General features: G+C 67.9%; 56 protein-coding genes, 1 tRNA gene and 1 riboswitch (2 of these 58 cut by a window edge). Of the genes, 38 read left to right on the top strand and 19 right to left on the bottom strand.

Annotated features, from left to right (window positions below; translation table 11 throughout):
- Nucleotides 1-139, top strand: the end of a protein-coding gene (locus tag ACXJLU_RS01880; protein ID WP_457328809.1) for a type II toxin-antitoxin system RelE/ParE family toxin. It extends 185 nt beyond the left edge of the window; only the last 139 of its 324 coding nucleotides appear in the window; its start codon lies off the left edge, out of view; its stop codon occupies nucleotides 137-139.
- Nucleotides 140-142: 3 nt separating this feature from the next.
- On the opposite strand, the gene ACXJLU_RS01875 is transcribed toward ACXJLU_RS01880, so the two are convergent.
- The 5 genes from ACXJLU_RS01875 to ACXJLU_RS01855 form a co-directional block, all read right to left on the bottom strand.
- Nucleotides 143-949 carry an ABC transporter ATP-binding protein gene (locus ACXJLU_RS01875; protein WP_457328808.1) on the bottom strand — a complete coding sequence of 269 codons (807 nt, stop codon included), beginning with the start codon at nucleotides 947-949 and terminating at the stop codon, nucleotides 143-145.
- 2 nt (nucleotides 950-951) lie between these two features.
- Entirely contained in the window at nucleotides 952-1,839 is an 888-nt protein-coding gene (gene ntrB / locus ACXJLU_RS01870; RefSeq protein ID WP_457328807.1) for a nitrate ABC transporter permease, read from the bottom strand.
- Nucleotides 1,840-1,859: 20 nt separating this feature from the next.
- A complete protein-coding gene (locus ACXJLU_RS01865; RefSeq protein WP_457328806.1) occupies nucleotides 1,860-3,083 on the bottom strand; it encodes a CmpA/NrtA family ABC transporter substrate-binding protein in 1,224 nt (407 codons plus the stop codon).
- Nucleotides 3,084-3,369: 286 nt separating this feature from the next.
- Entirely contained in the window at nucleotides 3,370-4,020 is a 651-nt protein-coding gene (locus tag ACXJLU_RS01860; RefSeq protein ID WP_056807962.1) for an ANTAR domain-containing response regulator, read from the bottom strand.
- 64 nt (nucleotides 4,021-4,084) lie between these two features.
- Nucleotides 4,085-4,378, bottom strand: a complete 294-nt coding sequence (locus ACXJLU_RS01855; RefSeq protein ID WP_143171705.1) for a hypothetical protein — start codon at nucleotides 4,376-4,378, stop codon at nucleotides 4,085-4,087.
- Nucleotides 4,379-4,563: 185 nt separating this feature from the next.
- Between ACXJLU_RS01855 and tsaD the strand changes: the two genes are divergently transcribed.
- Entirely contained in the window at nucleotides 4,564-5,622 is a 1,059-nt protein-coding gene (gene tsaD / locus ACXJLU_RS01850; RefSeq protein ID WP_457328805.1) for a tRNA (adenosine(37)-N6)-threonylcarbamoyltransferase complex transferase subunit TsaD, read from the top strand.
- Here tsaD and ACXJLU_RS01845 read toward each other — a convergent pair.
- Complete coding sequence (locus tag ACXJLU_RS01845) at nucleotides 5,615-6,043, bottom strand: Hsp20/alpha crystallin family protein (protein WP_457328803.1); 429 nt, start codon at nucleotides 6,041-6,043, stop codon at nucleotides 5,615-5,617. The two genes, tsaD and ACXJLU_RS01845, sit on opposite strands and share 8 nt — an antisense overlap.
- A gap of 93 nt (nucleotides 6,044-6,136) precedes the next feature.
- Here ACXJLU_RS01845 and ACXJLU_RS01840 point away from each other — a divergent pair, with 93 nt between their 5' ends.
- From ACXJLU_RS01840 to ACXJLU_RS01730, 23 genes are all read left to right on the top strand, one after another.
- Nucleotides 6,137-7,432, top strand: coding sequence for a branched-chain amino acid ABC transporter substrate-binding protein (locus ACXJLU_RS01840; RefSeq protein WP_457328802.1), 1,296 nt, complete (start codon nucleotides 6,137-6,139; stop codon nucleotides 7,430-7,432).
- A complete protein-coding gene (locus ACXJLU_RS01835; protein WP_457328801.1) occupies nucleotides 7,429-8,595 on the top strand; it encodes a pyridoxal phosphate-dependent aminotransferase in 1,167 nt (388 codons plus the stop codon). Before ACXJLU_RS01840 ends, ACXJLU_RS01835 begins: the two co-directional genes overlap by 4 nt.
- Nucleotides 8,596-8,736: 141 nt before the next feature.
- On the top strand, nucleotides 8,737-9,006 hold the full coding sequence (gene rpsO / locus ACXJLU_RS01830) for a 30S ribosomal protein S15 (protein ID WP_073467667.1): 270 nt from the start codon (nucleotides 8,737-8,739) through the stop codon (nucleotides 9,004-9,006).
- A 207-nt stretch (nucleotides 9,007-9,213) separates the two neighbouring features.
- Nucleotides 9,214-11,328, top strand: a complete 2,115-nt coding sequence (pnp, locus tag ACXJLU_RS01825) for a polyribonucleotide nucleotidyltransferase (RefSeq protein ID WP_457328800.1) — start codon at nucleotides 9,214-9,216, stop codon at nucleotides 11,326-11,328.
- Between the two features lie 70 nt (nucleotides 11,329-11,398).
- On the top strand, nucleotides 11,399-12,385 hold the full coding sequence (locus ACXJLU_RS01820) for an NAD(P)H-quinone oxidoreductase (protein ID WP_457328799.1): 987 nt from the start codon (nucleotides 11,399-11,401) through the stop codon (nucleotides 12,383-12,385).
- A 35-nt stretch (nucleotides 12,386-12,420) separates the two neighbouring features.
- Nucleotides 12,421-13,173 (top strand): triose-phosphate isomerase, encoded by a 753-nt coding sequence (tpiA, locus tag ACXJLU_RS01815; protein WP_457328798.1) that lies wholly within the window; start codon nucleotides 12,421-12,423, stop codon nucleotides 13,171-13,173.
- A gap of 33 nt (nucleotides 13,174-13,206) precedes the next feature.
- A complete protein-coding gene (gene secG / locus ACXJLU_RS01810; RefSeq protein WP_457328797.1) occupies nucleotides 13,207-13,647 on the top strand; it encodes a preprotein translocase subunit SecG in 441 nt (146 codons plus the stop codon).
- Between the two features lie 145 nt (nucleotides 13,648-13,792).
- Nucleotides 13,793-13,877: transfer RNA gene (locus ACXJLU_RS01805), tRNA-Leu, on the top strand.
- A gap of 61 nt (nucleotides 13,878-13,938) precedes the next feature.
- Complete coding sequence (locus ACXJLU_RS01800) at nucleotides 13,939-14,298, top strand: NADH-quinone oxidoreductase subunit A (RefSeq protein WP_047502928.1); 360 nt, start codon at nucleotides 13,939-13,941, stop codon at nucleotides 14,296-14,298.
- Nucleotides 14,299-14,301: 3 nt separating this feature from the next.
- Nucleotides 14,302-14,778, top strand: coding sequence for a NuoB/complex I 20 kDa subunit family protein (locus tag ACXJLU_RS01795; protein ID WP_047502926.1), 477 nt, complete (start codon nucleotides 14,302-14,304; stop codon nucleotides 14,776-14,778).
- 8 nt (nucleotides 14,779-14,786) lie between these two features.
- Nucleotides 14,787-15,383, top strand: coding sequence for an NADH-quinone oxidoreductase subunit C (locus ACXJLU_RS01790; RefSeq protein WP_457328796.1), 597 nt, complete (start codon nucleotides 14,787-14,789; stop codon nucleotides 15,381-15,383).
- A gap of 23 nt (nucleotides 15,384-15,406) precedes the next feature.
- On the top strand, nucleotides 15,407-16,663 hold the full coding sequence (locus ACXJLU_RS01785) for an NADH-quinone oxidoreductase subunit D (protein WP_457328795.1): 1,257 nt from the start codon (nucleotides 15,407-15,409) through the stop codon (nucleotides 16,661-16,663).
- The gene (locus ACXJLU_RS01780; RefSeq protein WP_073467674.1) at nucleotides 16,660-17,142 is read left to right on the top strand and encodes an NADH-quinone oxidoreductase subunit NuoE family protein; all 483 of its coding nucleotides are present in this window, start codon (nucleotides 16,660-16,662) and stop codon (nucleotides 17,140-17,142) included. Before ACXJLU_RS01785 ends, ACXJLU_RS01780 begins: the two co-directional genes overlap by 4 nt.
- Before the next feature lie 14 nt (nucleotides 17,143-17,156).
- Nucleotides 17,157-18,524, top strand: coding sequence for an NADH-quinone oxidoreductase subunit NuoF (nuoF, locus tag ACXJLU_RS01775; RefSeq protein WP_457328794.1), 1,368 nt, complete (start codon nucleotides 17,157-17,159; stop codon nucleotides 18,522-18,524).
- Nucleotides 18,525-18,542: 18 nt separating this feature from the next.
- Nucleotides 18,543-20,861, top strand: coding sequence for an NADH-quinone oxidoreductase subunit NuoG (gene nuoG / locus ACXJLU_RS01770; RefSeq protein WP_457328793.1), 2,319 nt, complete (start codon nucleotides 18,543-18,545; stop codon nucleotides 20,859-20,861).
- A gap of 10 nt (nucleotides 20,862-20,871) precedes the next feature.
- On the top strand, nucleotides 20,872-21,936 hold the full coding sequence (gene nuoH, locus ACXJLU_RS01765; protein ID WP_457328792.1) for an NADH-quinone oxidoreductase subunit NuoH: 1,065 nt from the start codon (nucleotides 20,872-20,874) through the stop codon (nucleotides 21,934-21,936).
- A 12-nt stretch (nucleotides 21,937-21,948) separates the two neighbouring features.
- Nucleotides 21,949-22,446, top strand: a complete 498-nt coding sequence (gene nuoI / locus ACXJLU_RS01760; RefSeq protein WP_073467678.1) for an NADH-quinone oxidoreductase subunit NuoI — start codon at nucleotides 21,949-21,951, stop codon at nucleotides 22,444-22,446.
- 41 nt (nucleotides 22,447-22,487) lie between these two features.
- Nucleotides 22,488-23,147, top strand: a complete 660-nt coding sequence (locus tag ACXJLU_RS01755) for an NADH-quinone oxidoreductase subunit J (RefSeq protein WP_457328791.1) — start codon at nucleotides 22,488-22,490, stop codon at nucleotides 23,145-23,147.
- Nucleotides 23,144-23,470, top strand: coding sequence for an NADH-quinone oxidoreductase subunit NuoK (gene nuoK / locus ACXJLU_RS01750; protein WP_457328790.1), 327 nt, complete (start codon nucleotides 23,144-23,146; stop codon nucleotides 23,468-23,470). Before ACXJLU_RS01755 ends, nuoK begins: the two co-directional genes overlap by 4 nt.
- A 10-nt stretch (nucleotides 23,471-23,480) precedes the next feature.
- Complete coding sequence (nuoL, locus tag ACXJLU_RS01745; protein ID WP_457328789.1) at nucleotides 23,481-25,532, top strand: NADH-quinone oxidoreductase subunit L; 2,052 nt, start codon at nucleotides 23,481-23,483, stop codon at nucleotides 25,530-25,532.
- Nucleotides 25,533-25,554: 22 nt separating this feature from the next.
- Nucleotides 25,555-27,030: an NADH-quinone oxidoreductase subunit M gene (locus ACXJLU_RS01740; RefSeq protein WP_457328788.1), complete on the top strand. Its 1,476-nt coding sequence runs from the start codon at nucleotides 25,555-25,557 to the stop codon at nucleotides 27,028-27,030.
- Nucleotides 27,031-27,043: 13 nt separating this feature from the next.
- Nucleotides 27,044-28,528, top strand: coding sequence for an NADH-quinone oxidoreductase subunit NuoN (gene nuoN, locus ACXJLU_RS01735; protein WP_457328823.1), 1,485 nt, complete (start codon nucleotides 27,044-27,046; stop codon nucleotides 28,526-28,528).
- 92 nt (nucleotides 28,529-28,620) lie between these two features.
- Entirely contained in the window at nucleotides 28,621-29,082 is a 462-nt protein-coding gene (locus ACXJLU_RS01730; protein ID WP_457328787.1) for a DUF1178 family protein, read from the top strand.
- 345 nt (nucleotides 29,083-29,427) lie between these two features.
- Here the strand turns inward: ACXJLU_RS01730 and ACXJLU_RS01725 are convergent, their stop codons facing one another.
- Both ACXJLU_RS01725 and ACXJLU_RS01720 read right to left on the bottom strand, forming a co-directional pair.
- Nucleotides 29,428-30,834: an FAD-binding oxidoreductase gene (locus ACXJLU_RS01725; protein WP_457328786.1), complete on the bottom strand. Its 1,407-nt coding sequence runs from the start codon at nucleotides 30,832-30,834 to the stop codon at nucleotides 29,428-29,430.
- Entirely contained in the window at nucleotides 30,831-31,247 is a 417-nt protein-coding gene (locus ACXJLU_RS01720; RefSeq protein WP_457328785.1) for a DUF2069 domain-containing protein, read from the bottom strand. The genes ACXJLU_RS01725 and ACXJLU_RS01720 overlap by 4 nt, the downstream gene beginning before the upstream one ends.
- 20 nt (nucleotides 31,248-31,267) lie before the next feature.
- On the opposite strand from ACXJLU_RS01720, the gene ACXJLU_RS01715 reads away from it, so the two are divergent.
- Complete coding sequence (locus ACXJLU_RS01715) at nucleotides 31,268-32,524, top strand: YihY family inner membrane protein (protein WP_073467699.1); 1,257 nt, start codon at nucleotides 31,268-31,270, stop codon at nucleotides 32,522-32,524.
- A gap of 33 nt (nucleotides 32,525-32,557) precedes the next feature.
- Here the strand turns inward: ACXJLU_RS01715 and ACXJLU_RS01710 are convergent, their stop codons facing one another.
- The 4 genes from ACXJLU_RS01710 to ACXJLU_RS01695 are packed head-to-tail and all read right to left on the bottom strand — an operon-like array spanning nucleotide 32,558 to nucleotide 36,258.
- On the bottom strand, nucleotides 32,558-33,811 hold the full coding sequence (locus ACXJLU_RS01710) for a diguanylate cyclase domain-containing protein (protein WP_457328784.1): 1,254 nt from the start codon (nucleotides 33,809-33,811) through the stop codon (nucleotides 32,558-32,560).
- A 10-nt stretch (nucleotides 33,812-33,821) separates the two neighbouring features.
- On the bottom strand, nucleotides 33,822-34,139 hold the full coding sequence (locus tag ACXJLU_RS01705) for an Mpo1-like protein (RefSeq protein WP_457328783.1): 318 nt from the start codon (nucleotides 34,137-34,139) through the stop codon (nucleotides 33,822-33,824).
- Entirely contained in the window at nucleotides 34,136-34,957 is an 822-nt protein-coding gene (locus ACXJLU_RS01700; RefSeq protein WP_457328782.1) for an alpha/beta fold hydrolase, read from the bottom strand. The genes ACXJLU_RS01705 and ACXJLU_RS01700 overlap by 4 nt, the downstream gene beginning before the upstream one ends.
- Nucleotides 34,954-36,258 (bottom strand): O-acetylhomoserine aminocarboxypropyltransferase, encoded by a 1,305-nt coding sequence (locus ACXJLU_RS01695; protein ID WP_457328781.1) that lies wholly within the window; start codon nucleotides 36,256-36,258, stop codon nucleotides 34,954-34,956. The genes ACXJLU_RS01700 and ACXJLU_RS01695 overlap by 4 nt, the downstream gene beginning before the upstream one ends.
- Nucleotides 36,259-36,362: 104 nt before the next feature.
- Between ACXJLU_RS01695 and ACXJLU_RS01690 the strand changes: the two genes are divergently transcribed.
- Nucleotides 36,363-36,818 (top strand): CBS domain-containing protein, encoded by a 456-nt coding sequence (locus ACXJLU_RS01690; protein ID WP_073467689.1) that lies wholly within the window; start codon nucleotides 36,363-36,365, stop codon nucleotides 36,816-36,818.
- 137 nt (nucleotides 36,819-36,955) lie between these two features.
- Here ACXJLU_RS01690 and ACXJLU_RS01685 read toward each other — a convergent pair whose 3' ends face one another.
- Both ACXJLU_RS01685 and ACXJLU_RS01680 read right to left on the bottom strand, forming a co-directional pair.
- A complete protein-coding gene (locus ACXJLU_RS01685) occupies nucleotides 36,956-37,201 on the bottom strand; it encodes a type II toxin-antitoxin system Phd/YefM family antitoxin (protein ID WP_457328780.1) in 246 nt (81 codons plus the stop codon).
- A 229-nt stretch (nucleotides 37,202-37,430) separates the two neighbouring features.
- Complete coding sequence (locus ACXJLU_RS01680; RefSeq protein WP_457328779.1) at nucleotides 37,431-38,522, bottom strand: porin; 1,092 nt, start codon at nucleotides 38,520-38,522, stop codon at nucleotides 37,431-37,433.
- Nucleotides 38,523-38,820: 298 nt separating this feature from the next.
- Here ACXJLU_RS01680 and aroC point away from each other — a divergent pair, with 298 nt between their 5' ends.
- From aroC to ACXJLU_RS01655, 5 genes are all read left to right on the top strand, one after another.
- Entirely contained in the window at nucleotides 38,821-39,906 is a 1,086-nt protein-coding gene (gene aroC, locus ACXJLU_RS01675) for a chorismate synthase (RefSeq protein ID WP_073466844.1), read from the top strand.
- Between the two features lie 144 nt (nucleotides 39,907-40,050).
- Nucleotides 40,051-41,253 carry an Ig-like domain-containing protein gene (locus ACXJLU_RS01670; RefSeq protein WP_457328778.1) on the top strand — a complete coding sequence of 401 codons (1,203 nt, stop codon included), beginning with the start codon at nucleotides 40,051-40,053 and terminating at the stop codon, nucleotides 41,251-41,253.
- A gap of 49 nt (nucleotides 41,254-41,302) precedes the next feature.
- Complete coding sequence (locus ACXJLU_RS01665) at nucleotides 41,303-42,325, top strand: aldo/keto reductase (RefSeq protein ID WP_457328777.1); 1,023 nt, start codon at nucleotides 41,303-41,305, stop codon at nucleotides 42,323-42,325.
- Between the two features lie 134 nt (nucleotides 42,326-42,459).
- Nucleotides 42,460-43,716, top strand: coding sequence for an efflux RND transporter periplasmic adaptor subunit (locus ACXJLU_RS01660; protein WP_457328776.1), 1,257 nt, complete (start codon nucleotides 42,460-42,462; stop codon nucleotides 43,714-43,716).
- Nucleotides 43,717-43,735: 19 nt separating this feature from the next.
- Entirely contained in the window at nucleotides 43,736-46,939 is a 3,204-nt protein-coding gene (locus ACXJLU_RS01655; protein ID WP_457328775.1) for an efflux RND transporter permease subunit, read from the top strand.
- Between the two features lie 10 nt (nucleotides 46,940-46,949).
- Here the strand turns inward: ACXJLU_RS01655 and ACXJLU_RS01650 are convergent, their stop codons facing one another.
- Nucleotides 46,950-47,519 carry a TMEM165/GDT1 family protein gene (locus ACXJLU_RS01650; RefSeq protein ID WP_457328774.1) on the bottom strand — a complete coding sequence of 190 codons (570 nt, stop codon included), beginning with the start codon at nucleotides 47,517-47,519 and terminating at the stop codon, nucleotides 46,950-46,952.
- Nucleotides 47,520-47,579: 60 nt separating this feature from the next.
- A riboswitch (yybP-ykoY riboswitch) is annotated at nucleotides 47,580-47,712 on the bottom strand.
- A 39-nt stretch (nucleotides 47,713-47,751) separates the two neighbouring features.
- Nucleotides 47,752-48,984 carry a polyhydroxyalkanoate depolymerase gene (locus ACXJLU_RS01645; protein ID WP_457328773.1) on the bottom strand — a complete coding sequence of 411 codons (1,233 nt, stop codon included), beginning with the start codon at nucleotides 48,982-48,984 and terminating at the stop codon, nucleotides 47,752-47,754.
- A 122-nt stretch (nucleotides 48,985-49,106) separates the two neighbouring features.
- Here ACXJLU_RS01645 and ACXJLU_RS01640 point away from each other — a divergent pair, with 122 nt between their 5' ends.
- Entirely contained in the window at nucleotides 49,107-49,826 is a 720-nt protein-coding gene (locus ACXJLU_RS01640; RefSeq protein WP_457328771.1) for a glutathione S-transferase family protein, read from the top strand.
- On the opposite strand, the gene ACXJLU_RS01635 is transcribed toward ACXJLU_RS01640, so the two are convergent.
- On the bottom strand, nucleotides 49,823-50,251 hold the full coding sequence (locus ACXJLU_RS01635) for a cupin domain-containing protein (protein WP_457328770.1): 429 nt from the start codon (nucleotides 50,249-50,251) through the stop codon (nucleotides 49,823-49,825). The genes ACXJLU_RS01640 and ACXJLU_RS01635 overlap by 4 nt on opposite strands.
- Before the next feature lie 92 nt (nucleotides 50,252-50,343).
- On the opposite strand from ACXJLU_RS01635, the gene ACXJLU_RS01630 reads away from it, so the two are divergent.
- The 4 genes from ACXJLU_RS01630 to ACXJLU_RS01615 are packed head-to-tail and all read left to right on the top strand — an operon-like array spanning nucleotide 50,344 to nucleotide 53,385.
- Nucleotides 50,344-50,568: a DUF4266 domain-containing protein gene (locus ACXJLU_RS01630; RefSeq protein WP_457328769.1), complete on the top strand. Its 225-nt coding sequence runs from the start codon at nucleotides 50,344-50,346 to the stop codon at nucleotides 50,566-50,568.
- Nucleotides 50,559-51,704 (top strand): DUF3570 domain-containing protein, encoded by a 1,146-nt coding sequence (locus ACXJLU_RS01625; protein WP_457328768.1) that lies wholly within the window; start codon nucleotides 50,559-50,561, stop codon nucleotides 51,702-51,704. The genes ACXJLU_RS01630 and ACXJLU_RS01625 overlap by 10 nt, the downstream gene beginning before the upstream one ends.
- A 2-nt stretch (nucleotides 51,705-51,706) precedes the next feature.
- Nucleotides 51,707-52,696: an FAD:protein FMN transferase gene (locus ACXJLU_RS01620; RefSeq protein ID WP_457328766.1), complete on the top strand. Its 990-nt coding sequence runs from the start codon at nucleotides 51,707-51,709 to the stop codon at nucleotides 52,694-52,696.
- Nucleotides 52,693-53,385 (top strand): penicillin-insensitive murein endopeptidase, encoded by a 693-nt coding sequence (locus ACXJLU_RS01615; RefSeq protein WP_457328765.1) that lies wholly within the window; start codon nucleotides 52,693-52,695, stop codon nucleotides 53,383-53,385. The genes ACXJLU_RS01620 and ACXJLU_RS01615 overlap by 4 nt, the downstream gene beginning before the upstream one ends.
- A gap of 6 nt (nucleotides 53,386-53,391) precedes the next feature.
- On the opposite strand, the gene ACXJLU_RS01610 is transcribed toward ACXJLU_RS01615, so the two are convergent.
- Together ACXJLU_RS01610 and ACXJLU_RS01605 are read right to left on the bottom strand one after the other, a co-directional pair.
- Entirely contained in the window at nucleotides 53,392-53,832 is a 441-nt protein-coding gene (locus ACXJLU_RS01610; RefSeq protein WP_457328764.1) for a YybH family protein, read from the bottom strand.
- Nucleotides 53,833-53,837: 5 nt separating this feature from the next.
- The gene (locus ACXJLU_RS01605) at nucleotides 53,838-54,284 is read right to left on the bottom strand and encodes a GlcG/HbpS family heme-binding protein (protein ID WP_457328763.1); all 447 of its coding nucleotides are present in this window, start codon (nucleotides 54,282-54,284) and stop codon (nucleotides 53,838-53,840) included.
- 80 nt (nucleotides 54,285-54,364) lie between these two features.
- On the opposite strand from ACXJLU_RS01605, the gene ACXJLU_RS01600 reads away from it, so the two are divergent.
- On the top strand, nucleotides 54,365-54,409 hold the 5' end (the start) of the coding sequence (locus ACXJLU_RS01600; RefSeq protein ID WP_457328762.1) for a LysR family transcriptional regulator. Its footprint extends 960 nt past the window's final position; 45 of the gene's 1,005 nt are visible here — the first part of the coding sequence; it begins with the start codon at nucleotides 54,365-54,367; its stop codon lies beyond the right edge, outside the window.

Genomic DNA, 54,409 nt, shown 5'->3' with positions numbered 1-54,409 from the left:
GTCAGCCGGCAGCGCGTTCCAGCGGGAGCTGATCATTCCGCTTCGCGGCAGGGGCTACGTCGCGTTGTACGAGATCGAGAACGCCGGGACGGTCACGGTCCTTGCGGTCAGGCATCAACGCGAAGACGACTACCACTGACGCTCAGGCGGCCTGCTCGACGTGGCCGTGCCGCGTGTAGAGAAAGTCCAGCACCTCTTTGCGGTAGTGCACGTACTTGTGATCTTCCGCCAACTCGACCCGATCGCGCGGCCGGGCCAGGTCGATCGACAGGATCTCGCCGATCGTCGCCGCCGGCCCGTTGGTCATCATCACGATCCGGTCCGACAGCAGCACTGCCTCGTCGACGTCGTGCGTCACCATCACCACCGTGCTGTGCGTGCGAGCGACGATTTTCAGCAGTTCGTCCTGCAGATGGGCGCGGGTCAGCGCATCGAGCGCACCGAAGGGCTCGTCCATCAGCAGCACCTTGGGCTCCATTGCCAGCGCCCGCGCAATGCCCACCCGCTGCTTCATGCCGCCGGAGATCTCATGCGGACGCTTGCCCGCCGCATGCGCCATGTTGACGAGTCCGAGCGCCGCCAGCGAACGCTCCTTCAGCTGCGCCTTCGATTCGCTCGCGCCGAACACCCGCTCGACCGCGAGGTGCACGTTCTCATGGCAGGTCAGCCACGGCAGCAGCGAGTGGTTCTGGAACACCACCGCGCGCTCCGGCCCGGGAGCGGCGATCTCTCGGCCATCACATATCAGCGAGCCACCGGTCGGCAGCGTGAGCCCGGCGATCAGGTTCAGCAGCGTCGACTTGCCGCAGCCCGAGTGGCCGATCAGCGTGACGAACTCGCCCTTGGCGACCGACAGGTTGATCTCGCGCAGCGCATGGAAGCGGCCCTTCTTCGTGCTGAACACCATCTCGGCCTGGTGCACCTCGATGAAGCTGGAGTTCGATGCCATGGTCAGACCTCGTCGTAGGTGAAGCGTTTGGCCACCGCGATCAGCGCCCATTCGAGCAGCAGCCCGACGATGCCGATCACGAAGATCGCGATCAGGATGTGCGTGACGTTCAGGTTGTTCCACTCGTCCCACACCCAGAAGCCGATGCCGACGCCACCGGTCAGCATCTCGGCCGCGACGATCACCAGCCAGGCCGTGCCCACGCTCAGCCGCACGCCGGTCAGCATGTACGGCAGCACCGCAGGGAACAGGATGCGCGTCATCACCTTCCACTCCGACAGGTTCAGCACGCGCGCCACGTTCAGGTAGTCGGCCGGCACGCGCTGCACGCCGACCGCGGTGTTGATGATCATCGGCCAGATCGAGCAGATGAAGATCGTCCAGATCGCCGCCGGGTTCGCGGCCTTGAACACCAGCAGCCCGATCGGCAGCCAGGCCAGCGGCGACACCGGGCGCAGCAGGCTGATCAGCGGCGACGCCATGTGGTTCAGGAAGCTGAAGCGCCCGATCAGGAAGCCCGCCGGGATGCCGACCAGCGCCGCCAGCCCGAAGCCGATCGCGACGCGCTGCAGCGAGAACAGGATGTTCCAGCCGATGCCCTGGTCGTTCGGGCCCTTGCTGTAGAACGGGTCCGAGAACAGCTTGACCGCTTCGGTGAAGGTGGCCGCCGGCGTCGGGAAACTGCCGCCGTTCATCGTCAGCAGCGCCCAGATGCCGACCAGCAAACCGATGCCGATCAGCGGCGGCAGCACCTTCAGCAGCAGCCCGTTCCAGTCGAAGGGCATGCGAGGCGCGCTGGGGGCGGGAGCGGGCGCGGCCGTTGGCGGCACGGCGGCAGGCGCCGCATCGTCGGCGCCTGCGGACGGAGAGTGAAACACGGCACTGACCATGGCGTTCTCCTGGAAGGCCCTCAGGCCTTGATCTTGAAACTGTCGGCGTACTTGACCGGGTCCTTGCCGTCCCAGACGATGCCGTCGATCAGCTTCGCGCTGCGCAGCGGCTCCTTCGGCACGTTGATCTTCATCGCGCCCGCGGCCTGCTTGTACAGCTCGATCTGGTTGATCTGCTTCGCGACGCCCAGGTAGTCCGGGTGCTCCTTCAACAGCCCCCAGCGCTTGTGCTGCGTCAGGAACCACATGCCGTCGCTCAGGTACGGGTAGTTCACCGCACCGTCGTTGAAGAACTTCATGTGGTTGGGGTCGTCCCAGGTCTTGCCGAGGCCGTTCTGGTAGCGGCCCAGGATGCGCTGGTTGATCGCGTCGACGCCGGTGTTGACGTACGACTTGTCGGCCACCGTCTCGGCCATCTTCAGCTTGTTCTGCAGGCTCGCATCGATCCAGCGGCTCGCCTCGATCACCGCCATCATCACGGCGCGCGCGGTGTTCGGGTACTTCTTGACGAACTCGCCGGTGGTGCCCAGCACCTTCTCGGGGTGGTCCTTCCAGATGTCCTGCGTGGTCACCGCGGTGATGCCGATGCCGTCCATGATCGCGCGGTGGCCCCAGGGCTCGCCGACGCAGTAACCGTCCATGTTGCCGACGCGCATGTTGGCCACCATCTGCGGCGGCGGCACGGTGATGACCTTGGCATCCTTCATCGGGTTGATGCCGACGCTCGCGAGCCAGTAGTACAGCCACATCGCGTGCGTGCCGGTCGGGAAGGTCTGCGCGAAGGTGTATTCGCGCTTGTCGGTGGCCATCACCTTGGCGAGCGACGCGCCATCGACCGCGCCCTTGTCGGCCAGCTTCTTCGACAGCGTGATCGCCTGGCCGTTGTTGTTCAGCGTCATCAGCACGGCCATGTCCTTCTTCGGCCCGCCCACGCCCAGGTGCACGCCGTAGACCAGGCCGTACAGCACGTGCGCCATGTCGAGCTCGCCGTTGACCAGCTTGTCGCGCACGCCGGCCCACGAGGCCTCCTTGGTCGGGATGATCTTGACGCCGTACTTCTTGTCGAAGCCGAGCACCGAGGCCATCACGACCGACGCGCAGTCGGTCAGCGGGATGAAGCCGATGCGCACTTCTTCCTTCTCGGGCTTGTCGGAGCCTTGCGCGTACACCGCGCTCTGCAGCCCCGGCACCAGGCCGGCTGCACCGCCGGCGGCAGCGGCTTTGATCAGGGTTCGGCGGCTCATCAGGTTCTTTCGCGTGAGTGGGCTTGTCATGGCGTGGCTCAGGTTCTCGGAAAGCAAAAACAAAAAGGCGTCCGCACGGTGCAGGCGGGGCCTGTCACGTGGGGACGCCATCGTCCGACCCGCCTCGCGCCAACCTTGGTGCGTGCGGATGTCTGTGGAAGATCGCCGTTGACCTTCCGCCAGGGCTTACGCAAGCGGCGTGCCACAGCGGTCTTCCGGGGAACAGGGCAGGGTGGAGATGCTGCGACGCACCAATTGCGCCGCATGCCGCACTGCCGAAGTGCGTTCAGCCGAGCAGGTCGGAGACGTCGAGGATGCGCTGGGCGACGTCGGCGAGCCGCAGGCCCTTGTCCATCGCGGCCTTGCGCAGCCGTGCATAGGCGGCTTCTTCGCTCAGGCCCTGGCGCGACATCAGCAGGCCCTTTGCGCGGTCGATCAGCTTGCGGTCCGAGAGCTCGGTGCGTGCATCGGCCAGCTCGCGGCGCAGCCCTTCTTCATGCCGGAAGCGCGCCATCGCGACGTCCAGCACCGGCTTCACCCGCTCCGGCGCGAGGCCGGCCACCACGTAGGCGGTGACGCCGGCGGCGATCGCATCGGGCACATGGCTGGTGTCGTCGTCGTCGGTGAACAGCACGATCGGCCGGCGCGCATCGCGGGTGGCCATCACGACATGCTCCAGCGTGTCGCGCGCCTGGCTCTCGGCGTCGATGATGATCATGTCGGGCTGGATCTGCGCCAGCCGGTCCGGCAGGTAGACGTCGGCCGGCAGCACCGCGACGATGTTGTAGCCGTTCTCCAGCAGCCCGATGCGCAGCGCCCGCGAGCGCTCGGCCTCGATCGGGTCGGGCGCGCCTTCGCTGCCGTCGGGGGCGAGCGTGTCGGGGGCAACGATGACGATGCGCAGGACCGGGGCGGTCGGCGCGCGCGGCGGCTTCATGGCGACGAGCGCAGCAACATCCGCGCCACGCGGTGGGCGCGCCGTGTGCCGGATCGCCGGAAAATCAGCGCTCGTGAGGTGTCGTGTGCAGTGCGCGGCGGATCCAGCCACCCAGCGGCCGCAGCGAGTCGAACACCGAATCGGTGTGCGGCACGTCGAACTCGCGTTCTTCGAGCAGGCCTTGCGCTTCGAGCGCGTCGATGAAGAGTTGCACCTCCTGGCGCTTCAGCCCGGCGATGGAAGCGAGTTGCTCCAGCGTCATGTGCCGGTGCGACATGTCGCTCAGCATCCGGCGATACGCGGTGCGATGGAACGGCGCGGGTAGCTCCGTCCAGGCCAACAGGCGGTATTCCTTCATGGGGGTTCCCTAACGACGTTGTTGTAGTTGGCAGTTGCTTCGATGCACTGCTCGGGCTCGGAGGGTAGTCGCCCGCGGCCGAACGGGGAAGGGGGTCGGATAGGGATAAAGGGTAAACCCTTGTGTCGGCCGTGACGGATTTGGCGCCGACAGGCCGTTGCGAACGCGCTGGCTACACTCGCTGGATGAAGGTCCTGGGCGTGGAATCATCGTGTGACGAAACGGGCGTGGCGCTGGTGGAGGCCGGCCCGACGGGGGTTCCGACCCTGCTGGCCCATGCGCTGCACAGCCAGATCGCGATGCACCAGGCCTATGGCGGCGTGGTGCCGGAGCTGGCCTCGCGCGATCACATCCGGCGCGTGCTGCCGCTGACCGAGCAAGTGTTGCGCGAGGCCGGCGCGACGCTGGCCGAGATCGACGTGGTGGCGTTCACGCGCGGGCCGGGCCTGGCGGGGGCGCTGCTGGTGGGAGCCGGTGTCGCGTGCGCGCTGGCCGCGTCGCTCGGCAAGCCGGTGCTCGGCGTGCACCACCTCGAAGGGCACCTGCTGTCGCCGTTCCTCGCAAGCGATCCGCCGGCGTTTCCGTTCGTCGCGCTGCTGGTGTCCGGCGGCCACACGCAGCTGATGCGGGTCGACGACGTCGGCCGCTACGAACTGCTCGGCGAAAGCATCGACGATGCGGCCGGCGAGGCCTTCGACAAATCGGCCAAGCTGCTCGGGCTGGGCTACCCGGGCGGGCCGGCGCTGGCGCAACTCGCCGAATCGGGCCGGCCCGATGCCTACGCGCTGCCGCGGCCGCTGCTGCACAGCGGCGACCTCGATTTCTCGTTCGCCGGGCTGAAGACCGCGGTGATGACGCAGCTGCGCAAGCTCGGCGACACGCCGACCGATGTGCAGCGCGCCGACGTGGCCGCGTCGACGCAGGCCGCGATCGTCGAGGTGCTGCTGAAGAAATCGCTCGCGGCGCTGAAGCAGACCGGGCTGAAGCGGCTCGTCGTTGCCGGCGGGGTCGGTGCGAACAGCCGCTTGCGCGCGCAGTTGAACGCCGAATGTGCGAAGCGCCAGGTCAGGGTGCATTACCCCGAACTGGCGCTGTGCACCGACAACGGCGCGATGATCGCGCTCGCCGCCGCGATGCGGCTGCAGCGTGGCGCCGCGGCCGGCCACGACTACGGCTTCGACGTGAAGCCGCGCTGGCCGCTGGCGTCGCTCGCCGCGGCCGATGCGCCGGCTGAGATCAGCTGATGCTGATCTGCGTCGCGCCGGTCGGCACGCGCTTGGCGAGCGTCAGCGTCAGCACGCCGTTCTCGAACTTCGCGTTCGAGTTCGCCTGGTCCACTTCGGCCGGCAGCGCGACCGTGCGGGCGTAGTGCGCCGCGGCGCGTTCGCGGTACAGCACGCGCTCGCCTTCCTTGGCGTCGGCGGTCTTCGCGTCACCGGCTTCCAGCGTCACGCGGCGGCCTTCCACCGAGACCTTCAGCTGGTCTTTCGCGAGGCCCGGCAGGTCCAGCGTCAGCGTGTACGCGGTGTCGCTCTCGACGACGTCGAGGGCGGGCACGCGCGGCTGGGCCGCTGCGGGCGGCAGGCGGTCGGCGAACAGGTGATCGAAAGCGCGCTCGAGCGAGGTGGCACGGCGCGACGACAGCGAGGGGGTCAGAACGAACATGATGGCTCCTACAATCCATTCAATCGCTGCACAGCGCAGCAACCATGCCGCTGAAACTTGGAGCGGCATTTTTGTTTTCAAGTGGGTTGAAAAATGAAGATCGTGCGTTGGGTGAAGCGCTGTGCTGCAGTGCTGGCGGGGCTGGCGCTGGCAGGGCAGGGGATCGCGGCACCTGCAACCGCCGCGGCACCGGAGCCGGTGCGCGTGGCCCTGATCGAAGGCCTGTCCGGCGCGTTCGCGAACGCCGGCGAGGCGGTCTACCGCAACCTGCTGTGGGCCGTCGAGCGCGTGAACCAGCGCGGCGGCGTGAACCTGCCCGATGGCCGCCATCCGCTCGAGCTGGTGCGCTTCGACAGCAAGGGCAGCAACGAAGAGGCGCTGTCGCTGCTGCGCTCGGCGATCGACCAGAAGATCGGCGTCGTGATGCAAGGCAACAGCTCGGCCACCGCGGCCGTGCTGATCGATGCGCTGAACAAGCAGAACCAGCGCGAGCCGTCGCGCCGCGCGATCTTCCTGAACTACTCGGCCGTCGACCCGGCGCTGACGAACGAGAAGTGCAGCTTCTGGCACTTCCGCTTCGATGCGCATGCGGACATGCGGCTGCAGGCGCTGACCGACGTGCTCGCTGCCGATGTGCGCGTGAAGAAGGTCTACCTGATCGGCCAGGACTACAGCTTCGGCCAGAGCGTGCTGCGCCAGGCGCGCACGATGCTCGCGGCCAAGCGGCCCGACATCGAGATCGTCGGCGACGAGCTCCATCCGCTCGGCCGCATCAAGGATTTCCTGCCGTACGCCGCGAAGATCAAGGCGAGCGGTGCGCAGGCGGTGCTCACCGGCAACTGGGGCAACGACCTGACGCTGCTGATCCGCGCCGGGCGCGAGGCCGGGCTGGACGCGCGCTTCTACACCTTCTACGGCAACGCGCTCGGCGCGCCGGCGGCGATCGGCGAGGCCGGTGTCGACCGCGTGCTGGCGGTGGCCGAATGGCATCCGAACGTCGGCGGCGCGGCCTCGGACAAGTTCTATGCGGCATTCCGCGAGCGCTTCCCGAACCCGCAGGACGACTACGTGCACATGCGCATGCAGGCGATGGTCGAGATGTTGGCGGCGGCGATCGAGAAGGCCGGCAGCGCCGACCCGCTGGCCGTGGCGCGCGCGCTCGAAGGCCTGAAGCTGGACCCGCGCTACCTCGGCGGCTTCCACCATGGCACGATGCGCGCCGGCGACCACCAGTTCGAGCAGCCGCTGGTCGTCAGCGTGATGCAGCGCGTCGGCAGCCCCGGCGTGCGCTTCGACAACGAGGGCTCCGGCTACGGCTTCAAGACCGTGCTGCAGCTCACCGAATCCCAGACCGAGATGCCGCACCGCTGTGCGATGGAGCGCCCATGAGAGATGTGATTGCGAACCTGCCGGCATCGAAGATCCGCGAAGTCGCGAATGCGGCAATCGGCCGCACCGACGTGCTGCCGTTCTGGTTCGGCGAGAGCGACGAGCCGACGCCGGATTTCGTCACCGAGGCCGCGGTCGCATCGCTGCGCCGCGGCGAGACGGCGTATGCGCACAACCTCGGCCTGCCGGAGCTTCGTGACGCGCTGGCGGGCTACGCGAGCGGGCTGCACCGGCCGGTTGGCGCCGAGCGCATCGCGGTCACGTCGTCGGGCGTCAACGGGCTGATGATCGCGACGCAGGCGCTGGTCGGCGCCGGCGACGAGGTGGTCGCGGTGGTGCCGGTGTGGCCGAACATCACCGCGCAGCCGGCGATCCTCGGGGCCGACGTGAAGCGGGTGTCGCTGCAGGTGCGCGACGGTGCGTGGCAGCTCGACCTCGAGCGCCTGCTGTCCGCGATCACCGGCAACACCCGGCTGCTGCTCGTCAACGCACCGAACAACCCGACCGGCTGGACGATGACCCGCGCCGAGCAGCAGGCGGTGCTCGATCACTGCCGCCGCACCGGCACCTGGATCGTCGCCGACGAGGTCTACGAGCGGCTTTACTACGAGCCGGGGCCTTTCTCTGAGTCAAGCCGTGCGGCGCCGAGCTTCCTCGACATCGCCGAGGCCGACGACCGGCTGGTGGTCGCGCACAGCTTCTCGAAGAGCTTCCTGATGACCGGCTGGCGGCTCGGCTCGCTGGTCGTGCCGGCGGCGCTGACGGCCGACATCGGCAAGCTGATCGAGTTCAACACCTCGTGCGCGCCGGTGTTCGTGCAGCGCGCCGGCATCGCGGCACTGCAGGGCGCCGGCGGCTTCGTGCCGGGCCTGATCGGCCGGCTGAAGGCCTGCCGCGACACGCTGGTGCCGCGCCTGCAGGCGCTGCCGGGCGTCACGCTGGCGATGCCGGCTGGCGGCATGTACGCCTTCTTCCGCGTCGATGGCGAAGACGATTCGCTGGCGCTGGCGAAGCGGCTGGTCACCGGCGTCGGGCTGGGCCTGGCGCCCGGCGCGGCCTTCGGCGACGAGGCCGAGGGCTGGCTGCGCTGGTGTTTCGCGTCGCGCGACCCGGCACGGCTGGTGGAAGGGGTGGATCGGCTGAAGCGCGCGTTGAGGCTATAATCGACGGGCTTTGCGTCCTGATCCCATCAAGATGGGTGCCCAGGGTGCCAGGCAAATCGCACGGCGCGGGTCAGTTTCACCCGCGACCGCAAGTAGCAACCTCCCGCCCACAAACCCTGGCGGGAACATCAGGAAACTGACATGTCCGTCGCAGATCTGAACAAGGCCGAGATCGTCAAGGCCAATGCCCGCACCGCCAACGACACCGGGTCCCCCGAAGTGCAAGTGGCCCTGCTGACCGCCCGCATCAACGAGCTGACCCCCCACTTCAAGCTGCACCTGAAGGACCACCACGGTCGCCGCGGCCTGCTGAAGATGGTCAACACCCGCAAGAGCCTGCTGGCCTACCTGCGCAAGACCGATGCCGACCGCTACACCGCGCTGATCCAGAAGCTGGGTCTGCGCAAGTAATCCGCGAATGAAAGCCGAGAGCCTGTCTGGATCACCAGCACAGGCTCTTTGCGCTTTTGGAGCTGAGCACCCACAGATGACGATGTGTCATTCCACCAGCGTTCGAAGTCATGAGCGCCGCTGGAATGGCATCGCGCCAGGTTGCCGCAGTTCCGGGTCGAAAGGCGCCGCCCTCACGAGGCGCTGACAACAAACCGGAGAAATGACATGAGCATGTTCAACAAAGTCACCAAGACCTTCCAATGGGGCCAGCACTCGGTCACGCTGGAAACCGGCGAGATCGCCCGCCAGTCGAGCGGTGCCGTGCTGGTCAACATCGAGGACACCGTGATCCTCGCCACCGTGGTCGGTGCCAAGAACGCGAAGCCGGGCCAGGATTTCTTCCCGCTGACCGTCGACTACATCGAGAAGACCTACGCCGCCGGCAAGATCCCCGGCAGCTTCTTCAAGCGTGAAGGCCGCCCGAGCGAACTCGAGACGCTGACCTCGCGCCTGATCGACCGCCCGCTGCGCCCGCTGTTCCCCGAAGGCTTCTACAACGAAGTCCAGGTCGTGATCCACGTGCTGTCGCTGAACCCGGAAGTCTCGGCCGACATCGCCGCGCTGATCGGCTCGAGCGCCGCGCTCGCGATCTCCGGCATCCCGTTCAACGGCCCGATCGGTGCCGCACGCGTCGGCTACGTCAACGGCCAGTACGTGCTGAACCCGGGCAAGACCCAGCTGCTCGATTCGCAGATGGACCTGGTCGTCGCCGGCACCGAAGCCGCCGTGCTGATGGTCGAATCCGAAGCCCAGCAGCTGAGCGAAGAGATCATGCTCGGCGGCGTGGTCTACGGCCACGACCAGAGCAAGATTGCCATCGCCGCGATCAACGAACTCGTGCGTGAAGCCGGCAAGCCTTCCTGGGACTGGGCCGCGCCCGCCAAGGACGAAGCCTTCATCGGCAAGATCACCGGCCTGGCCGAAGAGAAGCTGCGCGCCGCCTACCAGATCCGCTCGAAGCAGGCCCGCACGCAGGCCACGCGCGAAGCCACCGCGTCCGTCGTCGCCGCGCTGACCGCTGAAGGCGTCGTGGTCGACAAGGTCAAGGTCGACAACGTGCTGTTCGACATCGAAGCCCGCATCGTGCGCAGCCAGATCCTGTCGGGCGAGCCCCGCATCGACGGCCGCGACACCCGCACCGTGCGCGCGATCGAGATCCGCAACGGCGTGCTGCCGCGCGTCCACGGCTCGGCGCTGTTCACCCGCGGCGAGACGCAGGCGCTGGTCGCCGCGACGCTCGGCACCGACCGCGATTCGCAGAAGATCGATGCACTCGCCGGCGAGTACAGCGAGCACTTCATGCTGCACTACAACATGCCTCCGTTCGCCACCGGCGAAACCGGCCGTGTCGGCACCCCGAAGCGCCGCGAGATCGGCCACGGCCGCCTCGCCAAGCGCGCGCTGGTCGCGGTGCTGCCGGACCGCGTCGAGTTCCCGTACTCGATGCGCGTGGTCTCGGAGATCACCGAATCGAACGGTTCGTCGTCGATGGCCTCGGTGTGCGGCGGCTGCCTCGCGCTGATGGACGCCGGCGTGCCGCTGAAGGCGCACGTCGCCGGCATCGCGATGGGCCTGATCAAGGACGGCAACCGCTTCGCGGTGCTGACCGACATCCTCGGCGATGAAGATCACCTGGGCGACATGGACTTCAAGGTCGCCGGCACGACCGCCGGCGTGACCGCGCTGCAGATGGACATCAAGATCCAGGGCATCACGAAGGAAATCATGCAGGTCGCACTGGCGCAGGCCAAGGAAGCGCGTCTGCACATCCTCGGCAAGATGACCGAAGCGATGGGCGAAGCCAAGACCGAGGTCTCGCAGTTCGCACCGCGCCTGTACACGATGAAGATCAACCCGGAGAAGATCCGTGACGTGATCGGCAAGGGCGGCGCGACCATCCGTGCGCTGACCGAAGAAACCGGCACCACGATCGACATCGGCGAAGACGGCACGATCACGATCGCGTCGGCCGACTCCGACAAGGCCGCCTACGCGAAGAAGCGCATCGAAGAGATCACCGCCGAAGTCGAAGTGGGCAAGGTCTACGAAGGCCCGATCACCAAGCTGCTCGAGTTCGGTGCGCTGGTCAACCTGCTCCCGGGCAAGGACGGCCTGCTGCACATCAGCCAGATCGCGCACCAGCGCGTCGAGAAGGTCACCGACTTCCTGAAGGAAGGCCAGATCGTCAAGGTCAAGGTGCTCGAGACCGACGAGAAGGGCCGCGTCAAGCTGTCGATGAAGGCCCTGATCGACCGCGACCAGGCGCCTGTGCAGGAGTGATGACCGGCCGCGCGGCCGCTGCGTCTCGACGCGGTGGCCGTGTGGCGGCGTCCTGCCCACCGAGCTTCCGATGAAAGCCATCGCGATCACCACCCCCGGCGCGCCCGACGTGCTGCGCGCCATCGAGCGCGCGGCACCGGTGCCTGCGGCCGGCGAGTTGCTGATCCGCGTGGCCGCGTCGGGCGTCAACCGGCCCGACGTGCTGCAACGCAAGGGCCTGTACCCGGTGCCGCCGGGCGCGTCCGACCTGCCGGGGCTGGAGGTCGCGGGCGAGGTGATCGGTGGCGATGCGGCGGCGCTGGCCGAGGCCGGCATCGCGATCGGCGACCGCGTCTGCGCGCTGGTGGCCGGTGGCGGCTATGCCGAGCTGTGCGTCGCACCGGTCGGCCAGTGTCTGCCGGTGCCGAAGGGCTTCAGCGACATCGAGGCCGCCAGCCTGCCCGAGACCTTCTTCACCGTCTGGTCCAACGTGTTCGAGCGCGCGCACCTGCAGCCCGGCGAGACGCTGCTGGTGCAGGGCGGCACCAGCGGCATCGGCGTCACCGCGATCCAGTTGGCGAAGGCCTTCGGTGCGCGCGTGATCGCCACCGCCGGCAGCGACGACAAGTGCGCCGCCTGCGTGGCGCTCGGCGCCGACCACGCGATCAACTACCGCACGCACGACTTCGTCGCCGAAGTGAAGCGGGTCACCGACGGCCGCGGTGCCGACGTGATCCTCGACATGGTGGCCGGCGACTACATCGCCCGCGAGCTGCAGTGCCTGGCCGACGACGGCCGCATCGCGCTGATCGCGGTGCAGGGCGGCACGGCAGCGCAGATCGACGCCGGTGCCGTGCTGCGCCGGCGGCTGACGATCAGCGGCTCGACGCTGCGCCCGCGCTCGGTCGCGTTCAAGACCGCGATCGCGAAGGCGCTGCGTGAGCAGGTGTGGCCGTGGCTCGAAGCCGGCCGCGTGAAGCCGGTGATCCACCAGGTGTTCCCGGCCGCGCAGGCGGCCGAGGCCCACACGCTGATGGAATCGAACCAGCACATCGGCAAGCTGGTGCTCACATGGTGAGTACCCCACTGAGCGCTCAGCAAGGAGCTTCGGGCATGCGTCGCAAACTCGTCGTCGGCAACTGGAAGATGAACGGCAGCCGCGTGGCCAATGCCGAGTTGCTGGCCGGGCTGGTGGCGGCCGGTCCGTTCGATGCCGATGTCGCGGTGTGCGCGCCGTTCCCGTACCTTGGCGAGGTCGCGCTGTCATTGCAAAGTCAGTTGCAAGAGCGGCGCCTGGCCTGGGGCGCGCAGGATTGTTCGAAGCACGACAGCGGTGCCTTCACCGGCGAGGTGTCGGCATCGATGCTGGCCGAGTTCGGTTGCCGCTATGTGATCGTCGGCCACTCCGAGCGCCGTGCGCTGCATGCCGAATCCGATCAACTCGTCGCCGACAAGGCGAAGGCCGCGCTCGCCCACAAGCTGACGCCGATCGTCTGCGTCGGCGAGACGCTGGCCGAGCGCGAGGCCGGGCAGACCGATGCTGTCGTCAAGCGCCAGCTGTCGGCGGTGATCCACACGCTCGCGCACTGCATCTCGCAGGTCGTCGTGGCCTACGAGCCGGTGTGGGCGATCGGCACCGGCCGCACCGCGTCGCCCGAGCAGGCGCAAGCGGTGCATGCGCTGCTGCGCGCGCAACTGCACGCGGCGACGCAGAATTCCGATGAGATGTTGTTGTTGTACGGCGGGAGTGTGAAAGCCGACAACGCCGCCAGCCTGTTTGCCCAAGCCGACATCGACGGCGGGCTGATCGGCGGGGCGTCACTGAAGGCCGCGGATTTCGCGGCCATATGCAAAGCCGCGGCCTGACCCGCGGCCCCTGATTTTTCTGGAGCAAGAACAATGCAAGTGCTGTTGAATTTCGTCGTGGCCGTCCAGATGCTGGCCGCCCTGATCATGATCGGCCTGGTGCTGGTGCAGCACGGCAAGGGGGCCGACATGGGTGCCTCGTTCGGCAGCGGCTCGTCCGGCAGCCTGTTCGGTGCCACCGGCAGCGCGAACTTCCTGTCGCGCTCGACGGCGGTGTGCGCGGCGGTCTTCTTCGTCTGCACGCTGACGCTCGCGTACTTCTCGCACGAGCGCGCGATCGGCGCGGCCCAGTCGGGCACCTCGACCATCCTCGATCGCGCGCCTGGCCTCGCTGCCAGCGCTCCCGTCGGTGGCGCGTCGGGTGCGGCTTCGGGCGCGGGCGCGATCCCGGCTGATGCCTCCGCTTCGGCTGCAGTCGTCCCGGCCGCGCCGGTGCAGGCTGCGTCGGGTGCCGGCGCGATCCCGACCAAGTGATTCGCAAGGTAAAGACCTGTCCGGGTATCCGACTGTCGTGCTGCACTGCGGTGCACAGCGCGTAAACCCGGGGTCTTTGAGGTTAGAATTTGCGGCTGTTCGGTAAGCCAGTCCTCATGCCAACCGAACAGCGATTTTGAGTGCAGCCGTCGTGGTGAAATTGGTAGACACGCTATCTTGAGGGGGTAGTGGCGAAAGCTGTGCGAGTTCGAGTCTCGCCGACGGCACCAGATCTTTGAACGAGGCACTTACCCAGTGCCTCGTTTGTTTCAAGACCGCTCAAACCACACCATGAACCTCGCTCCCTACCTGCCCGTCATCCTGTTCATCCTGGTCGGCGTAGGGGTAGGCGTAGCGCCTCAGGTGCTCGGTTTCCTGCTGGGTCCGCACAAGCCGGACGCCGCGAAGAATTCCCCCTACGAATGCGGCTTCGAGGCCTTCGAAGACGCGCGCATGAAGTTCGACGTGCGCTACTACCTCGTCGCGATTCTCTTCATCCTGTTCGACCTCGAGATTGCATTTCTCTTTCCGTGGGCGGTGTCGCTCAAGGAAATCGGTCCGGCGGGCTTCTGGTCGATGATGGTGTTCCTGGGAATCCTCGTCGTCGGCTTTGCCTACGAGTGGAAAAAAGGCGCCCTTGACTGGGAGTGAGCTATGAGCATTGATGGCGTTCTCAAGGAAGGCTTCGTCACCACCAGCGTCGACACGCTGATCAACTGGTCGAAGACCGGTTCGCTGTGGCCCATGACCTTCGGTCTGGCCTGCTGCGCGGTGGAAATGATGCACGCGGGCGCCGCCCGCTACGACATCGACCGCTTCGGCATGCTGTTTCGTCCCAGCCCGCGCCAGAGCGACCTGATGATCGTCGCCGGCACGCTGTGCAACAAGATGGCGCCGGCGCTGCGCAAGGTCTACGACCAGATGGCCGAGCCGCGCTGGGTGCTGTCGATGGGCTCGTGCGCCAACGGCGGCGGCTACTACCACTACAGCTACTCGGTGGTGCGCGGCTGCGACCGCATCGTGCCGGTCGACGTCTACGTGCCCGGCTGCCCGCCGACGGCCGAGGCGCTGCTGTACGGCGTGCTGCAGCTGCAGACCAAGATCCGCCGCGAAAACACGATCGCCCGCTGAAAGCCCGCATGAGCAAATTGGACACCCTGCAGGCCGCGCTCGAAGCGGCCTTTGCCGGCAAGATCAAGCGCCTGGTGCGCGACCGCGGTGAACTCACGCTGACCGTCACCGCCGAGCACTACGCGGCCGTCGCGCTCGTGCTGCGCGACGATCCGTCGCTGCGCTTCGAGCAGCTGGTCGACCTGTGCGGCCTCGACTATTCGTCGTACAAGGACCAGCCGAACGAAGGCCTGCGCTATTGCGTCGCCTCGCACCTGCTGTCGATCACGCACAACTGGCGGCTGCGCCTGAAGGTGTTCGCGCCCGATGACGACCTGCCGATGGTGGCGTCGGTCAACGACATCTGGAACTCGGCCAACTGGTTCGAGCGCGAGGCCTTCGACCTGTACGGCATCCTGTTCGACGGCCACGTCGACCTGCGCCGCATCCTGACCGACTACGGCTTCATCGGCCACCCGTTTCGCAAGGATTTCCCGACCTCGGGCCATGTCGAGATGCGCTACGACCCCGAGCAGAAGCGCGTGATCTACCAGCCGGTGACGATCGAGCCGCGCGAGATCACGCCGCGCATCATTCGCGAAGACAACTACGGCGGACTGCACTAGAGGCTGGGCCTCAAGGCGACGACATGGCAGAAATCAAGAACTACACGCTGAACTTCGGCCCGCAGCACCCGGCCGCGCACGGTGTGCTGCGCCTCGTGCTCGAACTCGACGGCGAGGTCATCCAGCGCGCCGATCCGCACATCGGCCTGCTGCACCGCGCGACCGAGAAGCTCGCCGAAAGCAAGACCTACATCCAGTCGCTGCCCTACATGGACCGCCTCGACTACGTGTCGATGATGGCCAACGAGCATGCGTACTGCCTGGCCATCGAGCGCCTGCTGGGCGTCGACGTGCCGCTGCGCGCGCAATACATTCGCGTGATGTTCTCCGAGCTGACCCGCATCCTGAACCACCTGCTGTGGCTGGGTGCGCACGGGCTCGATTGCGGCGCGATGAACATCCTCATCTACTGCTTCCGCGAGCGCGAAGATATTTTCGACATGTACGAGGCGGTGTCGGGCGCGCGCATGCACGCGGCCTACTTCCGTCCGGGCGGCGTCTACCGCGACCTGCCCGATGCGATGCCGCAGTACAAGGCCTCGAAGGTCCGCAATGCGAAGACCATCGGGCGCCTGAACGAGAACCGCCAGGGCTCGCTGCTCGACTTCATCGAAGACTTCAGCAAGCGCTTCCCGAAGAACGTCGACGACTACGAGACGCTGCTGACCGACAACCGCATCTGGAAGCAGCGCACCGTCGGCATCGGCGTGGTGAGCCCCGAGCGCGCGTTGAACCTCGGCTTCAGCGGCGCGATGCTGCGCGGCTCGGGCATCGCCTGGGACCTGCGCAAGAAGCAGCCCTACGACGTCTACGACCAGATGGATTTCGACGTGCCGGTCGGTGTCAACGGCGACACCTACGACCGCTACCTGGTGCGCGTCGAAGAGATGCGCCAGGCCAACCGCATCGTGCAGCAGTGCGTCGACTGGCTGCGTGCCAACCCCACCGGCCCGGTCATCACCGCGAACCACAAGGTGGCACCGCCCGGGCGCGTGGACATGAAGTCCAGCATGGAAGAGCTGATCCACCACTTCAAGCTCTTCACCGAAGGCTTCCACGTGCCCGAAGGCGAGGCCTACGCGGCGGTGGAACACCCGAAGGGCGAGTTCGGCATCTACATCGTCAGCGACGGTGCGAACAAGCCGTACCGCCTGAAGATCCGCGCCCCTGGCTTCGCGCACCTTGCCGCGCTCGACGAAATGGCGCGCGGCCACATGATTGCCGACGCCGTCGCCGTGATCGGCACCATGGACATCGTGTTTGGAGAAATCGACCGATGATTTCGGAATCGACCCGCGTCCGCTTCGACCGCGAAGTGGCCAAGTACCCCGCCGACCAGAAGCAGTCCGCCGTGATGGCCTGCCTGGCCATCGTGCAGCAGGAGCAGGGCTTCGTCTCGGCCGACAGCGAGAAGCTGGTCGCCGAGTACCTCGGCATGCCGCCGATCGCGGTGCACGAGGTGACGACCTTCTACAACATGTACAACCAGCAGCCGCGGGGCACGTTCAAGCTCAACGTCTGCACCAACCTGCCGTGCCAGCTGCGCAGCGGCCAGACCGCGCTCGAGCACCTGTGCAGCCGGCTCGGCGTCGACGAAGGCGGCACCACCGCCGACGGGCTCTTCACCGTGCAGAAGAGCGAATGCCTGGGCGCCTGCGCCGACGCGCCGGTGATGCTGGTCAACGACCGCCAGATGTGCAGCTTCATGAACGAGCAGCGCCTCGACGAACTCGTCGACACGCTGCGCGCGGCGAAGTGAACGGGAACCGAACCATGTCGCAACCCTTGTTGGACCTCTCGAAGTTCCAGGCCACCGGTGCCGAGACCTGCTTCCACGGCCGCCACATCGGCGCGCAGATCTATGCCGACCTGAACGGCAGCAACTGGTCGCTGAAGGACTACGTCGCGCGCGGCGGCTACCAGGCGCTGCGCAAGATCCTGACCGGTGAATTCCAGGGCGCCACCGGCGAGCCGATGACGCCCGAGCAGGTGATCRCCGAGGTCAAGACCTCGGGCCTGCGCGGCCGCGGCGGCGCGGGCTTTCCGACCGGCCTGAAGTGGAGCTTCATGCCGCGCCAGTTCCCGGGGCAGAAGTACCTCGTCTGCAACTCCGACGAAGGCGAGCCGGGCACCTGCAAGGACCGCGACATCCTGATGTTCAACCCGCACATCGTCATCGAAGGCATGGCGATCGCGGCGTTCGCGATGGGCATCACGGTCGGCTACAACTACATCCACGGCGAGATCTTCGAGGTGTACGACCGCTTCGAAGCGGCCCTGGAAGAAGCCCGTGCGGCCGGATTCCTCGGCGACAGGATCCTCGGCTCGAACTTCACCTTCCAGCTGCATGGCGCGCACGGCTTCGGCGCCTACATCTGCGGCGAAGAAACCGCGCTGCTCGAATCGCTCGAAGGCAAGAAGGGCCAGCCGCGCTTCAAGCCGCCGTTCCCGGCCAGCTACGGCCTGTACGGCAAGCCGACGACGATCAACAACACCGAGACCTTCGCCGCGGTGCCGTGGATCATCCGCAACGGCGGCCAGCCCTACCTCGAGATCGGCAAGCCGAACAACGGCGGCACCAAGATCTTCTCGGTGGTCGGCGACGTCGAACGCCCCGGCAACTTCGAGGTCCCGCTGGGCACGCCGTTCTCGAAGCTGCTCGAACTCGCCGGCGGCGTGCGCCAGGGCCGCACGCTGAAGGCGGTGATCCCCGGCGGCTCGTCGGCCCCGGTGCTGCCGGCGTCGATCATGATGGACACCACGATGGACTACGACGCCATCGCGAAGGCCGGCTCGATGCTCGGCTCGGGCGCCGTCATCGTGATGGACGACTCGCGCTGCATGGTCAAGAGCCTGCTGCGCCTGTCGTACTTCTACATGCACGAGAGCTGCGGCCAGTGCACGCCGTGCCGCGAAGGCACCGGCTGGCTGTACCGCATGGTCGACCGCATCGAGCACGGCCAGGGCCGCATGGAAGACATCGACCTGCTGAACTCGGTGGCCGACAACATCCAGGGCCGCACCATCTGCGCGCTGGGCGACGCGGCGGCGATGCCGGTGCGCGCGATGATCAAACACTTCCGTGATGAGTTCATCCATCACATCGAGCACAAGACCTGCGCGGTCAAGGTGCACGCCTGACCTCCTGGGCTTCCTCACATGATTGAAATCGAACTCGACGGCCAGAAGGTCCAGGTCACCGAAGGCAGCATGGTGATGCATGCGGCCGACAAGGCGGGCACCTACATCCCGCACTTCTGCTATCACAAGAAGCTGTCCATCGCGGCCAACTGCCGCATGTGCCTGGTCGACGTCGAGAAGGCGCCGAAGCCGATGCCCGCCTGCGCCACGCCGGTGACGCAGGGCATGGTCGTTCGCACCAAGAGCGACAAGGCGCTGAAGGCCCAGCAGGGCGTGATGGAATTCCTGCTGATCAACCACCCGCTCGATTGCCCGATCTGCGACCAGGGCGGCGAGTGCCAGCTGCAGGACCTGGCCGTCGGCTACGGCGGTTCGTCGTCGCGCTACACCGAAGAAAAACGCGTCGTCTTCCACAAGGATGTCGGCCCGCTGATCTCGATGGAAGAGATGAGCCGCTGCATCCACTGCACGCGCTGCGTGCGCTTCGGCCAGGAAGTGTCGGGCGTGATGGAGCTCGGCATGATCCACCGCGGCGAGCACTCCGAGATCACCACCGTCGTCGGCGACACCGTCGACAGCGAGCTGTCGGGCAACATGATCGACATCTGCCCGGTCGGCGCGCTCACCAGCAAGCCGTTCCGCTACAGCGCCCGCACCTGGGAGCTCTCGCGCCGCAAGAGCGTCAGCCCGCACGACGGCACCGGTGCCAACCTGATCGTGCAGGTCAAGAACAACAAGGTGCTGCGCGTCGTTCCGCTCGAGAACGAAGACGTCAACGAATGCTGGCTGGCCGACCGCGACCGCTTCTCGTACGAAGCCGTCAACAGCGACCAGCGCCTGACCGCGCCGATGATCAAGCAGGGCGGCGAGTGGACCACCGTCGACTGGACCACCGCGCTCGAGTACGTGGCCAAGGGCCTGTCGCAGATCAAGGCCGACCACGGTGCGAAGAGCATCGGCGCCGTCGGCTCGGCGCACGCCACCGTCGAAGAGCTGCACCTGCTCGCGAAGCTGGTGCGCGGGCTCGGCAGCGAGAACATCGACCACCGCACGCGCCATGCCGATTTCCGCAGCGCGGGCGAGGCCGGCGTGCGCTGGCTGGGCACCAGCATCGCGTCGCTGTCGACGCTGCAGCGCGTGCTGGTCGTCGGCTCGTTCCTGCGCAAGGATCACCCGCTGTTCGCGCAGCGCATCCGCCAGGCCGCCCGCAAGGGCGCCAAGGTGCACAGCCTGCACGCGCTGGCCGATGACTGGCTGATGCCGATGGCGAGCCAGCAGGCCGTGGCGCCGAGCGGCTGGGTCAACGCGCTGGGCGCCATCGCCGCGGCCGTGGCCGCTGCGAAGGGCGTCGCCGCACCGCTGGCGACCGCTGCCACCGACGCTGCCACTGCGGTTGCCACGTCCTTGCTGAGCGGCGAGCGCAAGGCCGTGCTGCTGGGCAACGCGGCCGCGCAGCATCCGCAAGCCACCGAGCTGCTGGCCCTCGCCAACTGGATCGGCGCGCAGACCGGCGCGAGCGTCGGCTACCTGACCGAAGCCGGCAACAGCGTCGGCGCGCAGCTCGTCAACGCGCTGCCGGGCGCCAGTGGCCTGAACGCCGGCCAGATGCTCGGCGGATCGCTGCGCGCCTGCCTGCTGCTGAACGTCGAGCCCGAGTTCGACGCCGCGAATCCGCTGGCCGCGAAGGCGGCGCTGCAGTCGGCCGACATGGTGGTGGCGCTCACGTCCTTCAAGGACGCCGCGCTCGATGTCGCCGACGTGCTGCTGCCGATCGCACCGTTCACCGAAACCTCCGGCACCTTCGTCAACGCCGAAGGCCGGGTGCAGAGCTTCCACGGCGTCGTCAAGCCGCTGGGCGACGCCCGTCCGGCCTGGAAGGTGCTGCGCGTGCTGGGCAACCTGCTGGGCCTGAAGGGCTTCGACCAGGAGACCTCGGAAGAGGTGCGGGCCGAGGCGCTGGGCGATGTCGCCACCGTGGCTTCGCGCCTGAGCAATGCCACCACGCAGACGGCCGCCGCTTCGGCCGCCGCCGGCGGCACCGAGCGCATCGCCGACGTGCCGATCTACTCGGCCGACAGCCTGGTGCGCCGCGCCACGTCGCTGCAGCTCACCGCCGATGCGCGCCCGCCGGTCGCGTCGCTGGGCAGCGCGCAGTGGTTGCAGCTCGGCCTGGCGGACGGCGACACCGTGCGCGTCTCGCAAGGCGGCGCCGCCATCACGCTGCCCGCGCGGCTCGACGCGAGCCTGGCGGCCGGCACCGTCCGCGTTCCCGCCGGCCACGCGCTGACCGCCGCGCTCGGCGCGATGTTCGGCCCGCTGTCGATCGAGAAGGCCTGAAGCACCCACCATGATCGATACCTTCAACCTCTACGGCACCCAGTACCTGGGGGCGGCCTGGCCGGTGGTCTGGACGCTGATCAAGATCATCGTCGTCGTGCTGCCGCTGCTGGGCTGCGTCGCCTACCTCACGCTGTGGGAGCGCAAGGCCATCGGCTGGACGCAGATCCGCCCGGGTCCGAACCGCGTCGGCCCGTGGGGCCTGCTGACGCCGATCGCCGATGCGGTCAAGCTGATCTTCAAGGAGATCATCCTGCCGACCGCGGCGAACCGCCCGCTGTTCCTGATCGGCCCGGTGATGACGATCATGCCGGCGCTGGCCGCCTGGGCCGTCATCCCGTTCGGCCCCGAGGTGGCGCTGGCCAACATCAACGCCGGCCTGCTGTTCCTGATGGCGATCACCTCGATGGAGGTCTACGGCGTGATCATCGCCGGCTGGGCGTCGAACTCGAAGTACGCTTTCCTCGGCGCGCTGCGCGCGTCGGCGCAGATGGTCAGCTACGAGATCGCGATGGGCTTCGCGCTGGTCGTCGTGCTGATGGTCAGCGGCAGCCTGAACATGACCGACATCGTGCTCGGCCAGGGCAAGGGCTTCGCCGCCAGCCACGGCTTCACGATCTTCTCGTGGAACTGGCTGCCGCTGCTGCCGATCTTCGTCGTCTACTTCATCTCGGGTCTCGCGGAAACCAACCGCCACCCGTTCGACGTCGTCGAAGGCGAATCGGAAATCGTCGCCGGCCACATGGTCGAGTACTCGGGCATGTCGTTCGCGATGTTCTTCCTCGCCGAATACGCGAACATGATCCTGGTGTCGATCCTGTGCGTGACGCTGTTCCTCGGGGGATGGCTGTCGCCGGTCGACCACTGGCTGTTCAACTGGGTGCCGGGCTGGATCTGGCTGGGTGCCAAGACCTTCGTCGTCGTGACCATGTTCCTGTGGGTGCGCGCGACCTTCCCGCGCTACCGCTACGACCAGATCATGCGCCTGGGCTGGAAGATCTTCATCCCGGTCACGCTGGTGTGGCTGGTGGTCGTCGGGCTGTGGTTGCAGTCCCCTCTCAGCCTCTGGAAGTAAGGAGAGAAGACCATGTCTGCAGTGGCTTCCATCAAGGACCTGTTCTCGAGTTTCATGCTCACCGAGCTGTTCAAGGGCCTGGCCCTGACCGGCCGGCACTTCCTGTCGCCGCACATCACCGTGCAGTTCCCGGAAGAAAAGACGCCGGCGTCGCCGCGCTTCCGCGGCCTGCACGCGCTGCGCCGCTACGACAACGGCGAAGAGCGTTGCATCGCCTGCAAGCTGTGCGAAGCGGTCTGCCCGGCGATGGCGATCACGATCGAATCCGAGGTGCGTGACGACGGCTCGCGCCGCACGACGCGCTACGACATCGACCTGACCAAGTGCATCTTCTGCGGCTTCTGCGAAGAGAGCTGCCCGGTCGACTCGATCGTCGAGACGCACATCTTCGAATACCACGGCGAAAAGCGCGGCGACCTGTACTTCACGAAGGACATGCTGCTGGCCGTCGGTGACCGCTACGAAGCCGAGATCGCCGCCAACAAGGAGGCAGACGCCCGCTATCGTTGACCGTCCCCCCGAGGACGGTCGGCACGGTGCTCGACAAGAATATGGACATTCCGACCGCGCTCTTCTACATCTTCTCGGCCGTGCTGCTGGGAGCTTCATTCCGCGTGATCACCGCGCGCAGCCCGGTGCATGCCGCGCTGTTCCTGGTGCTGGCGTTCTTCTCGGCCTCCTGCGTGTGGATGCTGCTGCACGCCGAGTTCCTCGCGATCTCGCTGGTGCTCGTCTACGTCGGCGCCGTGATGGTGCTGTTCCTGTTCGTCGTGATGATGCTCGACATCAATGTCGACTCGCTGCGCCAGGGCTTCTGGACGCACTTCCCGGTCGCGGCGCTGGTCGGCGTGATCATCGTGCTCGAGATGGCCGCGGTGCTGATCCCCGGCTTCGACGTGCGCAGCGCGCCGGTGGCCGATGCCGCCGCGCTGCAGCTGGGCAACACCAAGCTGCTCGGCATCCAGATCTACACGCACTACCTGTACCCGCTGCAGATCGCGGCCGTGCTGCTGCTGGTGGCGATCATCGCGGCGATCGCGCTGACACTGCGCCAGCGCAAGGATTCGAAGGCGATGAACCCGTCGCAGCAGGTCCGCGCGAAGAAGGCCGACCGCGTGCGCATCATCAAGATGAAGGCCGAGGTCGAAGCACCGCCTGCGCCGCCGGCACCGCCCGCTGCTGAATCGGCCCGAGGAGACGCCAAGCCATGAGTTCATTCGCCCTCGGCCCGGTCACGCTGGGCCACTACCTGACGCTGGGCGCGATCCTGTTCGCGCTGTCGGTGATCGGCATCTTCCTGAACCGCAAGAACCTGATCGTGCTGCTGATGGCCATCGAGCTGATGCTGCTGGCGGTCAACCTGAACTTCGTCGCGTTCTCGCATTTCCTCGGCGACATGGCGGGGCAGGTGTTCGTGTTCTTCATCCTGACCGTCGCGGCCGCGGAGTCCGCGATCGGCCTCGCGATCCTGGTGGTGCTGTTCCGCAATCGGGCGACCATCAACGTCGACGAGCTCGACTCCCTCAAGGGCTGAGCACAACAACATGTCTGCAACACTCTCCCAGAACATGCTGCTCGCGGTGCCGCTGGCGCCGCTGGTCGGTGCCGTCGTCGCCGGGCTCTTCGGCAAGCAGGTGGGCCGCCGTGGCGCGCACACCGTGACCATCCTCGGCGTGCTGATCGCCTTCATCATCTCGGCGATGACGCTGAAGGCGGTGGCCGTCGACGGCGCGCGCTTCAACGCCACCGTCTACGAGTGGATGACGCTCGGCGCGCTGAAGATGGAGATCGGCTTCCTGGTCGACGGCCTGACCGCGATGATGATGTGCGTCGTGACCTTCGTGTCGCTGATGGTGCACATCTACACCATCGGCTACATGGAAGAAGACCCGGGCTACCAGCGCTTCTTCTCGTACATCTCGCTGTTCACCTTCTCGATGCTGATGCTCGTGATGAGCAACAACATGCTGCAGCTGTTCTTCGGCTGGGAGGCGGTGGGCCTGGTGTCGTACCTGCTGATCGGCTTCTGGTTCACGCGGCCGTCGGCGGTGTTCGCGAACATGAAGGCCTTCCTGGTGAACCGGGTCGGCGACTTCGGCTTCATCCTCGGCATCGGCCTGCTGCTGGCGTTCGGCAACACGCTGAACTACAGCGAGATCTTCGCGAAGGCGCCCGAGCTGGCCAAGGCGGTGTTCCCCGGCACCGAATGGATGCTGCTGACGGTGGCCTGCATCTGCCTGTTCATCGGTGCGATGGGCAAGAGCGCGCAGGTGCCGCTGCACGTCTGGCTGCCCGACTCGATGGAAGGCCCGACGCCGATTTCCGCGCTGATCCACGCGGCGACGATGGTGACGGCCGGCATCTTCATGGTGGCGCGCATGTCGCCGCTGTTCGAGCTGTCCGACGTGGCGCTGAGCTTCGTGCTGGTGATCGGCGCGATCACCGCGCTGTTCATGGGCTTCCTCGGCATCATCCAGAACGACATCAAGCGCGTCGTCGCGTACTCGACGCTGTCGCAGCTCGGCTACATGACGGTGGCGCTCGGCGCCTCGGCCTACTCGGTCGCGGTGTTCCACCTGATGACGCACGCGTTCTTCAAGGCGCTGCTGTTCCTCGCGGCCGGCTCGGTGATCATCGGCATGCACCACGACCAGGACATCCGCAACATGGGCGGCCTGCGCAAGTACATGCCGATCACCTGGATCACGTCGCTGCTGGGTTCGCTGGCGCTGATCGGCACGCCGCTGTTCTCGGGCTTCTACTCGAAGGACAGCATCATCGAGGCGGTGCATGCCAGCCACCTGCCGGGTGCCGGCTTCGCGTACATCGCGGTGATCGTCGGCGTGTTCGTCACGGCCTTCTATTCGTTCCGGATGTATTTCCTCGTCTTCCACGGCAAGGAGAACTTCCGCCACAAGCCGTTCCCGGTGGAAGACGATGAGCACGGTCACCACGATGACGAGCACGGCCACCATGAACCGCATGTGCCGCACGAATCGCCGTGGGTCGTCACCGCGCCGCTGCTGCTGCTGGCGATCCCGTCGGTCGTGATCGGCTTCATGGCGATCCAGGGCATGCTGTACGGCGGCTTCTTCGAGGACTCGATCTTCATCAACCCGGAAAAGCACCCGGCGATGGAAGAGATGAAGAACGAGTTCCACGGTGCCGTCGCGATGGCGCTGCACGGGCTCATGTCGCTGCCGTTCTGGCTGGCGCTCGCGGGCGTCGTCACCGCCTACGTGTTCTACATGGTCAAGCCGGCCATTCCGGCGTGGATCAAGTCGAAGTTCGGCTTCCTCTACACGCTGCTCGAGAACAAGTACTACTTCGACTGGTTCAACGAGAAGGTGCTGTCGGCCGGCGCGCGCCTGCTGGGCCGCGGGCTGTGGAAGGGCGGCGACGTCGCCATCATCGACGGCGTGCTGATCAACGGCTCGGCGCGTGCGGTCGGTGCGTTCGCGTCGGTGGTGCGCGTCGTGCAGACCGGCTACCTCTATTGGTATGCGCTGGTGATGATCCTCGGCGTGATCCTCCTGATGACCTGGCAGCTGTGGGGTCCGCTGATGAGCGCGGCCGGCAGCCTGTTCAGCAAGTAAAAGTGGCACGGAGAACAAGAACATGGGTTTGCTGAGCCTTGCCATCTGGCTGCCGATCGTCGCGGGCATCGTCCTGCTGCTGGTCGGCCGCGACGAGCATGCCAATGCGGTGCGCTGGATCGCGCTGGTCGCCGCGATCGCGAGCTTCGCGGTCACGATTCCGCTGATCACCGGCTTCGACGCCGGTACCGCCGCGATGCAGTTCCAGGAGAACCTGAGCTGGATCGAGCGCCTGAACGTGCACTACCACCTGGGGGTCGACGGCATCTCGGTGTGGTTCGTGCTGCTGACGGCCTTCATCACGATCATCGTCGTGATCGCCGCGTGGCAGGTGATCACCGACCGCGTCAACCAGTACATGGGCGCGTTCCTGATCCTGTCGGGGATCATGGTCGGCGTGTTCAGCGCGCTCGACGGCCTGCTGTTCTACGTGTTCTTCGAGGCCACGCTGATCCCGATGTACATCATCATCGGCGTCTGGGGCGGCCCGCGCCGGGTCTATGCGGCGTTCAAGTTCTTCCTGTACACGCTGGCCGGCTCGCTGCTGATGCTGATCGCGCTGATCTTCCTGTACTTCAAGTCGGGCGGCAGCTTCGAGATCCTCACCTGGCACAAGTTGCCGCTGGGCATGCATGCGCAGACGCTGCTGTTCTTCGCGTTCTTCGCGGCCTTCGCGGTCAAGGTGCCGATGTGGCCGGTGCACACCTGGCTGCCCGACGCCCACGTCGAGGCGCCCACCGGCGGCTCGGTGGTGCTGGCCGCCATCATGCTGAAGCTCGGCGCCTACGGCTTCCTGCGCTTCTCGATGCCGATCGCACCCGACGCGAGCCACGCCTACGACTGGTTCATCATCGCGCTGTCGCTGATCGCGGTGGTCTACATCGGCCTGGTCGCGCTGGTGCAGCAGGACATGAAGAAGCTGGTGGCCTATTCGTCGATCGCCCACATGGGCTTCGCGACGCTCGGCTTCTTCATCTTCAGCGAGCTCGGCGTCTCGGGCGCGCTGGTGCAGATGATCTCGCACGGCTTCGTGTCGGGCGCGATGTTCCTGTGCATCGGCGTGCTCTACGACCGCGTGCACTCGCGCGAGATCTCGAGCTACGGCGGCGTCGTCAACACGATGCCCAAGTTCGCCACGTTCGCGGTGCTGTTCGCGATGGCCAACTGCGGCCTGCCGGGCACCGGCGGCTTCGTCGGCGAGTGGATGGTGATCCTCGGCGCGGTGAAGGCCAACTTCTGGCTCGGCGCGACGGCCGCGACCACGCTGGTGTTCGGCGCCGCCTACACGCTGTGGATGGTCAAGCGGGTGTACTTCGGGCCGGTGGCCAACGAAGACGTGCGCGCGCTCGAAGACATCAACGCCCGCGAATTCCTGATGCTCGCCCTGCTGGCCGTGGCCGTGCTGTGGATGGGCGTGTACCCGAAGCCCTTTACCGACACCATGCACGTCAGCGTGACCGAGCTGCTGAAGCACGTGGCCGTCTCGAAACTGAATTGAAGCGGCGGCAATGATGATCAAAGACATGAACTGGCTGGCCGTCTACCCGGAGCTGGTATTGCTCGTGATGGCCTGCGTGGTCGCGATGGTCGACCTGTGGGTGACCGATCCGAAGCGCACGCCGACCTACTGGCTGACGCAGGCGACGCTCGCGGTGGTCGGCGTCATGCACCTGCTGTACTTCGACGCCGGCTTCACCGTCTACGGCATGCAGCGCATGATGGTGACCGACCCGCTCGGCCACCTGCTGGGCTTCTTCGCGGCGCTGGCGGTGATGGTCACGCTGGTCTACGCGCGGCCGTATGCCGAGAGCCGCGAGATGCTGAAGGGCGAGCTGTTCACGCTGTCGCTGTTCTCGCTGCTGGGCATCTCGGTGATGCTGGCGGCCAACAACTTCCTGGTGATCTACCTCGGCCTGGAGCTGATGTCGCTGTCGCTGTATGCGCTGACCGCGATGCGCCGCGACCATGCCCAGTCGACCGAAGCCGCGATGAAGTACTTCGTGCTCGGCGCGCTGGCCAGCGGCTTCCTGCTGTACGGCCTGTCGATGATGTACGGCGCGACCGGCTCGCTCGACATCCCGAAGGTGTTCAACGAGATCGCGGGCGGCCGCATCAACCCGACGGTGCTGGCGCTCGGCCTGGTGTTCATCGTCTCCGGCCTGGCGTTCAAGCTCGGCGCGGTGCCGTTCCACATGTGGCTGCCCGACGTGTACCACGGCGCGCCGACGGCGGTCACGCTGCTGATCGCCGGGGCGCCGAAGCTCGCGGCCTTCGCGATGACCTTCCGCCTGCTGGTCGAGGGCCTGTCGGGCGTGGCCGGCGACTGGCAGCAGATGATGATGGTGCTGGCGATCGCGTCGATGTTCCTGGGCAACCTGGCGGCCATCGCGCAGAGCAACCTGAAGCGGATGCTCGCGTACTCGACGATCGCGCAGATGGGCTTCATGCTGCTCGGCTTCACGACCACCGTGATCACCGGCAACACGCTGTCGGCCTCGAACGGCTACAGCTCGGCGCTGTTCTACATGGTGACCTACGTCTTCACGACGCTCGGCACCTTCGGCATCGTGATGCTGCTGTCGCGCCAGGGCTTCGAGTCGGAGAACGTCGACGACCTGAAGGGCCTGGCCAAGCGCAACCCGTGGTACGCCGGCGTGATGGCGATCTTCATGTTCTCGCTGGCCGGCATCCCGCCGACGGTGGGCTTCTATGCCAAGCTCGCGGTGCTGCAGGCGCTGATCACGACCAACGTCACCTTCTACATCGTCGTCGCGGTGCTGGCGGTGCTGCTGTCGCTGGTGGGCGCGTTCTACTACCTGCGCCTGGTGAAGGTGATGTACTTCGAAGACCCGGTCGACACCCAGCCGATCGTCGCCGCGAGCGATGTGCGGCTGGTGCTGTCGCTGAACGGCGCGGCCGTGCTGTTCTTCGGCATCCTGCCGGGCGGCCTGATGGCGCTGTGCTCGCAGGCGATCCTGAAGGCGCTGTCGACCTGAAGTCGGCTGAGTCGTTGCGGAATTGGCGTGCTGGCGGGCGGGGCATCGCGCCGCCGGCCCCGTCTGCGGCGGCGTCTGCCCATAATGCGCGCATGAAAGTGCTCAACCTGTGCTGCGCGCAAGACCATCGCTTCGAAGGCTGGTTCGGCTCGGAAGCCGATTTCCAGTCGCAGTTCGAAGGCGGGCTGGTCGAATGCCCGTTGTGCGGTGACAAGGCGGTCACCCGCCTGCCGAGCGCGCCGAGGTTGAACGTGTCGGGCGCCCGCGAGCCGAAGGCAACGGCCCCGGCGCCCGCCGAGCATCCGGTGCCGGCCACGCCGGAGGCGATCACGATGCAGGCGATGTGGATGAAGGCGGTGCAGCACGTGATGGCGAACACCGACGACGTCGGCGAGCGCTTTGCCGAAGAGGCCCGTCGCATGCACTACGGTGAAGCCGAAGAGCGTGCGATCCGCGGCCGCGCGACCCGCGAAGACGCACAGGCGCTGGCCGATGAAGGCATCGAGGTGATGCCGCTGCCGCTGCCTGCAGCCGCAAAGGGCCGGCTTCAGTAGGCATTCGCGCGGCATCCGCGTGGCAAAGGCGCGGGTGGGGAGGCTGTGGCTCGCCGTCAGGTGCGGTCTTCGCCCCTCTCGGGGCGACGACTTCCCTCCGCTGACTGGTTTCATGGCCCGTCGCCGAAACTCCCGTCACTCACTTCGTTCGTTGTGGTCAAACAGTCGGCGACAGTCAGTTCACGAAGCGTGCTGCGCACGCGGGCCATGAAACCAGCCAGCTCCGGCGCCCCCTCCTAATTGGCGCTCCACAGCCTCCCCACCCGCGCCTTTGAGGCACCACCGGGCTCTTTCGGAAGGTGACAAGCGAACAAGTGGGGGTTGATCTCCGGTTTGGCCTCCCGCCTACACGACTCTTCCAGGATTCATCAAGCCGTTCGGGTCCAGCGCCGCCTTGATCGCCCGCATCAGCCCCAGCGCCACCGGCGACTTGCGCTGCGCCAGCTCGTCGCGCTTCAGCTCGCCGATCCCGTGCTCGGCCGAGATCGACCCGCCGCTCGCCCCCACCGCGTCGTAGACGATCGTGTTGACCGCCGCCTCGTGCTGCTGCAGGAACTGCTTCGCATCGCCACCTTCGGGCGCCTGCACGTTGTAGTGCAGGTTGCCGTCGCCCAGGTGGCCGAAGTTGACCAGCCGCACGCCCGGCAGCGCCGCCCGCAGCGCCGCATCGGTGGCGGCGACGAAGTCGACGATGCGCGACACCGGCAGCGAGATGTCGTGCTTGATGTTCAGCCCTTCCTCCGACTGCGCCAGCGGAATCGACTCGCGCAGGTGCCACAGCCCGTTCGATTGCTCGATGCTCTCGGCCACCGCGGCATCGGTGATCAGGCCTTGCTCCAGCGCGCTCTCCAGCAGGCCTTCGAACAGCCCGCGCGCATGCGCCTCGCTCTCGGTGTCGGATTGCTCCAGCAGCACCGTCCACGGCGAAGGCGGCAGCGGCTGGCGCAGCTGCGGGTAGTGGCGCCGCACCAGGCCCAGCGCGAACTCGCCCATCACCTCGAAGCCCGTCAGCCCGGCGCCGAGCCGCGCCTGCGCCAGCTGCAGCAGCGCCACCGCCGCCGGCAGCGAGGGCAGCGCGGCCAGCGCCGTCAGCGTCGCGGCGGGCTGCGGGTAGAGCTTCAGCGTGGCCGCGGTGATGATGCCGAGCGTGCCCTCGCTGCCGATGAAGAGATCGCGCAGGTCGTAGCCGGTGTTGTCCTTGCGCAGGCCCGACAGCCCGTTCCACACCTCGCCCTGCGCGGTGACGACTTCCAGCCCCAGGCACAACTCGCGTGCATTGCCATAGCGCAGCACCTGCGTGCCGCCGGCATTGGTCGCCAGGTTGCCGCCGATCGTGCAGCTGCCTTCGGCCGCGAGGCTCAGCGGGAACAACAGGCCGGCGGCCGCGGCCGCTTCCTGCACCGACTGCAGCACGCAGCCGGCCTCGACCGTCATCGTCAGGTTGGCGGCATCGATGCTGCGCACGCGGTCCATGCGCGACAGCGTCAGCAGCACCTGGGTGCCGCTGTCGTCCGGCACGCCGCCGCCGACCAGCCCGGTGTTGCCACCCTGCGGCACGATACTCACGCCGTGCCGCGCGCACGCGGTCACCACCTGGGAGACCTCCTCGGTCGAACCCGGCCGCACGACGGCCAGCGCCTTGCCACGGTAGCGCTTGCGCCAGTCCTGTTCATAGCCGGCCAGGTCGCCATCGGTCAGCACGTTGGCCGGGCCGACGATCGCGCGCAGCGATTCGAGCAGCAGCGGCTTCATGCGGCTTCCTCGGTGCGGCGCGCATGCCCGAGCCGCCAGCGCACGTGCAGCCCGCAGGCGGCGAACAGCAGCACGCACAGCAGCACCTCGACCAGTCCGAGGGTCGCGCCGGGCCCGCGGTCGCTGCCGGCACGCACCACGCCTTCGATGAAGTACAGCCACACCAGCAGGCTGACCCAGCGGTAGGTGTACAGGCGGTGGCGCAGCAGGCCGGCCAGCGCGAAGACGAGCGGCAGCACCTTCAGCGCGAGCCAGGTGCCGCCCGGCCGCAAGGGCGCGAGCCACAGTTCCCAGGCCACGCCGAGCACGATCAGCCCGGCGACGCTGCCGACGGCGAGCGCGCGGGTCCACAGCACGACAGGGGGGAGGGGGGCCGACGAAGCGTCGGCAGGAGAAGCAGGGGGCGCAGTCATCGCTGGCTATGATGCCATCGATGAATCTCCCGACCTCCGCCGAAGCCCATGCCCTGAAAGAGACATGGCGGGAGCAGTTGTCGCGCCTGCTGCAGACGCTGCAGACCTGGCCCTGGCTCGAGACGCTGATCACGCTGCGCCAGCGCTTTCGCGAGGACCGCCTGGGCCTGACGGCCAGCAGCCTGACCTTCACGACGCTGATCTCGCTGGTGCCGCTGGTCACCGTGATGCTGGCGGTCTTCACCGCCTTCCCGATGTTCTCCAGCTTCCAGGATGCGCTGCAGAAATACTTCCTGCAGAGCCTGGTGCCGGATGCGATCGCCAAGCCGGTGCTGGGCGCGCTGACGCAGTTCGCGAGCAAGGCGAACCGGCTCGGCACCTTCGGCCTGGTGGTGCTGGTGTTCACCGCCATCGCACTGATGCTGACGATCGACCGCACGCTGAACGCGATCTGGCGCGTGCCGAAGCCGCGGCCGATCGCGCAGCGCGTGCTGGTGTACTGGGCGGCCGTCACGCTCGGGCCGCTGCTGCTGGGCGTGAGCCTGTCGCTCACCTCGTATGCGATCTCGGCCTCGCGCGGGGTCGTCGGCGTGATGCCCGGCGGTGTCAGCTTCCTGCTGAACGTGCTCGAGTTCGCGCTGCTGTCGGCCGCGATGGCGGGACTGTTCCATTACGTGCCGAACACGCTGGTGCGCTGGCGGCATGCGGCCGCGGGCGGCGTGTTCGTCGCGGCCGGCTTCGAGGTCGCGAAGAAGGGCCTGGCCTGGTACCTGAGCTCGGTGCCGACCTACACCACGCTGTACGGCGCGTTCGCGACGGTGCCGATCCTGCTGATCTGGATCTACCTCGGCTGGGTGATCGTGCTGCTGGGCGCGGTGGTCGCGGCCTATGCGCCGAGCCTGCAGATGCGCGTGATCCGCCGGCCGTCGACGCCGGGCTACCTGTTCCAGCTGGCGGTCGGCATGCTGCGCGAGCTGGCGCAGGCGCGCGCGGCCAGCACGCACGGCCTCAGCGCGGCGCAGCTGTCGGAGACGCTGCGCACCGATCCGCTGCAGATCGAGCCGCTGCTCGACACGCTGGTCGCGATCGACTGGGTCGGCCGGCTCGACGAAGACGGCAACGCGCGCTACGTGCTGCTGTGCGATCCGGCGACCACCTCGGCGCAGCCGCTGATCGCGCAGGTGCTGCTCGACCCGACGCCGACGCTGCGCGGCTTCTGGCACCGCGCGCATTTCGGCAACATGATGCTGAAGGACGTGATCGCCAGCGACCCGTAGCCCGGATGCCCATCCGGGGATCCTGGCGCCGACCTACGCGATGCAGTGCAGCACGCAGTGCTTGCCACGCCGCTTCGCCGCATACATCGCGTCATCCGCCAGCTGCAGCAGCCGCTGCGGGTTCTGCGCGTCGCCGGGTGCGAGCGCATAGCCGATGCTCGCGCTGATGCCGTGCCGGTCGACCCCTGCCACCGCCGACAGCATGTGCAGCGCCAACGCATGCGCGCCGGCCATGTCGCGCACCGCGGCCAGCACCAGGAACTCGTCGCCGCCGAAGCGGCCCACCGCGTCCTCGGCCCGCACCGACATCTGCAGCGCGCGCGCCACCGCCACCAGCAGCTCGTCGCCGACGCGGTGCCCGAGCCGGTCGTTGACCGCCTTGAAGCCATCGAGGTCGACGAAGAACAGCGCCACCGGCATCTGCGCCGCGTCGAGCAGCGCCGCCTCGATGCGGTCCATCATCGTGCGCCGGCTCAGCACGTCGGTCAGCGCATCGCGCTCGACGCTGCGCTTCAGCTGCTGCTGCGTGATCGTCAGCTCGTGCACGTCGACCGTCACGGTGTAGACGCCGATCACCTCGCCGCAGGCATCGAAATCGGGCACGTAGCTGGTGCGCATCCAGCGCTGGCCGAGCGTCGCCAGGTCGACCATGCGGGCGTACTGCACCGTGTGCCCCGCCAGCGCCTGCACGAAGTACTGCTCGTGCTCGGCCCAGCGCTTGGAGCCGCGCACGTCGCCGATCGGCCGGCCGAGCAACTGCTTCGGTTGCTGGCCGGTCGCCTCGACGTACGCCTTGTTGACGAAGCGCAGCACGAAGTCGCGGTCGACGTACGTCAGCGGGAACGGGATGTTCTCGGTGAAGCGGTCGAGGCGCTGGCGCGCGGCGACCAGCGCCTCGCGCTCGAGCACGTCCTGGTGGATGTCGATCGCGATCGTGAAGATGCCGTCGACGCGGCCGGTCGGGTCGAGGTGCGGCAGCACCTGGATGCGCGCCCAGCGGCCGGCATGGCAGCCGTGCTTCAGCCGCCGCTCGTAGTTGACGGTGCGCCCCTGCGCGGCCTCGGCGAACGCCGGGCTCGCGCGCTCCCACGCGTCATCGCCGTACAGCTCGGCCAGCGTGTGGCCCAGCAGGTCTTCGCGGCTGCGCTGCGCCCAGGTCAGGTAGGGGTGGTTGCAGAACACCAGCCGGTGCTGCAGGTCCCAGCGGCCGATCGGCAGGTCGATCGCATCGATCAGCCGCTCGATGTGGGCGAGCTGCTCGAGGACCGGCAGGTCTTTGGCGTCCATCGGGGCTATCCTAAAAAGGAATCTTGCCCACCCAGATGTCCTTGTACATGACCCAGTCGCCCATGAAGCTGTACAGCGGGCGCTTGAACGAGGCCGGCCGGTTCTTCTCGAACACGAAGTGCCCGACCCACGCGAAGCCATAGCCGCACAGCAGCGCATACAGGAAATACAGCGGCTGTCCGCGCACGAGCCCGGTCACCAGGCACAGCAGCGCCAGGCTCGACCCCGCGAAGTGCAGGCGGCGGCAGGTGCGGTTCGAATGCTCGCCGAGGTAGTACGGATAGAACTCCGCGAAGCTCTTCAACGACTGAACGGTACTGCTGTTCATCGCGTTTCCTCCGAAATGAAGGTCTGGATCGCATTCAACACGGCGTCGGGCACCTCTCCCATCAGGGAATGCCCGGCCGACAACGGCAGAACCTTTGCATGCAACGCCTGGGCCAGCGCGGCGCTCGCCTTGGGCGGCGTCATCTGGTCGTGCGCACCGACGATCATCAGGCTGGCGCAACGCACGCGCGCGGCTGCTTCGAGACCGCCGGCGTAGTGGTTGCACACCTGGAAATCCTGGTGGAACAGGTTGCCGTGCCCCGCGGCGGTGTGCTGCGCCTGCAGCCGGCGCATCAGCGCACGGTTCACGCCGTGCAGCGAGAAGCCCGGCGCCGGGGCCGACGGCTTTGCGGCATGGCCGGCATGTGAAAACGAATTCACCATGTCGATCGCCTTCAGCGGCTCGTTCAGCGAGGTCGACAACAGCGTGTCGGACACCTTCATCGGGTACGCCGGGCCGAGCAGCACCAGCCCGGTCGCGCGCTCGCCGAGCCGGGCAGCGGCCTCGAGCGCGATCAGCGAGCCCATGCTGTGGCCGACCAGCGTCGCGCGCTCGATGCCGGCCGCGGCCAGCAGCGCGAGCAGCCAGTCGGCGAAGGCCTCGACGCTTGCGAGCGCCGGGCCTTCGCTGCGGCCGTGGCCGGGCAGGTCGGGCGCCAGCACCGCGCGGCCGTGGTGGGCCAGGTAGCGCGTCTGCAGCCCCCACACGCTGTGGTCGTGCATCGCGCCGTGCACGAACACCAGCGCCGGCAACGAGGCGTCGAGCGGCTTGCCGCCGGTGTAGACGAAGGCCGCGCGGCCCTGTACCTCGAGCTTCATGCGCCACCCGCCTTCTGTGCCGCCCGCAGCGCGCGCGACAGGTCGTCGATCAGGTCGTCGGCGTCTTCCAGGCCGATCGACAGCCGGATCGTGCCCTGCGTGATGCCGGCCTGCGCGAGCGCGGCATCGTCCATGCGGAAGTGCGTGGTCGTCGCCGGGTGGATCACCAGCGAGCGGCAGTCGCCGACGTTGGCCAGGTGCGAGAACACCTTCAGCGCCTCGATGAAGGCGCGGCCCTGCGCGCGCTGGCCCTTCAGGTCGAAGCTGAACACCGAGCCGCTGCCGCGCGGCAGCAGGCGCTTGGCGAGTTCGTGGTCGGGGTGGGTCGGCAGCTCGGGGTGGCCGACGCGCGCGACCATCGGGTGGGCGGCCAGGAAGCCGACCACCTTGCGCGCGTTCGCGATGTGGCGCTCCATCCGCAGCGACAGCGTCTCGACGCCCTGCAGGATCAGCCAGGCGGTGTGCGGGCTCATGCAGGCGCCGAAGTCGCGCAGGCCCTCGCGACGGGCGCGCAGCAGGAAGGCACCGACGGTGCTCTCCTCGCTGAACACCATGCCGTGGAAGCCGTCGTAGGGGCGGGTCAATTCCGGGAATCGGCCAGACCCCTCCCAGTCGAACTGCCCGCTGTCGACCAGCACGCCGCCGATCACCGTGCCGTGGCCGCTGAGGAACTTGGTGGCCGAGTGGTAGACGAGGTCGGCGCCGTGGTCGAACGGGCGGATCAGCCACGGCGAGGTCAGCGTCGAGTCGACCAGCAGCGGCAGCCCGTGCTCGTGCGCGATCGCGCTGACGGTGGGGATGTCGAGCACGTCCAGCCCGGGGTTGCCGACGGTCTCGCCGAACAGCAGGCGCGTCGTGGGGCGGATCGCCGCGCGCCAGCCGTCGATGTCGCCGGGGCGCACGAAGGTGGTGGCTATGCCGAAGCGTGCCAGCGTGTAGTGCAGCAGGTTGTGCGAGCCGCCGTACAGCGCGCTGCTCGCGACGATGTGCGAGCCGGCACCGGCCAGCGTGCAGATCGCCAGGTGCAGCGCGGCCTGGCCGCTGGCGGTCGCGATCGCGCCGGCGCCGCCTTCGAGCGCCGCGACGCGCTCTTCCAGCACCGCGGTGGTCGGGTTCGAGATGCGGCTGTAGACGTGGCCCGAGCGCTCCATGTTGAACAGCGCCGCGGCATGGTCGCTGTTCTCGAACACGAAGCTGGTGCTCAGGTGGATCGGCACGGCACGGGCGCCGGTGGCAGGGTCGGGGCCGGCGCCTGCGTGCAGCGCGAGCGTGTCGAAGCCGGGGTCGGATGGGCCGGGCATGCAGTCTCCTCGGGGGCGGCGGGCACCGGATCGGTGTCAGCGGGGATGTTGTTGTGAAGAATTGTGGGCTATATTGGCCCGACACACCCCAAGGAGAGGACCCCATGAAAGTCGCAGACATCCTGCGTGTCAAGGGCGGCACGCTGTTCACTGTCTCGCCCGATCAGCCGCTGGCCCACGCCGTGCGCACGATGGCCGAGCGCGACATCGGGTCCCTGGTGGTGATGGAGCACGGCGACCTGGCCGGCATGCTGACCTTCCGCGAGGTCATCCTGGCCGTGGTCGGCAACGGCGGCACGGTCGGCACGACCATCGTGCGCACCGTGATGGACGACCATCCGCTCACCTGCACGCCCGAGACCGAGATCGACGAGGTGCGCCGCATGATGCTCGAGCGCCACGCCCGCTACATGCCGGTGATGACGCAGCGCACGCTGATGGGCGTGATCTCGTTCTACGACGTCGCGAAGGCGGTGGTCGACAGCCAGGATTTCGAGAACCGGATGCTGAAGGCGTATATCCGCGACTGGCCGGTCGAAGATCAGGTCCCTGCGAATTGACCCACCCCCGAGGCGCTGGCGCGCCTCCCCCTTGAGGGGGCGCCGCCAGCGGCCCGGCAAAGCCGGTTCCGCGGCGTCCGCTGGGGCCGCCTTGCTGGACGCTCGGCTGCAGTGCTCGGTGTACTGGGGTCTGACGGTCAATCAAACTCTGCTGGCTTGACGGTGAGGTTCAGGCGAACGGCTTCGATGTCGACCTCGGCTCCGTCGGGCATGGCGAGAAGTTCGACGATGGACTTGCTCATCGGCGCTTGACGGCGGTCCTCAGAGGTCGGCACGTGGAGAGGTGTTCTGCGCTTCACGACCGGATCTCTCGACGTTGTGGTCGTTGCGCCGGTCCGTCCTTCATCGAACTGCTGACTGGAGGGCGTGGGCATCATTTTCATTGCATGTCTCCGAGTCAGGTTGCTCGCTCCCGTTGGCTGGCGAGGCGGTACGACGAGAGTACCTCTGCGACCACCAAGAAAAAAAGCCCGCTCGTGATGAGCGGGCTTTTCTATTGCGGCCGAGCGTTCAGCGAAGCCCGCCCCAGCGGCCGCCGCGGAGCCGGCTTTGCCGGGCCGCTGGCGGCGCCCCCTTGAGGGGGAGGCGCGTGAGCGCCTCGGGGGTGGGTCATCAGAAGCTGTGGCGGATGCCTGCGGTGAATTCCGTGATGTCACGGTCGTCGGCGGTCGTCAGGCCGGCCGGGACGGCGCTGGCCCAGCGGTTGCCGTAGCCGTCACCCTCGTTCTTGAAGCGGGTCACCGCGCTGTACAGCGCCGTGCGCTTCGACAGGTCGTACTGGTAGCCGACGCCGAAGGCCTTGGTGGTGCCTTCGTTGACGTTCTTCGCCTTGTTCTCGACGAACTGCGCACGCACCGTGTTCGCACCGAAGCGGTAGTCGCCACCGACCCAGAAGCCCTGGCCATCGGCATCCACCGCGCTGCGGTCGTTCACCGCGATCACGCCGGCAGTGCCGTGCCAGTCGCCGTAGGTGTAGCCGACCGCGCCCGAGGTCGTGCGCACGTCCTGCGAGGTCAGGTCCTGCTTGTCGTCGACGAACGAGACCATCGCATCGAAGCCGTAGCCGCTGTAGCGGGCATAGACGTCGGCAGTGCGCTGGTCGTTGGTGGCGCCGGTGGTTTCACCGAAGCCCCACAGCGCACCGGCCTTGAAGCCGGCGAAGGTGGGCGACTCGTACTTGACCGAGTTGTTGATGCGGGCCGGGCCGCCGTTGCCGGTGGCGCTGTAGGTGGTGCCGCCGCGCACCGGCTCGTAGCCACCGAAGCCGCCGATCACGGCCGTGCTGGCGCCGGTGGAGACGTTCGAGAACTCGCTGAAGTCGCTCGACAGGTTGTAGACGCTGCCGTATTGGCGACCCAGCGTCAGGGTACCGAGCTGCGCCGAGCCGAGGCCGACGTACGACTGGCGGCCCCAGAAGGCGTTCTGGCCGTTGGTGCCATCGTCGATGTTGACGCCGCTCTCGAGCACGGCCAGGGCACGCAGGCCGCCGCCGAGGTCTTCGGTGACGCGCAGGCCGAAGCGCGAGCCCTGCAGGCCGCCGGACTGCACGCGGCTCAGGTTGGCCGCGCCGTTGGCGATCTGCACGTAGGCGTCGGCGACGCCGTACAGCGTCACGTTGGTGGTGGATTGTTGTGCGTCTTGCGCGTTGGCGGCAGCCGAGGCGGCCAGCGCCATCGCGGTCACGGCAAAGGTGGCGAACTTCATGCGATTCTCTCCGATCAGTAGGCGGACCCCTTGTCCCACAGGCACGCGTCACACACCGACCGCGTGGCAGGCACCGACCGGTGCTGCGTCTTGGGATCGAATGCTAGGGTTGTCCCTGATCGGGAAAAACCCCGTGTGCGGCAAGTCGGCATTGCTGAAACAGCAACGATTTCCCTCTTGAAGCCTGGTGCTGCGCTCCCAAGGGACGAGCCCTTAAACTTCAAGTCCGCCTTCGCGTCACGATGTGTCGGCGTCTCTTGCCCTTTCTCCGATTTCGATTTCCGTCCACAAGGCCCCCATGTCCGGCAGCACCCTCGGCACCCTGTTTCGCGTCACCAACTTCGGCGAGTCGCATGGGCCGGCCATCGGGTGCGTGATCGACGGCTGCCCGCCGGGGATGGAACTCAGCGAGGCCGACATCCAGCCCGAGCTGGACCGCCGGCGCCCGGGCACCTCGCGCCACGTGACGCAGCGCAACGAGCCGGATGCGGTCGAGATCCTGTCCGGCGTCTACGAGGGCAAGACCACCGGCACGCCGATCTGCCTGCTGATCCGCAACACCGACCAGCGCAGCAAGGACTACGGCAACATCCTGCAGACCTTCCGGCCCGGCCACGCCGACTACACCTACTGGCACAAGTACGGCATCCGCGACCCGCGCGGCGGCGGGCGTTCGTCGGCCCGGCTCACCGCGCCGATGGTCGGGGCCGGCGCGGTCGCGCGCAAATGGCTGAAGGCGCAGTACGGCACCTCGTTCCGGGGCTACATGACGCAGCTCGGCGACCTGGAGATTCCGTTCGAAGGCCACCAGCACATCCCCGACAACCCGTTCTTCGCGGCCAACGCATCGAAGATCGCCGAACTCGAGGCCTACATGGATGCGCTGCGCAAGTCCGGCGATTCGGTCGGCGCGCGCATCCGCGTCGAGGCGACGCAGGTGCCGGTCGGGCTGGGCGAGCCGCTGTTCGACAAGCTCGACGCCGACATCGCCTACGCGATGATGGGCATCAACGCGGTCAAGGGGGTCGAGATCGGCGCCGGCTTCGCGAGCGTCGCGCAGCGTGGCACGCAGCATGGCGACGAGCTGACGCCGCAAGGCTTCCGCACCAACAACGCCGGCGGCGTGCTGGGCGGCATCAGCACCGGCCAGGACATCACCGTCAACATCGCGATCAAGCCGACCAGTTCCATCCACAGCCCGCGCGATTCGATCGACCTGCAAGGCCATCCGACCGTCGTGCAGACGCATGGTCGGCATGACCCGTGCGTCGGCATCCGGGCGACGCCGATCGCCGAGGCGATGCTGGCGCTGGTGCTGATGGACCACGCGCTGCGGCACCGGGCGCAGTGCGGGGACGTGCGGGTCGAGACGCCGAAGATTTGACGGGGCGATCCCGGATTGGCATCCGGACTACGGGTTCCGGCAGTGTTGTGACGGGGTGTTGCGGCAGAAGCGTCGGAAAGCGGTCTGGAAGTCCGGGCGCGGGGCTTGCACATGCTGGCCGGGTGTCACCAGGGAGTTCATGCCATGAAGCTGCGTTCGGGTCTTGCGACAGCCTTCACCGTCTGCCTGTTGCTGGCCGCCTGCGGTGGCAACAGTGACGACAGTAGCGCGCCCGCGGACACGCCGCCGCCCAGCGCCAATGCCGACACGCAGGCTCCCACCGTCGCGATCGCGGCCGACAAGCTCAATCTCATCGCGGCCGGCACGGTCAAGCTGACGGCCAGTGCCAGCGACAACGTGGCCGTCACCGCGGTCGAGTTCTACGACGGCGGCGTCAAGCTGGCCGCCGACGCCGGAAATTCGAACAGCGCCACGGTTTCGCTCGGTGCCGCCGACAACGGCAGCCACGTCTTCAAGGCCATTGCGCGCGACGCCGCCGGCAACGCGACGACCAGCAGCACGGTGACCGTGACGGTCGCGGTGCCGGCCACCAAGGCCTCCGAGCGCCAGCTCAAGAAGAGCTTCACCTCGCTCGACGGCAAGCTGCCGGTCTGGTATTGGGAATATCTGCCGGCCGACTACGCGACCAGCGGAAAGACTTATCCGCTGATCGTGTTCTTCCACGGTGCCGGCGAGACCGGTGCGGCCGACGGCTCGCAGCTCGACACCGTGAAGCGCCACGGCCCGCCGAAGCTGATCGCCGCGAACAACGAGATGTGCTTCGACATGCCGACCGGCCGCGAGTGCTTCATCGTCGTGTCGCCGCAGAACAGCCGCGGCTGGTGGGACGGCAACGACACCGCCGGCATGCTGGCGCACGCGATCAAGACCTACCGGGTCGATCCGCAGCGCATCTACGTGACCGGGCTGTCGATGGGTGGCGGTGCGGCCTGGAGCCTGGCGACCGCGTCGGTGGCTGGCTCGTCGCCGAAGACCTCGTGGGCATCGCAGATCGCCGCGTTGGTGCCGATCGCCGGCGCGGCCGATCCGAAGGGGGCGAACAGCGGCATCTGCAATGCGATGGTCGCCGGCAACCTGCCGGTGTTCGCGTTCCATGGCACCGCCGACACGACGGTGCTGCCGGCGCTGTCGCAGGGCTGGGTCGACAAGCTGAACAAGGCGACCACCGCCGATGGCTACACCTGCGCCAACGCGGTCAATCCGGCGGCGAAGCTGACGCTGTACCCGGGTGTCGGCCACGACTCGTGGACGCGCACCTACGATCCGGCGACCCAGGTCGAGAGCGGCCACAACATCTACCAATGGATGCTGTCGCACACGCGTTGAATGCCCCACCTGCATTGAAGGCCGGCCCCCAGGCGCTACGCTTGCGCCGATGAAAACCACTCGACTCGGCCGCAGCGGCCTGCAGGTGTCGCGCATCGCGCTCGGCATGATGACCTACGGCCGCCCAGACTGGCGGCCCTGGGTGCTCGACGAGGCCGCGAGCCGGCCGCTCGTGAAGCGGGCCGTCGAGCTCGGCATCAACTTCTTCGACACCGCCGACATGTACTCCTCCGGCGAGAGCGAGGTGTTGACCGGCCGCTTCGTCCGCGAGTTCTGCCGGCGCGACGAGGTCGTCATCGCCAGCAAGGCCTACTACCTGGTCGAGATGGAATACCGCAACGCGGCCACTGCCTTCGACAAGGCGCCGCCCAACCTCCATGGCCTGAGCCGCAAGCGGCTCTTCCATGCGGTCGACGCGAGCCTCGCCCGCCTGAAGACCGACTACATCGATCTCTACCAGATCCACCGCTTCGACCCGGACACGCCGGTCGAGGAGACGATGGAGGCGCTGCACGACCTGGTGAAGGCCGGCAAGGTGCGCTACCTGGGGGCGAGTTCGATGTGGGCCTGGCAGTTCGCGAAGATGCAGGAGACCGCGCGCCGCCACGGCTGGACGCCGTTCATCAGCATGCAGAACCACTACAACCTGGCCTACCGCGAGGAAGAGCGCGAAATGAACCCGCTGTGCCGCGACCAGGGCGTGGGCCTGATCCCGTGGAGCCCGCTGGCGCGGGGCTTCCTGGCCGGCAACCGGGCCCGCGATGACAAGGCCGGTGGTGCGACCGCGCGGGCGCAGACCGACAACATCGCGCAGAACCTGTACTACCGCGACAGCGACTTCAAGACGGTGGACCGGCTGAAGGCCCTGGCCGCGCAGCGCGGCGTCAGTCCGGCGACGCTGGCCTACGCGTGGCTGCTGCACCAGCCGGGCGTCACCGCCCCGATCATTGGCGCGAGCAAGCTGCCGCAGCTCGACGAGGCGGTGGCGGCGGCCGAGCTGTCGTTGTCAGCGGACGAACTGCAGGCGCTCGGCGAAGGCTACGAGCCGCACCCGATCGCCGGCCATCAGTGATCCGTCGCGGCTGAGCCGCAGTTCGTCGCAAAGTTCCACCAATTCGTCGGGCTGGTTCACTGCTCGGCCCCCCCAATCTGCAGTCTGTCGCAGACCTTGTCAGACCGGTGGGGGCCGAACCTAAACTCCCGCCCATGAATACAGCACACAACGATCACGGCGCGGCCCCACACGGGCTGCAGCCGGTGGGCGGAGGATCATCACGGACCTCCCGGCGCAGACTCTGGGTGGGCGGCGCGGTCGGCGCGGTCGGCGCGGTGGCCGTCGTCGGCCTCGCGCTGGCGCTGGTGCCCGGCCTCACCAGCAGCTCGAAGGCGGCCGCGGCCAAGAAGGATGCGGCGCCCGTCGCGCTCGAGTTCGTCGCCTCCGAGGTCGTGCAGCCCAAGCAGCTCGCGATGCCGCTGGTGATCGAGTTCTCCGGCCCCCTGGTCGCGCCGCGCACCGCGGTGATCCGCGCCAAGGCGACCGGCACGCTGCTCGAACTGAAGGTGGCCGAAGGCAGCCGCGTCAAGGCCGGCCAGCTGCTCGGCGACATCGACCTGGCCGACCTGCAGAGCCGCGTCGCCGACCGCTCCGCGTCGGTCGAGTCGGCCCAGGCCGCGCTGATCGAGGCCGAACGCACGCATGCCGCCAACGTCGGCCTGTCGGCGCAGAACTTCATCTCGTCGACCGCGCTGCAGTCGTCGCAGGCCCGGCTCGACGCGGCGCGCGCCCAGCTCAAGTCGGCGCAGGCGCAGCTCGCCACCTCGCGCGTCGGCGTCAAGGAAGCGGCGCTGGTCGCCCCCATCTCCGGCATCGTCGGCAAGCGCCATGTGGTGCCCGGCGAGAAGGTCAGCCCCGAGCAGCAGCTGCTGACGGTGGTCGACCTGTCGACGCTCGAACTGGCCGGCACCGTCGGCACGCACGAGGTGTCGCTGCTGAAGCCCGGGCAGCCGGTGCAGGTGCAGGTCGAAGGGCAGGGCAAGCCGGTGCCGGGCCGCATCGACCGCATCGCTCCCGCGGCCGAAGCCGGCACGCGCGCGATCGGCGTGGTCGTGGTGCTGGACAACCGCCAGGAGCTGTTCCGCGCCGGCCAGTACGCGCAGGCCCACGTGGTGCTGCCCGATGACGCGCCGCGCCTCACGCTGCCGATCAGCGCCGTCGGCCAGGCCTCGGGCCAGGACTTCGTCTGGACGCTCGAGAAAGACGCGCTGGTGCGCCGCATCGTGATCACCGGCCGCAAGGACGCCGCCAGCGACCGCATCGAGATCAGCAAGGGCCTCGCGGCCGACAGCCAGGTGCTCGGGGCGCGCTTCGACAACCTGCGCGAAGGCCAGCCGGCGAAGATCGTCACGCAGCGCACGGCGCCGAAGGCCGCCAGCGCCGCCTCGGCCGCGGCCGCCCGTTCCTGAGTTCCGGAGACAGACCGCCATGTGGTTCACCCGCGTCTCCATCAACAACCCCGTCTTCGCGACGATGATCATGGCCGCGCTGTGCGTGCTCGGCCTGTTCTCGTACAGCCAGCTGCGCGTCGAGCGCCTGCCCGACATCTCGCCGCCGATCGTGTTCGTCAGCGTCGCCTACCCGGGCGCCTCGCCCGATGCGATCGAGACCGAACTCACCCGGCCGATCGAGCTGGCGCTGAACGGCATCGCCGGCGTGAAGATGATCCGCTCGAACAGCTTCGAGGGCCGCAGCGAGACGGTCGTCGAATTCCAGCTCAGCGCCGACATGGCGCGTGCGGTGCAGGACGTGCGCGACAAGGTCGCGGCGGTGCAGCCGGCGTTTCCGCGCGACGCGAAGACGCCGTTCGTCTCGCGCTTCGACGGCGACAACGCGCAGCCCACCGTCTACCTGTCGCTGCTGGCGCCCGACCGCAGCGCGCGCGAACTCTCGCTGCTGGCCGACCAGATCGTGCGCAAGCGGCTGGAGCGCTCGTCCGGCGTCGCCCGTGTCGACGTCGGCGGCATGACGGTGCGCCAGGTGCGCATCGACCTCGACCCGCAGCGCCTGCGCGCCTACCAGCTGACGCCGGCCGACGTGTCGGCCGCGCTGCAGCGCGCCAACGCCGACATGCCGGTCGGCCTGCTCAGCAGCCCGAAGGAAGACGCGATCGTGCGCGTCGAGGGCAAGGTGCGCGACGCCAAGGGCTTCGCCGACGTGGTGGTCGCATCGCGCAACAACATGGTGGTGCGGCTGGCCGACCTGGGCGAGCTGGTCGAGCGCGAGCGCGAGCCCGATTCGCTGTCACGCGTCGACGGCGTGCCGGCGATCTCGTTCCAGGTCTACAAGCAGCAGGACGCCAACATCGTCGAGACCGGCGCCGCCATCAAGGAGGCGGCCGAGGAGCTGCGCAAGAGCCTGCCGCCCGGCGTCGAGCTGCGGCTGGTGTATGCCGACAGCGACTGGGTCGAGCGCAGCCTGTCGGGCGTCAAGCACACGCTGGTCGAAGGCGCGCTGCTGACGATCGCGATCGTCTTCCTGTTCCTGCACAGCTGGCGCAGCACGGTGATCACCGGCCTCACGCTGCCGATCGCGGTGATCTCGTCGTTCATCGCGGTGTATGCGTTCGGCTTCACGCTGAACTTCATGACGATGATGGCGCTGAGCCTGTGCATCGGGCTGCTGATCGACGACGCGATCGTGGTGCGCGAGAACATCGTGCGCCACGTGCACATGGGCAAGAGCCACGTGCAGGCCGCACGCGAGGGCACCGAGGAGATCGGCCTGGCGGTGATGGCCACCACCTTCGCGATCTGCGCGGTGTTCGTGCCGGTGGCCTTCATGAAGGGGATCATCGGCAAGTTCTTCTTCCCGTTCGGCGTCACGGTGGCGGTGGCGGTGCTGGTGTCGCTGTTCGTCAGCTTCACGCTCGATCCGATGCTGTCCAGCATCTGGCGAGACCCGCCGACCAACCGCCTCGCGAAGCTGCCGGTGCTCGGCCACCTGATGCGCTGGACCGACCGCGGCATGGACGTGCTGCACGTCGTCTACGAGCGCACGATCCGCTGGGTGTTCTCGGGCAGGCGCTACCGGGTGGTCGTGCCGCCGATCCCGGCCTGGGGCCGCCCCTTCGATGCAGCGGGCCAGCGCGACAAGTCGCAGCCGCGCCGCCTCCGGTTGGTCACGCTGACGCCGCGCGGCCTGGTCGGCTGGGGGGCGGTCGGCAGCTTCGTGCTGGCGATCGCGTTGTCGACGCAGATCGGCAGCGAGTTCATCCCTGACGCCGACAACAGCTACATCCAGCTGAACGTGACGCTGCCGGTGGGCACCAGCCTGCCGCGCGCGAGCGCGAAGCTGGCGCAGGTCGAGCAGGTGATCCGCGGCATGAGCGAGGTGCGCCTGACCTCGACCACCATCGGCGACACCGGCAACGGCAGCCGCAACTCGGCCACGCTGGCCATCCAGCTGGTGAAGCCGCACGAGCGCAAGCGCAAGCAGAGCGATATCGAGGCGGCGATGCGCGAGGCGCTGAAGCCGATCCCCGGCATCGAGATCACGGTCGGCCAGCAGCCGATCTACGTCGCGTTGCTCGGGCCCGATCCGCAGGTGCTCGAGACCGAGGTGCAGCGCCTCGCCGACAAGGTCGCCAAGGTCAAGGGCATCGCCGACCTGACGACCTCGGTGAAGCCCGGCCTGCCGGCCTATGCGGTGCGGCTGAAGCCCGATGCGGTGCGCGAGCTGGGCCTGACCACCAGCCAGCTGGCGGCCAGCCTGCGCAGCTACGTGAACGGCGATGTCGCGACCTGGTGGACCTCGCCCGACGGCGAGCAGGTCGACGTGGAACTGCGGCTGCCGCAGGCCTCGCGCGAGAACATCACGCAGCTCGACAACCTGCCGGTGGCGTATGCGAAGGACGGCACGCCGATCGCGTTGTCGCGCGTGGCCGACATCGTGCCGGTGGTGAACCCGCTGGTGATCAAGCGCCAGGACCTGCAGCGCCGCCAGGCCATCTACGCCGGCACGCAGGGCCGCCCGAGCGGCGACGTGGGCGCCGACGTGCAGAAGATCGTCAAGGAGACGCAGCTGCCGCCGGGCTACCGCTTCGACGTGGGCGGACAGACCAAGGACCAGGCCGAGGCCCTGAGCGGCATCCTGCTGGCGCTGGTGGCCGCGGTCATCTTCATCTACATCGTGCTGGCTTCGCAGTTCGGCAGCTTCCTGCAGCCGATCGCGATCATGGTGTCGCTGCCGCTGGCGCTGCTGGGGGTGATGCTCGCGCTGTGGGTGACGCGCTCGACGCTGAACCTGTTCTCGATGATCGGGCTGGTGATGCTGATGGGGCTGGTGACGAAGAACGCGATCCTGCTGGTCGACTTCACGAACCACGGCCGCAAGGCGGGCCTGGGCATGGCCGACGCGCTGCTGCAGGCCGGGCTGGTGCGGATGCGCCCGATCATCATGACGACGGCGGCGATGGTGTTCGGCATGCTGCCGCTGGCGCTGGCGCTCGACGAGGGCGGCGAGATCCAGGCCTCGATGGGGCGGGCGATCATCGGCGGGGTGATCACGTCGACGCTGCTGACGCTGATCGTGGTGCCGGTCGTCTACTCGTACCTGGTGCGCGAGCGCAAACCCGCGCCGGCGCACGACGAGACGCCGGCGCTGCCGTCCGGTGACCTCGTCGCCAAGTAGTCAGGAGCGATCAGAACAAGCGCCCGACGTTGAACAAGGTCAGCAGCCCCAGCACCGCGAAGATCACCGCCGCGATGCCGTGGACCAGCCCGAGCGGCAGCTTCGTCGCTGCCTTGTGCCCCAGCAGCACCGCCGGCACGTTGGCCAGCATCATCCCGAGCGTCGTGCCGGCCACCACCGCGGTGAGGTCGGCATAGCGCGCGGCCAGCGCGACGGTCGCGATCTGCGTCTTGTCGCCCATCTCGGCGAGGAAGAACGCGATCACCGTGGTGCCGAACACGCCGAAGCGCTGCGGCGTGCCGTCGTCCTCGTCGATCTTGTCGGGGATCAGCATCCACGCGGCCATCGCGATGAACGACCCGCCGATGATCCAGCGCAGCGTGTCAGGCCCGAGCCAGGCCGCGATCGCGGTGCCGACCGCACCGGCCAGCGCATGGTTCACGAGCGTCGCGACCAGGATGCCGAGGATGATCGGCACCGGGCGGCGGAACTTGGCGGCCAGCAGCAGCGCCAGCAGTTGGGTCTTGTCGCCGATTTCGCCGAGCGCGACGGCACCGGTCGAGACGAGGAAGGCTTCCATGGAGAGGATTTTCCGGGGCCGGTGGACGCAATGACCGCGCCGCGACCCCGGCCCTTCCGGAGGCAGCACGGTCATCGGTCTTGCCAGGCGGGCGACGTGGTCGCTGCTGCCTGCGCCATGGCCGGTGGGGCCAAGTGTGTTGACGCAAGCCCCTGCAGGTGCTGCAGGGCGGCTACTCCCCAATGACGGGTGAAGCGCGGATTCTAGCCCCGCCCGGGAGCATCGACGCCGGCTAGCGCGAGACGTGGATCACGTCGCGCACGACCGGGTAGATGTGGTTCTGCCAGCGCCGGCCGCTGAACACGCCGTAGTGGCCGACGCCGGCCTGCACGTAGTGCGTGCGCATGTAGGGCCGCAGCCCGCTGCACAGGTCCTGCGCGGCCAGTGTCTGGCCGGGCGCGCAGATGTCGTCGCGCTCGCCTTCGACCGTCAGCAGGGCGGTGCGGCGGATCGCGGCCGGGTTGACCGGGCGGCCGCGGAACCTGAGCTGGCCCAGTGGGAGCGCGTACTCCTGGAACACCAGCCGCACCGTCTCGAGGTAGAACTCGGCCGGCAGGTCGGCGACCGCGAAGTACTCCTCGTAGAAATGGCGCGTCGCGGCGGCCTGCTTCAGCTGGTCTTCATCGGGCTCGGGGTGCGCCAGGTTCTCGTAGTAGGCCTTGAAGGCGTTGATGTGGCGCTCCTTGTTCATGCTCATGAACGCAGTCAGCTGCACGAAGCCCGGGTAGACGCGCCGGCCGGCGCCGGGGTAGCGCCACGGCACGGTGCCGATCAGGTTCTTCTCGAACCAGGCGATGTCCTGCGTCGTCGCGAGCTTGTTGACCTCGGTCGGGCTGATGCGGCAATCGATCGGCCCGGCCATCAGCGTCAGGCTCAGCGGCGTGGCCGGGTGGCGGTCTTCCGACATGATCGCGACGGCACTCAGCGCGCTCACGCAGGGCTGGCAGATCGCCATCAGGTGCGCGCCCTCGCCGATCGCCGCGAGGAAATCGATCAGGTGCTGCGTGTACTCGTCGAGCCCGAACGGGCCGGCCTCCAGCGGCATCTCGCGGCCGTTGTGCCAGTCGGTGATGTAGACGTCGTGGTCGGCGAGCATCGTGCGCACGGTGTCGCGCAGCAGCGTCGCGAAGTGGCCAGACATCGGCGCGACGATCAGCACCCGCGGCTGCGGCACTGCGGTTTCCTTGCGGAAGTGCAGCAGCGTCGCGAACGGCGTGACCAGCGCGGCCTCCTCGGTGACGGCCACCGGCTCGCCGGCGACCAGCACGCTGTCGATGCCGAACGCCGGGCGGTGGTGCGTGACCTGGGCCAGGCCCATCAACTCGCAGGCGGCTGCGAGTTTGCGGTTGGGGGCCCACGCGGCCCAGCCGAAGCTCGGGTCCTGCAGCATCGGCAGCGCAGTGCGGGCCAGCGTCTGCAGCGGCCACATCATGTCGGCATGGGCCTGGTAAGCCTGGTACATCATGGGTTCTCCTGCGCGCGGTGGCGCGCATTGGAGAGCCAGCAACTTGCGCGCCAGCCCGTGGCACAGCGCTTGCAAGACCACTGCCGACACGCCGCCCCGCCGCGTGGTTTCGGAGACCCCGCATGTCGACCGTCGCCGCGAAGAAGCCTGCCGCCAAGCCCGCACCGAAGAAGGCGGAGCCGGCCACCGCGAAGGCGACGCTGACGCTCAGCAGCCGCAACTACTCGTCGTGGTCGCTGCGCGGCTGGTTGCTGGCGCGCTTCGCGGGGCTGGACTTCGACGAGGTGATGGTGTCGCCCGACGATGCCGATGCGCGCAAGGAGCTGCTGCTGCTCGCGCCGTCGATCCGCGTGCCCTGCCTGACGCACGAGGGCGCGAAGGTGTGGAACACGCTGGCGATCGCGCAGTACCTCGACGAGATCAAGCCGGGTGCCGGGTTGATGCCGAAGGACCGCATCGCGCGCGCGCACTGCCGCTCGGTCAGCGGCGAGATGAACTCGGGCTTCGCGAACCTGCGCAGCTCGCTGCCGATGAACCTGAAGGCGCACCACCCGGGGCACAAGATCTGGGCCGGTGCGCAGCCGGACATCGACCGCATCACCGAGATCTGGACCGAGTGCCTCGAGCTGTACGCCGGCCCGTATTTGTTCGGTGCGCAGCGCACGATGGCCGACGCGATGTACGCGCCGGTCGCCACGCGCTTCGTGACCTACGGGGTCAAGCTGAACAAGCCCTGCATCCTGTACTGCCAGACCATCATGGCGATGCCGGAGATGAAGGAGTGGATCACGGCGGCGAAGGCCGAACCCGACGACATCGAAGAACTCGACATGGAGTTCTAGGCGCGCGTCCAGGGCGTCACGGCGGGCACCTCGCACGGCGCCGGCATGTCGATCGACGTGAAGTCCGACGGCCCGACGATCTCGATGTACTCCATGTCGGGCGAGTAGTCGAACAGGTAATGCACGATGCCGGGGCGCTGGTGCACGCAGTCGCCGGCCGAGACCAGCGTCTCGCGGTCCTCGTACATGAACTTCGCCCAGCCCTTGGTCATGATGACGATGTGGAACTCCGCCTCATGACGGTGCCAGCCAGTGCCCTTTTCGGGTGCCAGGTTGGCCTTGACGAGCTGCGCGAGCACCCGGCCGTGCGTGGCCTGCTCGACGCCGAGGTCGCGGTACAGGAAGAAATCCCGCAGCCCGTCGCTGCGCCAGGCGGTGTCGCCCGGCTTCACGTGTGAGAACTTCGTGGTGGTGCTGTCCAGCATCGCGATCCTCCAGCGTTCAAACGGTGGGCTGCGGCATGCATGAAGCGTTCCACGCAGGGGCAGTTAAAGTCGCGCGAACACCGGAGACCGAGATGCGCAAATCCGCAATCGCGATGCTGGCGGCCTGCCTCGGCGTGATGGCCGGCTGCGCCAACTACGAACCGCCCAAGGCCTGGGAAAAAGGCAACCTCGCCAAGCCCGAGATGACGATGGGCGGCGATGCGCTCGAGCAGCGCTTCGAGCAGCACATCTACACCAGCAAGGAGAACGCGTCCGGCGGCTACGGCGTGGGTGGTGGAGGCTGCGGATGCAATTGAAGAACGCTTCCTTCGGCCCCCTCGTGCTCGCCGCGATGGCCCTGCCCGGCGTCGTACATGTGTCAGCACGCGCCGAGAACGCCCCCGAGCAAGGCCTGGTCGGCCTGCGCTTCCTGAACTACCAGGACTCGCAGCCCGGCTGGAAACGCGTCACGGTGAACTCGCCGTCGTTCCTGCTCGTCGCACCCATCGGCCGCGACTGGGGCCTGGAGGCGACCGCCACGGTGGACCACGTGTCCGGCGCGACGCCGCGCTACCACAGCAACGTGTCCGGTGCGTCGACGATGGACGACGAGCGCAAGGCCGGCGAGCTGAAGGTGACGCGCTACTTCCAGCGCGCATCGGTGTCGCTCGGCGGCGCGTACTCGACCGAGCACGACTACCTGTCGCGCGCGTTCTCGCTGGCCGGTACGCTGGCCAGCGACGACAACAACACCACCTGGAATGCCGGCTTCGGCCATGCCGGCGACAAGATCGACCCGACCGACGGCGGCTACGACGGCAACGTCGCCGACCAGCGCAAGCGCACCAACGATTTCATCGTCGGCGTCACGCAGGCCGTCACCGGCGACGACCTGGTGCAGGCCAACCTGACGCACAGCCGCAGCACCGGCTACCTGAACGATCCGTACAAGGCGCTCGATGCGCGGCCCAGCGAGCGCCGCCAGACCGCGCTTCTGCTGCGCTGGAACCACCACTTCGCTGCAGATGGCTCCACGCTGCGCAGCAGCTACCGCGCCTACAACGACAGCTGGCAGGTCAAGGCGAGCACGCTGCAGCTCGAATGGGTGAAGCCGGTCGGCGGCGGCGTCAGCCTGACACCGCTGCTGCGCTACTACACGCAGAGCGCCGCATCGTTCTACGCCGATCCGGTGTACGACACGACGCTTGGCGCGCCCTTTCCGGTGGGCTGGGATGCGAACGCCTACAACTCGCTGGACCAGAGGCTGTCGGCCTTCGGTGCGTTCACGCTCGGGCTGAAGCTGCAATGGGCCGTCGACGCGCTGTGGGCCTTCGACCTGAAGGGCGAGGCCTACCAGCAGCGCGGCGAGTGGCGCGCCGGCGGCGAGGGCTCGAAGGGGCTGGAGCCGTTCAAGGCGCGCATGGTGCAGGTCGGCATCAGCCGCAAATTCTGAACGTGAGCACCGTGTTCCACCCGATGTCGGCGCGCGCCGAGGCGCAGGCCGACGACCTCGGCTTCGGCTTCGGTGCGATGGCCTGCGAATGCGAGATCCGCATCGCCGGCCTCGGTCGCAAGAAGGCCGAGCCGCTGGCGCGCGAGGCGATAGCCGAAGTGCGGCGCATCGAATCGAAGTTCTCGCGCTACCGCGATGCGAGCGTGGTGTCGCGCATCAATGCCGCGGCCGGCAGCGGGCAGCCGGTCGAGGTCGACGTCGAGACGGCGGACCTGCTCGACTTCGCGGCGCAGTTGCATGCGAGCAGCGGCGGGCTGTTCGACATCACGTCGGGCATGCTGCGCCAGGCCTGGGATTTCAAGGCCGGCCGCAAGCCGGCCGACGGCCAGCTCGCGCAACTGCTGCCGCGTGTCGGCTGGAGCAAGCTGCGCTGGCAGCGCCTCGGACCGGGGCAGGTCGGGCGCATCGAGCTGCCGATGGCCGGCATGGAGCTCGACTTCGGCGGCTTCGGCAAGGAGTACGCGGCCGACCGCGCCGCGACGCTGCTGCAGTCGCGCGGCGTGCGCCACGGCATGGTCAACCTGGGCGGTGACATCCGCCTGATCGGCCCGCGGCCCGACGGCCGGCCCTGGGTGCTCGGCGTGCAGCATCCGCGGCACGAGCGCTCGCTGATCGCCCGCATCGACCTGGCCGACGGCGCGCTCGCGACCAGCGGCGACTACGAGCGCTTCTTCGAGCAGGACGGCGTGCGCTACTGCCACATCCTCGACCCGCGAAGCGGCATGCCGGTGTCGCACTGGCAGTCGGTCAGCGTGGTGGCGCCGGCCTGCCTGGCCGCCGGCGCGCTGACGACGATCGCGATGCTGTTGCAGGGCGACGCGCTGGCGTTCCTGCAGTCGCAGAACGTCGGCTACCTGGCGGTCGATGCGCAGGGCGGCATCCATCGGCACGAGATCTGGCAGCGCGGCGAGAGCGAGGCGCTGCCGCCGTGAGCCGCCTCCAACGGCGGGCGCTGCTCGTGTTGTGCGGATCGGCGGCCGCGCTGCCGTCGTGGGCGGCGAGCCGCTGCTTCGGCACGGTGGCCCAGGGTCGGCTGGAGGAGGGCGTTGCGCTGCCGACGGATGGTGCCAACTTCTCGGCCTACAGCCGGCTCGGCGTGACGGCCGGCCGCACCCATGTGCACTCGGCCGTGCGCGACATCGTCGTCGACGCCTATGCACAGCTCGCGACGGCACTGCCCGGCACGGTGTTCGTCTACGGCGAGACCGGCTGGGCGGGAGGCGGCCGCATCCGGCCGCACCGCAGCCACCAGAACGGCTTGTCGGTCGACTTCTTCGTGCCGGTGCGCAATGCGGCCGGCGCGTCGGTGCCGCTGCCGACGGGCGTGACGAACAAGCTCGGCTATTCGATCGAATTCGATGCGGCGGGGCGCTTCGGCGGCCTGCGCATCGACTTCGCGGCGATCGCGGAGCACCTGTTCCAGCTCGCGGAGTCGGCACGGCGTCACGGCGCGGGCCTCGCGATGGTGATCTTCGATCCGCCGTACCTGCCGATGCTGCTGGCCACACCGCGCGGCGACTGGCTGCGCGAGCACGTCAATTTCATGAAGGGCCGCGCGTGGGTGCGGCACGACGAGCACTACCACGTCGATTTCCGAATCGCCTGCAGACCGCTGGGCTGAGGCTGCTCAGGGTTGCGGCGAAAGGTGCAGGTGGCGCAGCTGCCAGCCGGATGGGGCGCGCGTCCACAGCATCGTGAACGCAAGCCGTGCGGATGCCGGCGCCTTGTCCGGCGCGCCGATACCACCCAGGCGCGTGCCGGTCACGAGGGCGGTGTCGCCGAAGCTCTGCAGCGTCAGGTCGGCGACGCGCAGGTCGATCTGCCTGCCGGACTTGAACAGGCCGTCGAAGGCTTTTGCATCCAGGTGCAGCAGCTCCTTCGACTCCGGCACGGTCTCGGTGAAGCCCTCGGCGGGCAGGTAGCGCGCGACGGCGTCGAGGTCCTTCGCGGTGATCTTCGCGAAGAAATCGGCGGTGGCCGTGGCTGGGTCGGGTTCGGCGCTGGCGGACAGGGCATTGAGCAGCGTCATCGCGAGGGCGATCGACGCGAGGTGGCGACGGGGTGGCATGCGGGTCAGGCCTGCGTGACGTCGAAGCCGACGGCCTTCAGCGCGATCTCGGCCGCCTGCTGGTCCTGCAGCGCGTTGCCGCCGGAGATGCCGATGCCGCCGACGACGCGGCCGTCGTGGACGATCGGGCAGCCACCGCCGACGGCGACCAGCCGCGGCCGGTGCGCGAGCTGCGCGACGACCGGGTCCTTGACGATGTCGCTCCACACATGGGTGCCGAGGCCGAACGACGCAGCCGTCCAGGCCTTGTCGATCGCGACGTCGACGGTCAGGAACGGGGCGCTGTCGGTGCGGTCCAGTGCCTTCAGGTGACCGCCGGCATCGGTGATGGCGATGGTGGCTTCGATGCCGATGTCACGGCAGGCGGCGCGGGCGGCGTCGATGAGGCGCGCCGCTGCTTCGCGGGCGATCGACGTGGACGCAACGGTGAGAGAGGTCTGCGAATGGTTCATGGGGCTTCCAGTGAGTGAGGCTCGAACTCTAGAATTGCAAGCATCGATTGATAAGTCTGCTCAGAAAGTATCAATTTCAAATGAAAGTTGGCAATATCGCGGACTTCGACGTGCTGATCCAGACC

The organism is Rhizobacter sp. P5_C2 (assembly GCF_054049715.1).
The sequence above is the reverse complement of the archived record's forward strand: the minus strand, read 5'-3'. Positions and strand labels throughout refer to the sequence as shown.

Bases quoted from the DNA above. Each gene is read 5' to 3' on its own strand.
- ACXJLU_RS01790 (WP_457328796.1), top strand. From the start codon at position 14,787: ATGAGCAAATTGGACACCCTGCAGGCCGCGCTCGAAGCGGCCTTTGCC.
- ACXJLU_RS01755 (WP_457328791.1), top strand. From the start codon at position 22,488: ATGGACATTCCGACCGCGCTCTTCTACATCTTCTCGGCCGTGCTGCTG.
- ACXJLU_RS01725 (WP_457328786.1), bottom strand. From the start codon at position 30,834: ATGAAGCCGCTGCTGCTCGAATCGCTGCGCGCGATCGTCGGCCCGGCC.
- ntrB (WP_457328807.1), bottom strand. From the start codon at position 1,839: ATGGTCAGTGCCGTGTTTCACTCTCCGTCCGCAGGCGCCGACGATGCG.
- ACXJLU_RS01800 (WP_047502928.1), top strand. From the start codon at position 13,939: ATGAACCTCGCTCCCTACCTGCCCGTCATCCTGTTCATCCTGGTCGGC.
- ACXJLU_RS01865 (WP_457328806.1), bottom strand. From the start codon at position 3,083: ATGAGCCGCCGAACCCTGATCAAAGCCGCTGCCGCCGGCGGTGCAGCC.
- tsaD (WP_457328805.1), top strand. From the start codon at position 4,564: ATGAAGGTCCTGGGCGTGGAATCATCGTGTGACGAAACGGGCGTGGCG.
- ACXJLU_RS01855 (WP_143171705.1), bottom strand. From the start codon at position 4,378: ATGAAGGAATACCGCCTGTTGGCCTGGACGGAGCTACCCGCGCCGTTC.
- ACXJLU_RS01645 (WP_457328773.1), bottom strand. From the start codon at position 48,984: ATGATGTACCAGGCTTACCAGGCCCATGCCGACATGATGTGGCCGCTG.
- ACXJLU_RS01785 (WP_457328795.1), top strand. From the start codon at position 15,407: ATGGCAGAAATCAAGAACTACACGCTGAACTTCGGCCCGCAGCACCCG.
- ACXJLU_RS01835 (WP_457328801.1), top strand. From the start codon at position 7,429: ATGAGAGATGTGATTGCGAACCTGCCGGCATCGAAGATCCGCGAAGTC.
- aroC (WP_073466844.1), top strand. From the start codon at position 38,821: ATGTCCGGCAGCACCCTCGGCACCCTGTTTCGCGTCACCAACTTCGGC.
- ACXJLU_RS01845 (WP_457328803.1), bottom strand. From the start codon at position 6,043: ATGTTCGTTCTGACCCCCTCGCTGTCGTCGCGCCGTGCCACCTCGCTC.
- nuoK (WP_457328790.1), top strand. From the start codon at position 23,144: ATGAGTTCATTCGCCCTCGGCCCGGTCACGCTGGGCCACTACCTGACG.
- ACXJLU_RS01635 (WP_457328770.1), bottom strand. From the start codon at position 50,251: ATGCTGGACAGCACCACCACGAAGTTCTCACACGTGAAGCCGGGCGAC.
- ACXJLU_RS01780 (WP_073467674.1), top strand. From the start codon at position 16,660: ATGATTTCGGAATCGACCCGCGTCCGCTTCGACCGCGAAGTGGCCAAG.
- ACXJLU_RS01720 (WP_457328785.1), bottom strand. From the start codon at position 31,247: ATGACTGCGCCCCCTGCTTCTCCTGCCGACGCTTCGTCGGCCCCCCTC.
- ACXJLU_RS01715 (WP_073467699.1), top strand. From the start codon at position 31,268: ATGAATCTCCCGACCTCCGCCGAAGCCCATGCCCTGAAAGAGACATGG.
- ACXJLU_RS01660 (WP_457328776.1), top strand. From the start codon at position 42,460: ATGAATACAGCACACAACGATCACGGCGCGGCCCCACACGGGCTGCAG.
- nuoH (WP_457328792.1), top strand. From the start codon at position 20,872: ATGATCGATACCTTCAACCTCTACGGCACCCAGTACCTGGGGGCGGCC.
- ACXJLU_RS01730 (WP_457328787.1), top strand. From the start codon at position 28,621: ATGAAAGTGCTCAACCTGTGCTGCGCGCAAGACCATCGCTTCGAAGGC.
- ACXJLU_RS01665 (WP_457328777.1), top strand. From the start codon at position 41,303: ATGAAAACCACTCGACTCGGCCGCAGCGGCCTGCAGGTGTCGCGCATC.
- ACXJLU_RS01625 (WP_457328768.1), top strand. From the start codon at position 50,559: ATGCAATTGAAGAACGCTTCCTTCGGCCCCCTCGTGCTCGCCGCGATG.
- ACXJLU_RS01820 (WP_457328799.1), top strand. From the start codon at position 11,399: ATGAAAGCCATCGCGATCACCACCCCCGGCGCGCCCGACGTGCTGCGC.
- nuoN (WP_457328823.1), top strand. From the start codon at position 27,044: ATGATCAAAGACATGAACTGGCTGGCCGTCTACCCGGAGCTGGTATTG.
- ACXJLU_RS01860 (WP_056807962.1), bottom strand. From the start codon at position 4,020: ATGAAGCCGCCGCGCGCGCCGACCGCCCCGGTCCTGCGCATCGTCATC.
- ACXJLU_RS01670 (WP_457328778.1), top strand. From the start codon at position 40,051: ATGAAGCTGCGTTCGGGTCTTGCGACAGCCTTCACCGTCTGCCTGTTG.
- ACXJLU_RS01700 (WP_457328782.1), bottom strand. From the start codon at position 34,957: ATGAAGCTCGAGGTACAGGGCCGCGCGGCCTTCGTCTACACCGGCGGC.
- ACXJLU_RS01685 (WP_457328780.1), bottom strand. From the start codon at position 37,201: ATGAAAATGATGCCCACGCCCTCCAGTCAGCAGTTCGATGAAGGACGG.
- tpiA (WP_457328798.1), top strand. From the start codon at position 12,421: ATGCGTCGCAAACTCGTCGTCGGCAACTGGAAGATGAACGGCAGCCGC.
- nuoG (WP_457328793.1), top strand. From the start codon at position 18,543: ATGATTGAAATCGAACTCGACGGCCAGAAGGTCCAGGTCACCGAAGGC.
- ACXJLU_RS01840 (WP_457328802.1), top strand. From the start codon at position 6,137: ATGAAGATCGTGCGTTGGGTGAAGCGCTGTGCTGCAGTGCTGGCGGGG.
- pnp (WP_457328800.1), top strand. From the start codon at position 9,214: ATGAGCATGTTCAACAAAGTCACCAAGACCTTCCAATGGGGCCAGCAC.
- ACXJLU_RS01875 (WP_457328808.1), bottom strand. From the start codon at position 949: ATGGCATCGAACTCCAGCTTCATCGAGGTGCACCAGGCCGAGATGGTG.
- rpsO (WP_073467667.1), top strand. From the start codon at position 8,737: ATGTCCGTCGCAGATCTGAACAAGGCCGAGATCGTCAAGGCCAATGCC.
- ACXJLU_RS01655 (WP_457328775.1), top strand. From the start codon at position 43,736: ATGTGGTTCACCCGCGTCTCCATCAACAACCCCGTCTTCGCGACGATG.
- secG (WP_457328797.1), top strand. From the start codon at position 13,207: ATGCAAGTGCTGTTGAATTTCGTCGTGGCCGTCCAGATGCTGGCCGCC.
- ACXJLU_RS01705 (WP_457328783.1), bottom strand. From the start codon at position 34,139: ATGAACAGCAGTACCGTTCAGTCGTTGAAGAGCTTCGCGGAGTTCTAT.
- ACXJLU_RS01640 (WP_457328771.1), top strand. From the start codon at position 49,107: ATGTCGACCGTCGCCGCGAAGAAGCCTGCCGCCAAGCCCGCACCGAAG.
- nuoL (WP_457328789.1), top strand. From the start codon at position 23,481: ATGTCTGCAACACTCTCCCAGAACATGCTGCTCGCGGTGCCGCTGGCG.
- ACXJLU_RS01605 (WP_457328763.1), bottom strand. From the start codon at position 54,284: ATGAACCATTCGCAGACCTCTCTCACCGTTGCGTCCACGTCGATCGCC.
- ACXJLU_RS01690 (WP_073467689.1), top strand. From the start codon at position 36,363: ATGAAAGTCGCAGACATCCTGCGTGTCAAGGGCGGCACGCTGTTCACT.
- ACXJLU_RS01695 (WP_457328781.1), bottom strand. From the start codon at position 36,258: ATGCCCGGCCCATCCGACCCCGGCTTCGACACGCTCGCGCTGCACGCA.
- ACXJLU_RS01680 (WP_457328779.1), bottom strand. From the start codon at position 38,522: ATGAAGTTCGCCACCTTTGCCGTGACCGCGATGGCGCTGGCCGCCTCG.
- ACXJLU_RS01650 (WP_457328774.1), bottom strand. From the start codon at position 47,519: ATGGAAGCCTTCCTCGTCTCGACCGGTGCCGTCGCGCTCGGCGAAATC.
- ACXJLU_RS01630 (WP_457328769.1), top strand. From the start codon at position 50,344: ATGCGCAAATCCGCAATCGCGATGCTGGCGGCCTGCCTCGGCGTGATG.
- ACXJLU_RS01740 (WP_457328788.1), top strand. From the start codon at position 25,555: ATGGGTTTGCTGAGCCTTGCCATCTGGCTGCCGATCGTCGCGGGCATC.
- ACXJLU_RS01610 (WP_457328764.1), bottom strand. From the start codon at position 53,832: ATGCCACCCCGTCGCCACCTCGCGTCGATCGCCCTCGCGATGACGCTG.
- ACXJLU_RS01710 (WP_457328784.1), bottom strand. From the start codon at position 33,811: ATGGACGCCAAAGACCTGCCGGTCCTCGAGCAGCTCGCCCACATCGAG.
- ACXJLU_RS01795 (WP_047502926.1), top strand. From the start codon at position 14,302: ATGAGCATTGATGGCGTTCTCAAGGAAGGCTTCGTCACCACCAGCGTC.
- nuoI (WP_073467678.1), top strand. From the start codon at position 21,949: ATGTCTGCAGTGGCTTCCATCAAGGACCTGTTCTCGAGTTTCATGCTC.